We start from the raw sequence: 56269 nt of genomic DNA on the forward strand, positions 1-56269 counted from the left end.
TGACGGTGTCGACGTGCTCCGCGAAGCCCGCCTTCTCGTCTTCGATCGGGAGGTTCACCGCGACGACGTCGTGCCCGCGCCCGGTCAGTTCCGCCATTTGGGTCGTTCTAACGACCCAAATCACTCACGACAACCTAGCCACCCTCGCCCCCGACCCCTTGCCCCCGGCGCTCTCGCCCGCGTCGCGCGCCCCGCGTTTCGTCCTCTGGATGCGGTAGCTACCTGACGTCGGTGCCGGGGCCGCGCTGCCCGCCCTGGAGAACAGGAAGGTGTGAAGGTCGAGTTTCCTCGGCTGAGCCGAGGGAAGGGGGCCTTCTGTAATGGCCGGTTTCTGACCTGCACAAACGCGCTAGATGGGCTCGTGACCAGCGAAAATCGATCCTGTGAGTACTGGTCGTTACCGGCCCTTATCGGTGCTCCTGTGTACCCAGCGTGTACCGGTACACGAACCGTAGGCCCCCACCTTTGCCCAGGTGGGGGCCTACTTTTGTTCTGGGTGCCGGGCGCCTCGACAACGTTCGTTCAGGGCGTTGGACCCTCCCGCGTCCACTCAACGCACGTGGGCCGTTCGCCCCCGGACGCCAGATACTCATGCGCCGCTGCGCGGGCGTCGCTCGCGGGGATCTCGGCGTCGTCGGGGTACTCGAACTCACCCGTAACAAAGTAGTACATGACTTCGCCGTACTCAGGGAGCGGAAACGTCCCGCCCTTGCTGTAGAACTCTTCGGTCTTGCCCGCGTAGCGCAGGACACCACGGCCCCCGTCGAACCCCACCGAGAGGTCCGGCTTAGCCATGTCGCCATTCTGCAAGAGCTGAACGAGCTGCGGGCCGTCCAGGGCGGCTACGTCGTCTAGAAGGGCGTCCAGCTCCGCCGGGGTGGTCACGATGACGGGAGTGTCCGTGTGGCCTTCGTACCACGCTGAGACGGTCATTCAGAGGCTCCTGTGTAGCGATTGACGACGGGTGTTCCGTCCGCCTTGACGCCGTGGACTGTGAGTGTTGCTCCGGGTGGTAGCACGGACGGCATCACGGTGTCGCAGCCAAACGGCCCAGGACACGGAACGTGATTCAGGGTAACGGTCACGTCACGCAAGCTCGTTCGAGCCATCCGAACCGCAAGCCGGGTTTCGACGTGGGACGCGATGGCCAGACGGTTGTATCCGAGCTTCGTCAGATGAGCCTGTGCAGCCTCGTACGACACGTCGTCCGGGTCGTCCGGGTCCGGCTCGTGCTTGCCGCTCACTATCTCTTTGGCGGGCTCTCCCGACCCGTTAGCGAACCAGCGCCCGTGTGTCTTCTGGCCGCGCTCAGTGACAGGTGGGGGCAGGTCCGCGCGGAGAGCTTGAGCGCGCTCGTCGTCCGAGAGACCGCCCTCTGGACTCGTGGTATGCACACCAGGCCGGACGCGGGGCCGATCTTCACGCTTCGACTCTTTGACCTCGACGTTTGCCGGTTTTGTCGACGCGCCGATCTTCTCCAGATACGCCGAGATGCTCGCCTTCGCAGTCCCGAAGTGGCTGACGGCTTGCTCTGCGGAGCGGCCTAGCTCGTCATACAACCCCGGCAAGGCGCCTATCTCCGGATCACTGGTCCCGTAGACCGCTTGACCAAGATGGGACGCGGACTCTCCGAAGCCCTCGGCGGCCTTCTGCATAGCCTGCTCTGCCTGCTCAAGGGCTGTGACGGCGGCGCCGAGTGCTGCGGCGACTGCTTCGATTTCGCTCAAGCCACACCCCCTGTCTCCCCCGTGTCGCGATCATGACACGGGGGTCTGACAAGGAGTGCCTACTGCGAGGTCGTCAACAGGCGCCGAAGATCTTGAAGACTGCCTGCGGCCCGGCCGGAACGTACATCTGCAAGAGCGGCTGCGGCCTGATCCGCGAGGTCACGCGCCTGTTCAAGACGGCCTTCGTGGGCATACAGCGTACCCAGGCTGATCACGATTCCAGCTTTGGCGCGGGCTCGATCAGATCCAAACTGCGGCAAGATGGCTTCAAATCGGCGTATGGCTTCTTTGCGTTCGCCCGCTGCGCTCAGAGACTCGGTGATCAGCTTGTCGACGTGAGCGAGCGTAAGGAAGGTGGCCCACACTGGAGCGTCGCCCCCACGCGCGGACAGCTGCTCCGCCAGGTGAATGTGTCGGCGAGCTTGTGAGGTCTCTCCAGCGTTCGCTAGGTGACGCGCACACACCGCGTGCAGGTTGGCTTGTTCGAGCGTGCACACGCGCGTGTCCGAGAGCGCGACGCTAACGATCTTCGCAGCTTCGGCGGGAGCGTCCTTACCTATCTGAGATGCCGTGTCGATCAGGACGTGAGCACGCAGGTCTCGATCGTTGCCCGCATCGGCGGTGGCCAAGGCCAGTTCGGCGAGTCGGCGCGCTGAGTACTTTCGACCGGCGTCGTAGTGCGTCCATGCGGTCCGATCGGCCAACGCCGCGACGGCCGATGACAGAGCGGTCCTGGTCGTATCCGTCATGGATGCGTCCAGCAGGCTAACGGCCCACTTCAGGGCACCGGTGGATACATCGGCGGCTGCTGCGCCGCCCAATCGGAGATCAATCGCGGTGTAGGCGTTGGTAGCTTGAAGGACTGCTTCAACCTCGGACGTTCCCACCTTGGAAGGCACGTCGGGGGACACCAAGCCGTCAAGTAGACGCGACAACGGTTCAGGAGCCGCAGCACCAGCGGCCATAGCCGCGACTGCGGCCAAGAGTTCCCTGCGGTTCACATCCTCACCTAGCCCTTGCACGTCAAGCGTGCGTTCGTAGGCTGCTACCAGCTCTGGGGTAGCTGTCCGCTTCCCATTCTCCACCAAACTCAGCATGGACTTGCTGTAGCTGGTCTTCTTCGCCATGTAGTCAAGGCCAATCTTGGCCTCCAGGCGTGCCGCCCGAAGCACGTTGCCTGTTTCAGACACTTCAGCGGCCCCCTCGCGCGGTTGTCAACGGCTGTCAACAGTTGATCAGTTCCAAGTACGCCGCGTAGTGCCGAGACTACTTGAGGGTGTATGCGTCGCCAACCTCCGCCAATCCGGACGGCTCGCGTGCTCCGAGACAGCACTCATCACCAAATCGGCACCGGAGAGCAGGTAAGGACTATGGAGACCGGAGCGGTAGTCATCGTGATTGGGCTCTTCGTCCTGGCCGGGGTGCTTGGAGTGATGACCTTCCGGCGGCAGCGAGACGAGCGACTAGGGCGTGCTTCCAAGCGCGTCCCATGGGCTGTCCTAGAAGCTCGCATCAAGGATGAGCGGCAAGCGGAGACCGGCACCGCTGCGGCGCTGCGGTGTCAGCGCGAGGGCGTGCCGGTTCCTTGCGCTTCGGCGCCCAGGGTTCCCCAATACGTCATGAACCATCTAAGAACCGCCGCTGCGCGAGTGCCACGCTCCGGCACCGTAGTCATTCCGAAGCAGTCGAGAGCGGAAGTTACACAGCCCCTTCCCGTAGTTGGCCGCATGAAGGTACGAGATGAATATTGACGAAGCCTTTAAAGAACTTTCAAAGCCCGAGTGGGAAAAGTGGGCCTTCGGGGCAGAGGATGATGCACTCGGCCTTGTATATATCTACTGGTGGGACGAAAGCGCCGATGTCGTCCTACTGCGAGATGAGACCTCCGCAGACGCCTACCGTGCGCGAATCAGTAAAGAGGTACATCCATTCGCGCCTGAAATAGTGGATTGGTATTTCGCCGGGATAACAGGCCAGACAGTGGGTAAAATATTGAAACTGCCACCGCCGGGCAACCCACACGCTCCCACCTATGGGTATCGATTTCATGGGTCAGCCCGGGTGCCCCTGACTTGGATGTCAGGACCAAAGCGGCTCATGAATGCGGGAACGCGTCGTCCAGGGTAATCCCACAGTCCACGGCGGGCGTGTCTGCTAAGCGCCGCGCGAGCGCTCGACGCGATACGCCCGCCGTGTTCCAGTCAACCAAAGGGACAATTTGAGCAGTGGCGACACGGCGAACGAGATTGAACAAGTTCGCCTCAAGATCACGGAAGTGATTCAAAACGCCTTACAGCATGTCGAAAGTAAGTGGGCGGAAGCGGCGCTCGATTTCGAGGCGGCCGTGGCCGGATATCAGAACCTCTCTAGTGCAGATGCGGTAAAGCTGGGATTCATGGAGGGGAACTATATCCTTACAGACTTCATCGCAAAGCAAGTCTTCATTAGCGCAATGCTGTCAACAATGCGACACTCTCTCTAGAAGGTTCAAATGAGTGACACCTCCGACGTGCTAGACGTCTACATTGCGAAGGTCTCGTTCGGCGTCGAAGTGGGTATCGTGTCTTCGGACTTCAGCATGGCCCTGCACGCGTTGCAGGGGATGATTAATGCGGGACACGCGAAATTGCCCGCGTCAACGTTTCTGGTCCGCCTAACCTTTCTGAAGGAATTGGATCGCTGGCCCGCCACGGATCAGAAAGGGCGCAACTTTCGAAGCATTGACGCGCTGCTCGATCAACGCATTTGCACAGTCTATGAGATCGCGGACGCGATGTATTCGACCCTGCTAAGGCGCGGGCGGCAGAACGGGCAACTTGAGGGGCAGCTATACGACCTGCTCTTGGAAACATCTACCTATTACCCAGGTTCCAAATTTAGGAGACATGCCCAGAAAGTCCGCCGTGGACCCGATTCGGAATTTCGATGAACGAGAGCGGCCCCCTCCCGGCGCGGGGAGGGGGCCTCTTGCGCTTGGGACACTAGTTCTCACACTGCGTCGGCCCGCCCTGGTTCTGGTGGGCAAGGGTGCGGTCGTCGGCACTGCGGACGGCCACGCTCTGGAAGTCGACCTTCGTGTCTTTCGCAGCCTTGAGCGCGGCCTCACAGACGGCCGTGGACGCTGCCTTGTCCGTCTTGGTGAGCGAGGTAGCGACGATGACCGCCCGGCCGTCTAGCGTGATCTGAGAGACCTTGGCGGCCCACGGGGCGGACTTGGTCGCAGCGGTGAAGATGTCGCGGAGAGCTGCGGGTGTGTCGGCGGCCGGAGCGGACGACGCCGGAGGTACGGAGGGCGCGGGGGCCGTTGCGGTCTCGGCGCCGCAGGCGGCCGTGAGGAACAGTGCGGCGAAGGCTGCGGCGGACGCAGCGAAACGGCGGAGGGACTTCGTCGTAAGGGCGTGGTTCACGCGCTCTCTATCGTTTTCCATGCGCCGATAGTTACTTTGTAGTGTGCACTACAAGAATGGACAAAAAGAAAGACCCCCCACCCGGAGGTGAGGGGTCTTCCTGTTCGGGTTAGAACCGGCGTGTAAGTCCGTCCCGGCCCGAGACGCGCTCAGGGTACCAGCATGCGCCAGGGCGCAGGGCCGACCTTCGGCCCTACTTTGCGGGGACCTTCCGGCGGCTTGGTTTCCGGGCGAGAGCAGTCTTGGCGGGTTCGCGTTTGGCTTGCTCGTACTCGAACCTGATGGTCTCCGAGATCCGGCCCCGCGTACCGATTTTGTAGCCGTTCTGTGCGGCCCAGGCTCGGATATCCGGGATCTCCGGGTTGACTAGCTTCTCTAGGTAGACGGGCCGTTGCGTGACGCTCAAGGCAGGGCGTGCGCCGCTGTCGATCTTGCGGCCCCCGATGCGTTGGGCCTTCGCGATGTACGTACTTAGGTACTCGCGCAGGTCGCTTGCACGTTTCTCTGACAGGTCAATCCGGTAGTGGACTCCGTCAAGGGCGAACGGGATCGGTTCGGCTCCCGGCGTCCCGTCGATGTCGCACACAATCGAAGCGATTATTTTCTTAGCCATGGCGGTCCTTACTGCTAGCTCCCAGACTAACGCATCGATAGTAACCCTTAGCGGATCAAGGTTTTGCATCGACCTGCAATGTTTTCATCTTGCTCTGGCGAATTGTGGTGCGCATTTCAACTGACCTGAAGACAGTTGTGGTGCACACGCCACAAAGGCCCCGCGGCCGGCGAAGGGACTCTTGTGGTGTGCACGCCATCTAGCGCCGGACGGTGTTCGGGTACTTGTCCGCCGTGACCAGGTGCGTCCGGGGAAAGCCCTTCGTCGTGCGGCACTCGCGGACGCTGAACACGGAGCCCGCGACCAGCTCCCGGATATGGTGCGTTGTTCCATGCTCGCAGGGCGACACCCGATGCAAGGTGACGGGCTCGGCTCTCACGCTGCCTCTGCGGGCTCGGCCGCGACCCACTCCGCAGCCTCGAACAGGTCCACGTCTCCGGCCTCGAACAGGGTTGCCGTGATCTTCAGCGCTGCGGCCCTGCGGGTCAGGTCGGCGAAGGTCTCCGTCGTGGCGGCCGGGCTGGTGTCCTGCCTGCGGTCGTCGGCCTCCGATGCGGTCAGGGCGAGCTTGTCGGCGACGTCGGCCGCGTCGGTCCGGGACAGAATGACGCTGCGGCTCGTGCCGCCTTCGACACCGACGCAGAGAAGGATTCCGGGGTCGTCGGTCGTCCGGCCCAGGAAGACGCCGGAGACCTCGCTTGCCTTGCCCTGTTCGGCGAGAAGCTCGCGGATCTTGTCGGCGACCGCGCGGGCGTCGTCGCTGGTGATCTCCAGTTCCGCCGCGTCGGCGAGCCCGTCTGTGGGTTCGGCTTCGTTGACGGTGATCAGGATCGAAGAGCCAAGGGCGGCAAGGCCGATGAAGTCTTCATCATCGGTAACACAACGGTAGACGTGCATTAGGTAGTCCTTAGAGGTCGTGTGGCGCGGAATCAGGCGGCGCAACGCGAGTCTTCGGGCGCGCGAGGCTTGACGACTTCCGGCGCCGGTTCGTCGGTGTCGGCACCGTGTTCGCGGGTGACGCCGATGGCGTCGGCGGCACGGGTCAGCTTGGCGAGCGCGGAAGCCCGCAGGCGCTTCACGTGACGCGTCGACATACCGAGAAGCTCGGCGGTCTCTTCGGTCGTGGCAGCCAACCCGCGAAAACCGAAAACCGCTTCGATGACGTCGCGTTCGCGCAAGGTCAATTCGGCGTGCTCAATGGTACGGCGGACGTCGTCTCGGTCTTCGACACGGGCGAGCGCTTCGGCAGCGGCAGGGTCGGCGGTGGTCTCCGCGAAGGAGAGCCCGGAGCTTGCCGCGTCGTTCCACTGCACGGGCGCACCGAACGCACTGCCGTGCACCGCCCAGAAGTGAGCGAGGCTCCAGCCGAAACGGGTGCGGGCGTACTGGACGGCCGCAAGTGTGTTGTACGTCTCGTCCTCGTTCGCAGTGGCGTTGAGAGCTTCCCGCAGCCGTCGCCGTTCCCGTCCTGGAATCGGTGGGCGGCCGGGCCGCTGCGAGTCGACCAGGTCGACCAGGTGGCGACGGAGGGACCGACCGATGTACGGGCCGATAGCTCCGCCGAAGCTCGCAGAGACCAGTCCGGCGCGCACGTCGACAATGAGCCGAAGTGCGCCTTCCTGGTGAAGGTCTTCCCGGCTCAGTGCAGCGTCCCCCGCGACGCGTGCGGCCGTGCGTTCCAGGTCGGTCGCTACCCGCACGTACAGCGGCAGCTCGGCCGCGCGGTCTCCCTGTGCGATGTCCGCGACGAGATCCGGCGCCGTCCTGGTGTCTTCGTGTGCCTCCTCCGCGAGTCCGCTTGTGGCGAGTCGCGCGATGTGCCCCGGCAGTGCTGCGCCCTGCGCCTGAACCGCCTTGCCCGCGTCCATGCGGTCACGCAGCGTGTCAGTAAGCGCTCTCTGCCGGGTGGTGCCCTGAACCAACTTTCTCGTCCTCCCCCTGCCTCGCACGTGTCCCCCGACCCGAGTACTGCCCGGCCAAGCTAGCGCCAACCAGCGGGACACGCCTTCGTGAAAAAAGTTCGCCAAAACATGTAACGAGCAGGTCAGCGCGCTAGTCCTACTGTTCGGTAGGGACGGTTGAAACTTGAAACACCTGCTCGGCCTGCGATTGGACTCGAACGCGTGTTCGAGAGCAAACCGGACACGGGCATGCCCGTAATTCCGGGGTTCGTCCATGTGGTAGCGAACAGACCACGGCAATGTGAGTAGCGTCACTATTGGGTACTTTCAAGGCGTTAGGCCGTTCAAGTGATCTTGATCAACTCGCGGCACGGTCGGACTTCAGCGAGCGGCCTGCTTGCCGTGCTCGTTGGGTGGCCGCTTCGGTGTGCAATACGGCTTGCACGGCGTGACGGCGCGTAGCGTCCAGTGCCCAGTACAGCCCGGCGTCCTCTCGCGCGAGGATGACGTCTTCCACGGGACGGCTGACCCCGTCGACTGGTCGCGCGGGCGCTCCCTGCGGGGCCATACCGCTAGCGGAGTCGGCGGCCCCGGCCACGGACTCGAACGCGTCGGCGGCCGTCCGCAGCCTCCGCGCGATGGAAACGAAACTGTCGGCTCTCAGGCTCAATTCTTCATGCCCTTTCTTCGTCGGCGATAGCAAGCAATTCGTCGGCACGGGCCAGATACACCACGGCCGCGCGCAGGAGATCCGGCGACTCGCGGAAGTGCCCGATCCCGCTGTTGCACGAGTGGCAGAGCAGGGCGCGCACGGTGCCGGAGTGGTGGTCGTGGTCGACCATGAGCCCGAGCGGAAGCCGGTCTTCGTGTCGTCCGCAGAGGGCGCACCGGTAGCGCTGCGCGGCCCGCAGCTCGTCCACGTCGGCGGCCGTGATCCCGTACCGGGCGACGTAGCGGCGATTGCGTGCCGCGTCGCGGGTGGCCTGGTGACGGATGGCGGCGGCCCGGCGGGTGCACGTCGCGCAGACTCCCCGGCGGCCGTCCCGACTCGACGCACGCCGGTAGTACTCGGACAGGGCCTTGAGCGTCCCGCAGTGGGCGCACACCTTCATGTCCGTCATGCGGCCGTCCAGGTGCGCCACAGGCCCCGGACGTCCGTCCGCTGGTCGTCGGTCAGGTCGGCGAGCCTGCCGGGCAACCACTCACCCAGCGTCCGGCCGCCCTTGGACAGGTTGCATCGCGAGCAGGCCGGGGCAAGGTTCCACGGCGCGTCATCCCCCGCCAGAACGAGCGGCCAAACGTGGTCCAGGTGCTCGGCCTTCCCACCGCAGTAGGCGCATCGGTCGCGGTAGAGCCTGCGCAGCCACGGCACGTCATACGCGAGCGCGTACACGGCCCTCTGATCGGCCCGTAAGGCGTGACCGCGTGCTCTCTGCCGATCCCGGTAGGACGGGAAGACCCGGTATGCCTGGTCGGCGAAGTCCCGGAAGTACCTTGCTGCCTGCGCGGCGAGCGCGTCCAGGCATGCCCGGACGTCGTCGGCGACTTGTGGTGTGCACGCCAATCCGGCCCCGCGGCCGGCGAGCGGTGCTCTCGTGGTGCACACACCAAGGTCGGGCCGCTCCGTGTCAGCCCGCAGCGCGACGTGATGAGCCTCCGCCCGGCGGGCAGCCTGGTCCACGTCGCCGTACTGCGCGAGCATCCGGGCCGTCTCCTGTCGGCGCCGGGCCTTGAAGTGCTCGCCCGCGCACGAGCGGCACAGGAACAGCTTGCGCGGCCACATCGGGTAGACGCGGACCCCTTCGGTTGCTCCGCAGCGACACCGCGCCATGGTTCCCCCCTCTTCGTTCAGGCGGCGGCCCCGTAGAGCGATCCCCAGGTGCGTCCGCCGATGTCCAGATCTGTTGTGAGCGGCACGCCGAAAAAGTCGGGTACCGCCATTGCCGTTTGGATTTCGTGCCCGATTTCTTTCGCGTCTTCGGCGGGCGCGACGAAGACCACTTCGTCATGCACCGGAAGCCGGAGGAAATCGGTCAGGCCGCGCTCATCGAGCCGCAACAGCGCTTCGGCCAAAACGTCACGCGAGGTGCTCTGAACCATGTAGTTCGTGGCCCCGTAGAGCCGTCGCCGGTCGAGAGGGAGACGGCGCCCGGACGGGGTGATGACCTCCTTGGCGCCCCACTCAGCCCGGTTCTGAAGCCGCTTTGAGTACCGGCGAACCCCGGCGTAAGCGCGGTCATAGGCGCGGATGGCGGCCTTGACCTGATCCAGCGGCGCCCCGGTCTGCCGGGCGAGGGTGTCCGGGCCTCCGCCGTAGACCTTCCCGAACCCGATGCCCTTGCACACCTTCCGGTGGTACTCGGTGAAGCCGGGGCCGTAGATCAGCTCCGCCGTGAAGCCGTGCAAGTCGCGGCCTGCGTGGATTGCCGCTGTCATCTGGACGTCCCCGGACAGCGCGGCGAGTACCCGCAGCTCGACCGCCTGATAGTCGACCGTGCCGACGACACAACCCGGTTCGGCCTGCATGGCGCGGCGGATCACCCAGTCCCCGGAAGGGAGTTGCTGAAGCGGAGGCCGGGAAATCGACATCCGCGCCGTGCGGGCCTGAAGACTCGCGATGTCCGGGTGAATGCGGTCGTGTGCGTCTCGCCGGGACAGCATGGCGTCCGCGTAGGACGTCTTCCATTTCGACGCGCGCTTTGCCCGCAGCACAGCGTCCGCGAGGTAGTTCGGTTCGCGGGCGCCGATGCGTTGCCACTTGCGGTCAAGGTCCGCGAGCGGCAACAGCACTTCCTTGTCGACCTTCAGCGCGCCGGATTCCGTTGTCTCCGTGAGGGTTTCGCCCATGCCTTCGAGCGCGGCGGAGATTTGCGCCGGAGCGTTGACCGACGACACGCCGAACCTGCGGGCAACCGCGCTCCACTCGTCGGACTCGGCGAGCAACCGCGCTGCAAGGGTTTCGGTGTACTCGACGTCCAGTAGGAAACCCTTGGCCTCCATCCGCGCGCACACCAGCGCTACCGCGTGCTCGAACTCCGAGAGTCGTTCGTACCCGGCGGCCTGCGCGAGCGGACCCAGCACGCGGAACAGGCGGGCCGTCAGGATGACGTCCAGACCTGCGTACAGGGTGTACAGGGGATTGTGGATGTCGATTGCGGCCCAACCGGTCTCCTTGGTGTGTCCGATCTTCCGGAACTCGCCGTACAGCCCGGCTTGCGTGTCCGGCGCATCCGGATCGACGTGCCGGGCGCACAACGGTTTGAGTCCTTGCCCGATACCGCCGGGGTCCTGCGGTCCTCGCGGGTCGAGCAGGTGCGCGAGAATCCGCGTGTCCGTGATTCGGCGCCACAAGCCCGTCAGTTCCACACCGAGATGTGCCCACACGGCGAGCGCATCGAACTTAGCGTTGTGTGCCAACAGGAACGGCAATGTTTCGAGCGCTTCACGGACAGCGGCTTGTGGTGCACACACCAATCCTGCCAGGGGGTCGACCGGGAGAACCCATGCTTCGCGTTCGGTGCCGAACTGGACCAGGCGGACCCGGAAGCCGGGTGCGAAGATGTCGAGCCCGGTCGTCTCCGTGTCGAACGCGATCGGGCGGTTTTCGTTGCTTCGGCACCATTCCAGGAACGCGCGAGTGTCCTCGGACGTCTCGACGTTGCGGACGGTGACCTGTTCCCCGGCGATCCGGTAGCGCTGTACGCGCATAGCCCCCCTTGCTGCAAGCGCGCAGAACTGACCAGGCCACAAAGAAAACTCTGCGGCCCGGCCTGCCTGCTTGGTGGTTGCGGGCTATCCCGCGTGGATCTCGTCCGGTCGCGCCATTCGCACGCCGAGCAGCTTCTTGCCCGCGTTCGCGCGGATGCTCTTCACCTTGCGCGATTCCAGATTGCGGGCAAATTCCCTTGGTCCCCAACGAAGAACCTGCATCACCTGCTCTTCGTCGCGCCAGTCCTGGAACATGTCCCACGCCTGCTTTTGCAGGATGCTTCCCTGCGGGTCCCGCACGAGCACGCCCGGCAGAAACCCGTCCAGAAGGTCGGACTGTTGTCGGTACTCGGCGACGGCCGCACGGACAGACGCGGGCTCACGCAGGCCCCCGGCGTACCACTCGGCCGCTCCCTGTACGGCCCACGCAAGGATTCCCGGCGATTCATCGAGCAGCGCCCGCGAGAGCATCGGGTCCTTGTCCGCGTCGCTGAACGAGCGGGTGAACGGGATAAGCCTTGTCCTGCGCCAAAACCCGTCATCCTGCCCACGTACATCCGGCCTGTAGTTCGTGGCCATGAGCATCAGCGCGGTGGGCTGAAACGTGAAGATCCCCTTGTACAGCTCGCGTGCCGTAACGGGGTCCCCGGCGGTCAACTGCTTCAAGAGAGCTTCGTTCAGCCGCAACCCTTCCGACAGTTCGGAGAGCACCGCGAGGCGGACACCGCGCAGCGCGGCAAGAGCCGGGTTCGCGGCTCCTGGATCGTAGCTCCGCTGGTAGGCCACGGCCGCTTGTGACACATGCCCCGTGACCCCGTGAAGTACCTGCGCCAAGGTGTTGACGAACACCGACTTGCCGTTAGAGCCGTGCCCGTAGAGCAGAGCGAAGGCGTGCTCTCGTGTCTCGCCGGTGATGCCGTACCCGATGAGCCGACGCATGTACGCGGGCAGCTCGTTGTCATCCGGGAAGATCTCGCCGAGAAAGCGTGTCCATCGTGGACACTCCGAGTCCGGATCGAAGTCGGCCCGAATGATCTTCGTCAGCCGGTCGTTCCGTGCGTGAGGGCGAAGCCGTCCGGTCCGCAGGTCCACGGTCCCATTGGCGAACGTGAGCAGGTGCGGGTGAGAGTCGAAGTCTTCGACATCGTGACCGGTGATCGTGCGCAGGTGTTCGAGCGCGGCCCGGATGCCGGAATCCATGTGCATCCGGCGAGTCGTCTTCAGCGCGGACTTGTAGGCGTTGGACTCGTCACCGAACCGCTCGCGGATCTCGGCAAGCTCCGCCGTCATCGCATCGGCCACCCGGTGCCCGATCGCACGTTCACGTGTGGCGCTCATGACCGACCACACAGTGCCCGTCCACGTCAGGAACCCGACTCCGTCCACATAGGCCGTGTCCTTGCCAACGATGTCCAGCGCCCGGCGGGCGTTCGCGATGTCGGTTCCCTCCATCGGCACCCGCTCCCCTCTCGGCTTGGTCGGTGTCGGCGGTGTCGTGTCCTGGGCCGTCCACGCGGGCGCGTCGGATACAGCGGTGTGCAGCGCTGCGGCGAAGACCTCCGGCGAGTCGGCCCGCCACGCAGCAAGATCCTTGATCCCATCCGGAATCGCGAGGACGCACACTTGAACTCCCAGCGCGGCGAGCTGCGCGCCAAGCGCTTCGTTGAACTCCCGCCCGCTGCGGTCGTTGTCCCCAGCAAGCACGAACAACGATCCCTCCGGCGCCCCGTCGACCAGCTCTCGCGCCGTGCGCTCCGAACGCGCGACCCCGGAGCCACGGACGGCCACGGCGGTGTACCCGGCGGACACGGCCGTGAGCGCGTCGCCTGGTCCCTCGGTCACTAGGACCGTGTCGAAGGAACCGGAGGTGCGGAACACCCCGGTAGCGCTCCAGCGCATCCCCTCCGCCGGACTCGCCAAGTTCACCCAGCGGGCCGGGCAGGCTCCGCCGACGTCGCGCCCTTGAAGCCCACGCGGGGTGCCATGCCAATCGAGCATCGGCACGACCAAACGCGGATGAGCGGTGTACGCCTGCGTACGGAAGTCCTTGCCCCGCGTCGTCACGGTCCCGTCGTCGTGGCCAAGCTGAAGCTCCCTGCCCATGTCCTCGGTCACCCCGAACCGCTCCAGCGCGTACACGACGCTCTCAGAGCCGGGAAGGCGGGCGGCTGAGGCGGTCACGTACTGCATGAGCGCGGCGACGGCGCCGGGGTCCAGCTCCACGGGCGGAGCGTCGGAGAGCGTCGGCTCACCGCTCACCCCGAACAGGTCGCCCACCCGCAGCCCGGCGGCCGTCAGGACGGCATCGGTCGCGCATCCGGCGCGGCAGTGGATCAGCGCCCGGCCGTCAGGCTTGAGCGACACGAACAGCGACGGACGCCCATCCTTGTGCGCCGGGCATGCCACCAGGACCCCGCCCCGGTCTTCGAGCACGGCCCCGCCACCCAACCGCTGTAGCAGCGCGTCAACGTGCAACGTCTTCCCCTTCTGATCAGTTGGCGTGTGCACCACAAGCCACCCTTCGCCGGCCGCGGGGCCGGGATGTGGCGTGTGCACTACGCGCGGACCACGTCTGACCTGCGCCGAGCGAGCCACCGGGCGAGATTGGCAAAAATTGGTAACGGCCCCGGCACGTCGGGCGTGAACGACGAAAAGGCCCCCGAAGCCGTCCAGGTGGACAGCTCCGGGGGCGGTAATGCGAGCGCCTACGCGGCGCCCTTGATGGTGATCTCCGGGCGGTGGTACTCGACGTGGCGGCCCGCCTTCGTGTCGTACTCGACAAAGGTCAGCTTCAGGTCCGCCTTGACCGGGCCGTCCGCGTCGGACAGCGCCCGCTCCAGCTCCGGCAGGTCGTTCACGAGCGACCACGAGCCGGACGAGAACAGGAACAGCCCAAGGTCCGGATCGTCGGCCAGGCGGAACCGCAGCGAGATATCCGGCTTCGGTCCCCGGCCGCTCTTGGCCTGTTCCTTGCGCTTGGTCAGCTCGCGCGGGCAACCGCAGGCTTCGCCGATTTCGTCGTCGGCCGGGTGGCCTTCGATGAAGAACGCGCCGTCACAGATGTGGATCGGCCCGGCCTGCCCGTACAGGGCCATCCGGGTACGCAGCGCGGAAGCGCCCTCGATCACGACGGACACGCCCTTGGTCTCGGTGAGCACCTGGACGTTGTCGGACTTCTCGGTGTCCCACTCCTCCGGAGTACCGCCGTACAGCTCCGCCATGCGGTCGGCGACGTCCGGGTCATCGGTCGTCACACGCCACTCTGACAGCGCCTGTGGGCGGCGACCGATCAGGATGCCGGAGCGGAAGCGGCCGACGATGTCGTCGGCGAAGGTGTTCCGCGTCTTGGGCTTGGCGTCCGGATCGGTCTCGAAAATACGCAGCGACAAAAGGAATCCTCGCTGTCGTGTGCGGACCCGGCTGGTCCGCAGTGGTGCAGAAAGCTCAGAAACGGAACGGGTTCACGTACTGCGGCGCCCGAAGCTCGCGGTACAGGTGGTCCATGTAGGCCGCGTTCCGCCGGGCCGCGAGCCTGCGGGACTCCGCCTTGCGCGTCTCTTCCGCCTTCTCCCGCGCGGTGCGCTCGCTCGCGGCGATGTCGGCGGCCTTGATCAGGGTTTCGCCGATTTCGCGGGCCTGTGCTTCGGTGAGCGGCAAGCCCTTGGCGTCGCAGCCTTCGGCCGTGATCTTGATGGTTGCGGCGTTCTCGTCGCTCGCCACCACCCGATTGACTCGCAGCGTTCGGCGGTGCGCGGTGACGACGGCCGGGAACGGCGAAATCTGCTCGACCTTCGCGCCGGTCGGCAGGGCCTTCGGGTCGGGCTTGTCGGTGGTCTCGTACGTGACCTTGTGCGTTGCCATGAAACGGTTTCCCCTCTTGCTACTTGCTGGACGAGCGACGTTCGGACCCCGTCGAAGCGACGGACTCATGTAGCGGTTTGCCAATGACAGTTGATGATTCGGTGGTGACCCAGTCGAATACCTTGCGCAGGGTCAGGAAGTAGTCGAACACCCCGGCGTCGACACGGGCCGGAACGAGCTTCCAGCCCTCCGGCCGCAGATGCAGCACCGCACCCGCGTGGATCTCCGGGACGGGCACTTGCTCGCCGTCCTGCGTCACGATGTGGTCGGCGTAGCTGTACGCGGAGAGCTGTAGCGCCACCTCTTCGTGCACTCCGGAGCGCGTCGACTTCGCGTCGAGCATCACCGTTTCGCCGTCGATATCACAGATGGCGTCGAAGCTTCCGGCGTACTTGTGGGTGTTCGACCACACCGTGTCTTCGATGTGCCGATAGGTCGGCTGGTACTTGTCGTGAAACTCGTTGATCCAGCGGACGTACGGCTCAAGGTCCGGATGCTGCCTCCCGACCCGGTCACCCCGCGCTAGTTTCTCGTACAGCGCATGGACTTCGGTCCCGATGTCGGCCGCTTCGCTCGTCGTGCGGCGGTGCGCACGCTTGAGATAGTCGACCGCGCCGGTTGGATCGTTCATGGCCAGACCGACCACGGGGCCGATGTTCGACACGGCCGACTCCGCTGTGACCTTCGCGGCCCAGTAGGTCAGGAAAGGCTTGGGAAGCATGGAAAGTACGGACGTGACGCCGGGCAGCTTCTCGCGGGTCTCAGGGTGCACGTAGAAGCGGCTTCCGCCGCGCTTGATGGTTTTTACTGCGCTCACTCATTTCCCCTCTGTCGCGCTCTCTCAACCCGTTCAGTGGCGGTAGGGCGACGCGAGGGGACACGATCCGACGAGAAAGTTTCAGAACATGAAAAAGCCCCTGTCCCACAAGGGAAAGGGGCTCAGTCTTCGAGCTGCGGCTACGGGCCTTCCGGCGCCAAGCGGGCACGTAGGCGGTTGCACGCGGCGGCCGTGTCGGCGAGCACGGCGCGGACCTTCTCGGCAGTCTCCGTGTCCAAGGTGGACACTTCCGGCGAGCCGACCAACGCGGAGGCGAGCACGTGAAGCTCCGCCACCTGATCGGGCAGGCTTGCCGGGGCGCTGGTGACCTGGTCGGCATCCGGGCCGGACGCACTCTTGCGACGCGGGGCGTTCCGGTCCTGCGCGCTCAGGCCGTAGTCGGCGAGTTGCTCCGTGCTCAGCTTCCGTCGCAACACGATCCCGACCTGATGGCGAACCGACCCTTGCACCCGCTTCGAGTCCTCACGGGACAGGCCCGACGCTTCATAGAGCGCGGTCACGGCGGACCGGTACGCCTGCGACTTCCCCGCGTAGTCCGCCCGGCCCTTGTCGTCCTGGAACGTCGCCCGCAGCTCGACCAGGACGCGGCCAAGTTCCTGCTTGGCGTCGAGCGAGTCGCGCAGGACAGCGGTCTTAGCGAGGTCTGCCCCAGTGCGGACTAGCGCGGCCTGCCTGGTCGTGAGGTCCGGTTGTGCTCCCATGTCTCCCACCCTTTCACGGGGCGCGCCCTCCGCGCGGACTCGCCCCGTGACCATGGTAACGCAGCTCTTGCGTGCTTAGTCGTCGTCTTCGTCGCGGGGCCGGAAAGCCGCGTCGCAGTCACCGCAGATGATCGCTCCGCGCTCCAGGCGGCCGGGGGTGATCGGGAAGGGGTCGGGGTCGTCGCACTCGCAGGTGACGTAGATCCGCTTCCCGCCGCGCGTTCCGCCGCGCGAGCCCTTGCCGCGCTTCGGGGCTCCGCCGTCGCCTCCGTCGCCTCCCTCTCCGCCGTCGCCTCCGGCCGTGCCGGGGTCTCCGTTCTCGAATCTCCGGCCCTCCGCCAGGTATGCGAGGCGGGCCGCTTCGAGCTTCTCGATGACCTTTTCGTACCGCGCGGCGGTCGCGTCGGTGATCTCCACCTGTGAAAAGCCGATGCTCTTGTGCGGAGCCTTGCCCTCCGGCCAGATAAGGCCCAGCTCGTTCGCGGCCTTCACGAACAGGCGGTTGTGGCGGCCGTTGATGTTGGCGTCATGCTGTCCGCGAGCGTGGTTGAGCCCGTGCGCGGCTTCGTGCAGAAGGGTCTGCATGATCCGGCGGCCGGGGAGCCCGAGCAGCTCCCCGGACACGAACAGTTCCGGCCTGCCCGTGCGTATCTGCTGAACGATGTTGACCGCAGCACCTTCGTTCCCCTCTTCGTCCTGCAACCACCTGCCTGCCCAGAAGTGCGCCCACTTGGGCTTCCTGCCATGGAAGCCCGATCCAGTCACGGCGACCACATCCGGGACGTCTTTGTGCTTGCGCTGGATCGCACGCCACGCCATCTCAATGGCCTTGATGATCTCGCTACCGGTCTTCGTCATGTCCGCTTCCCTCTGTCGTGGCCTGCTGAAACAAACCTAAGCTGCGTTACCATGGTAACGCAGCTTTTTGTGGCGCACACCACACGGCACAGCTGTGCGCAGCTTGGCGTGCGCACCACAAGAAAGGCCCCGCGGCCGGCGAGGGGTGGCCTTGAAGTGCACACCACAAGCCGGGCGCGGGCAGGCCACGGGCTCAGTCAGTCGGGGAGGTCTCCGGCCCCGGCGCGATGTCCTCGAACTCATAGCCGTGGCTGGACAGGCCGCGCTGGTCGACCGGGACAGCGGTTACCCGGCGGTGGATCTCCACGCCCGCGATGAGCGAGACCGCAGCGGCGGCCACGTCGAGCACGGCACCGTCCGGCAGGCCGGGCACCAGGTGCACGAGCAGGCCCACCAGGGCGCCCACGAGCGTGAGCACCAGGGCAGGGAAACGGCGGATGTAAGCGATCAAAGTACGTACTCCTTCACGAGCTGGTGGACGCGGTCGGCGAGCGCGTCCGGGGTGGAATCGTTGGTCACGGTCACGTCCGCGCGGATGGCGTCGGACTCGCTCTCGGACACGTGCGTGTCGGCACCGGTCAGTCCGGGGCGACGTACGCGGAGGATCACGAAGCCACGCGCCCGCAGCTCGTCCGCTTCGTTGCGAAAGCGGCAGTCCGGAACGACCACGGGACCGTGGACCAGGCGGACGCGGTCGGTCAGGGCGTTGACCCAGACGTCCGGCCCGAGGGTCTCCCGCGCGCTCACCCCGAGACGCTGAAGGACGCGGCGGGCTTCCGGATAGGTGTCCTTCGCGTGCTCCCAGCCGATCCGGTCGACCACGTCCGCGAGCCGCTCGCCCTCCCGCAAGAGCGGGCTCGTTTCGTAGGCCATGGCCTTCAGCGGGTCGGCGAAGCCCAAGCGCGTGTACCCGTGATGACGGGTCATCACCTCGGCGGCCGTGTCCTTCCCGGACCGCATCCGGCCGATGATGCCGACAGACCGACGTGTCATCTCTTCTCCTCCTCTGTGGCTGCCCCTTGCTTCGTCTTCAGTGGCGGTAGGAGGGGGATAGGGGACATGGGCAGACACGGGTCAGCGGGCGACCGTGCAGTTACCTACCCCGAACGAGTGGCGCCATCCGAGAGCGCAACGGCAAGGGAAAAGCACCTGTTCGCTTGACAACTGGGGCTGACCCCCACATGTAGTCTCTGGGAACCGGCATTGCCTAGCGGTAGGGAGACCGCTTGGGAGCGGCTGTCGGGTAGCTGTGTGAACCTGCGGCACGCGAACCGACGAGTCTGCGTGCAGCTTCAACGCGCCAAGAAAATGAGTTGAAGATGATCTCTCTATTGGTCCTGGCGATCGTCGCGGTGACGGCGCTCGTCGCCTTGCTGATCTCGGCGAAGTACAAGCGCAGCCTCAAGTTCGGCTTCTTGGGAATCAAGATCGAATCGAAGGCGGACAGGTCGCCGGAAGAACCGGTCAGCGACACGGCCCAGTAGCTCGGTCGCGGGTCTGTACGCCATGGTGCAGACCCGCGACCGGTACTCAGAGCTTCAGGGCCGCGAGCGTGCGCGGACCCGCGACACCGTCCGCGACGAGCCCGGCCCGGCGCTGGAACTCGCGCACGACGCTTTCCGTACCGGCGCCGTAGATCCCGTCCGCCGTGAGATGCGAGTACGCGGGATACAAGGCGTTGAGCCGACGTTGCAGCGCCGTGACAGCCGGACCCTGCGAACCGCGCTTGAGCGTGGACCCCGGCGACGTAGGCGCAGGAGTGCCCCCGCCAGTGCCAGGAGTAGCGTCACCAAGACCGGCAGCAATTCGCCGCCACGTCGCGGGGCCGACAATCCCGTCTGCGGTGAGGCCCTGCCGGGACTGGTAGCGCTTGACGGCCGACTCTGTGTCAGCTCCGAAAATGCCGTCCGCCTTGAGACCGAGATATCGCTGGACAAGCGCGACGTCGGCCCCGGCGGAACCACGCTTGAGGGTGGCGCGCCCGCCGGAGCCGGAGTCAGGAGGGGACGGGTTGCCGCCCCCGTTCAGCCGGGCCGCGACCGCAGCAACGCGGGCGTACGGCGCGTTGATCTCGAAGTGCATTTCGTCCACCCTGCCCGAGTAGTCGCCGCCCCATCGCACAACATTGTCCACTTCGGACAGAATGCGGTGGATCTCCGAGACCTGCGACGTGTTGAACGTGCCGCGCTTGCCGAGTGGGTGCCGCGTCGCGTTCGCGTCGGCGGCCGTGGCCGAAGCGTGGTTGCTGGTCGCGGTACCGCCCCTGATCGGGCGATTCGCATAGCCCCAATCGTCGGCGCCCTGGTCGAGATCCTCGACGCGCTTGTCGAACTGGGACAGCACATACATGAGCACGTCGCCCGCCGGGCCATCTGCCACGACGATACGAACGTTCGTGCCGGGCACCGTGCGGGACGAGCGCGGCGGGTTCACGGGCCAGCCGTTCTGAGAAACAGCCATAGGAAACTCCTTGCAGCAAAAGGAAAAGAGAAGGCTTGTGGTGCACACGCCAAGGTCAGTAGCCGAAGCCGCGCGGCTCCAGCGGCCACGCTCCGACCGTGTCCGGGAAAGGTGACGGCTCTTGCGGAGACGGCGCCGGAAGATCAGGCGTCTCAAACACAGGCACCGGCAACGGCGGCACCGGCCCCGGCGGCTCGAACGGTTCTAGTACAGGCGGGGACGAACCTTCCGGTGCTGCTGTCGTAGTTGCATGTGTCTGCTTCGCCACTGCGGCACTCGGTGTGCCGCGAAGCAATGTCCCTTCGGCGGTCGCCGTCGGGTAGGACGACAAGGGGGCCAGGAACGTGTACTCCGGCTCGTACACAAGAACGGGGTTCGTGTTCTCGCGGGGCGCTACCCAGCTTGACAAGACGTTGGCCTGCGGGACGGTGAACCCGTTCGCCGTGGCGTCTGCGTGGATGCTGCTTGGTCGCGAGTACAGGACATGGTCGGCGGTGGCTTCCGCGAAGTATCGGACGACGCACTTCCGAAGGGCTGAAACGGCTTCTGTGTCCTGCCATTCGTCAACCGGCATTCCATGAAGCCATGCCAGCTCAAACACTTGAATGTTGTAAGCGTCAGGGCTTGTCAGTCCGCGAAGGGTAAACGTGCGGGTTGCGGTCGTCAGTCCGCCTAGCGTCGCCTCGAAGTTGAACCGAACCGCCGATGTCCCGAAGAGTTGAATCATGAAGCGTGCGACCAGGACGGGGTACTTCGGATTCACCATGCCGCTTGCGTAGATGGCTTGGCGACCGTCACGCGTGAACATCGCGCGAGCTACTGCCCCGTCGTTCGTCGTCAGTCGGTCGCGGTAGGTGACCTTTCGTTCTCCCCGCTCAAGGGCGCTGATTCTGTCCGCCAGGCCCCGGAACTCGGCTTGCAGTGACGGGGGCAGCGTTGGGTTAGCCAGTGGGGTCACCTCCGAAGACCTCGCGGGGTGCTGCGGTCAACGTGATCTGTTCAGTGCCGGATTCGTCCACGGACACCGATAGCTCCGTGATTCGCCACATTCCGTCAATGGGCACCAGGCCGTACCCGCCGCGAACGGTGAGCGCGTCGCCTAGGTCGAAATCGTCGAGTCCGGGTGAGCTGTCCGGATACAGCGCGATGGACGGGAGAACGACAGGAAATGCGCCGATACGGGCACGCTCTTCCGCCTTCGCTTTAAGGGTCGGATACTCCTTGATGTCCGAAAAGGACTCGACGGCCTCCAGGCGCGGAAACACGTTCGACGGGCTCCCCGCTGATGCCCACACCTGGTCGGCGCCGTCGCCGGAACCCAGCGCAAAGGCGTGTGTCACCACGGACTTACCGCCGATGCTCGCGGCGACTATGTCACAGTTCCGGCCCTGCTCCAGGGTGACGGCGCGGGCGCGGCCAACGGTTGGGTAGTGAATGCGGAACGTCGTCCGGAGATCCGCTCCGAGCCACTCGGTGGCGAAAGAGAAGTCAAAGCCGTTGATGACTGCGGCGAGTTGCTCGACCGCTTCGCCGATCCCTTTGTGTTCGGATTCCTTGTATGTGCGGTCACGCTTGACTCCGGTCTTTTCCGTGCCGTACGCGATCATTCCCAAGCGGGAGCCGTCGCCGTATTGCCCGGCGTGCTGAAGCAGCGAACGCGCGATGTCCGCTTGGTCAAACTGCGTGAAAGCGGTTGTCGCGTGGTAGTGCCGAAGCCGGAAATAGCTAAGCCAGCCCTCGCATTGCAGCTCCAGCGTCCCCGCTGCGAAGTCGGCTTGCGCATCCCACAGGAGACCCGACCACACAAAGCGGCCGTTCCGTTCGATGTAGACAGCGGTCGCGCCTCCCGTCACGATCGTCTGCCGATTGACGCGAGCTATTCCCGGATTGAGGGCAATGGTGACGGATGCCGAACCGGGGGCGTTCAAAGTGTTGACATAGGAGAACTTCTCCGCTGGTAGCTCACCGTGAATAATGCCGGAAAGCACGTCCTGAAAGAGAACGCGGTACGACGCGGTCTTGGTCACGGGCCGCGCCACACGGCGGAGAACCCGCTCAGGTGGTCCGTCGGTGCCTCCCTGGTGATCGCAGCGGCAGTAGCCGAATAGGAATAGCAACCGAACGTTGTTCCTGCGGCAAGCTTCTTGGTGGCACTGCAATTCACGTTCAGCGCGTAGTCCGCCGTGCTGTCCTTCGCCCAGAGTTGATTAGGGGCCGCGCCGATCATCGCGTACTTGTCGAACGTGCCGTAGCTGTAGCGCAGATTCAGCGCCAGTTGCCACCATCCCGCCCGCTGGATCGTGAAGACCCCTGAAGCATCAAGGGAAATGCCCTGCGGGGAAGTGATCACATCGGGAAACGAAATGAGCTTCGGCGCCGCGACCGACGACTGATCACCCGAGATCCGCCACTCGCCGCCGGGTGTCGACCCGCTCATGTCCGCGACAGAGAGCCATTCCGTGCCGCTCCAGCGGTACAGGGCCCGGTCTGTGCTTCGGATAATGATCTGGTTGACGTACGGCGCGGAGATCTCCGACGGGTTCGCCACTGCCTGAATCCCCGGTCCGAGACGCTGCCACGTCGCGCCGTTGTAGATCCAGGCTTCGCGGTTCGCGCTGTCCGTCCACACCTGCCCCGGACGGTTGAACGCGGGACGTTCGGAGCCGTACAGCGAAGGGCCGGAGATGTACTGCTGTCCGGCGGAATAGCGCCGGTCGGTCCCGGACGGCTGAGTGCCCTTCGACTGCGCCGGAACGAGGAAGTCCTGCGCCACATAGGCCGCTGGTGTCGCCGGAGGCTGCGGAGACGCGGCCGGGTCTCCCTTGCGGATCTCCAGGAACCAGCGGCCCCGCTCTGCGGCCGTGGCGGGAGGGACGACGTAGGCCACCAGGCGGTCTATACGATCGCGTGTCGCGTCGGCAGGGTCGAGCGTGAGGACCGTGGACGCGGTCGCTTCCACGAAATATACGCCGGTTTCCGTTGCCGGGGAGGGAATCGCGACCCGTCCAGGCGAGACAGTGACCGTGGTCCCGTCGAGCGAGACGGCAAAGTCGGTCACGCCGAACATGCCGACCTGACTACCCGCAAGGCGGCTGAAGATCCGGCGAACGAGCCCGGCGGAGTACTCCGTGTTGTCGGCGAAGATGGGCGGAGAATCCATTTCCTTGCTCAGAACCATAGAGAGAAACCAACTCCGATTCGGTTAGACCCAGGCGCTAGCCCACTCGCACGTCAAGGAAGCTTCGTCACCGGCAGGGCCGGGGTCGAGCCTGAATCCTTGGAAAGCGAATTCGGTTAGTCCGGGCGGACAGTTCAGCCACGTGTTTCCGGTACCGGCTGTGGCGAATCGTGGCGCGGTGCCGTTCAAGAGAACCTCATGCGTGTAGGTGTCGATATCGAGCCATTCGCCGCGCAGCAAGGTGTATCGGAATGTCAATGTTTCTGCGGTCGCAATGTTCATAATTTGCGGATCAGCGACCGGGCCGCGCACGATGAAACGCGGATACGTTGCAAAGGTCCCGTCGTTGGTGACGCGGATTACTCCCCGCTCCGAAGGGACGCCGAACGTGATCGGGAATCGAAATGGCGTTCTCACCCCTCCGCCCGGCGCATCCGGAACCGGGAGCGCGGCCGTGTGGCTCCGGATTACCGGGTCAACGATGAGCGGGCTTCCGCAATACAGTTCAACGGTGACCATTGCGAGTCCATTGCTGTATTCCACGTTCACTGGAATGGTGCGCTTGCGGACGCGGGCAGCCACGAAGCGGACCCCGCCCCCGGCGACGCCGGGGAAGCGGAACACCAAGGGCGCGTCCGGCAGGGCCGGGGCAAACGCTGCGGACACCTGATCAAGCGCGGCGGCCAGCTCGTGCCGCTCGCGGCCGTACGCCTCGATGGTGAGCGTGACCGTGCGGGCTCCGAGGTAGTCAGAGCCGCTCACGTCGCCGTGACGGCTCAGGGCGGCTCTGTCTGAGGTGCGGACGCCGGGGATGTCCAGGAGGCCGTCTACGGCCACCAAGGACAGGGGCGAGCCGGGGGCGCCGATGACCAGCCCCCGGTACTCCGCCATCCACTCGTCGGGCACGTCGAGCGCGCCCCGCTGCGCTGCGGCGAACAGGTCCGGAACGAGTTGCATTCGGCTACCTCCCGCCTGTTCGCATGGCCCAAGCGACCTCGCGGCCAATGGCGTACGGATTCGCGTTCGTCTGTGCGTAGACATTGACGACCGCGCCATTTCCGGAACCCATGCCGGACGCGGAGTGATTGGGAATTACTTGCGCACCTTTCGGCAATAGGACTTGTTCTGGTCCTCGCTCGCCGACGGTGTAGACTCCGGTCGCGGAGATCGGGCCGCCCATCGCGCGAAAGGGGTTGATGCTTGCGAGGAAATTTCCGACATCCGAGATGCGATCCTGAATCCATTGAATCGCGCCCTTGACCTTGGACACAACCCAGTCGAAAGCGTCACCGATGGCACGCCGAATGTCGGCTCCGAGATTGAAGAAGAAGCCTGTTACTCCGGACCAGATATCGAGCACCCAGTTATAGGCGGAGCGGACTTTGTCGACCACCCAATTGAAATGATCTGACACGGTCCGGACGATCGCTCGACCGGCGGACACGATGAAATCTATGATCGCGTTCCACGCGTCGACGGTCCATTGTTTTACAGAATCCCAATTCGCGATGATCAACGCGACCAAACCGACGACTGCGGCGATGATCCAGCCGATAGGCCCCATGGCCATGACCCAGGCTGCGGCCATCTGCGCGCCCCGAATCAGGGACTGCACGCCGAGTGCGACCCATCCGGCGACGAGCACCGCGAATGTGGGCACCTGTGCGGCAAGGGAGGCGAGGGCTTCTACTTTGGACAGAACCCAGGCGCCCGCGATGCGGGCCCCTTGAATCGCTGCCTGCACTCCCAGCCCCACCCACGCGGCGCCGAGAGTGACGAACGCCCCAGCCTGCACGGCGAGCGATGCCACGGCCTGAACCTTCGTCAGGACCCATCCGGCCGCAACCTTCGCGGACTGAATGAAGCTCTGCACTCCCAGGCTCAGCCAGAGCGCGGACAGCGACACGAGCGCGGCCGACTGCGTGACAAGAGAAGCTATCGCCTGAACCTTCGAGACCGTCCATGCCGCAACGGTTTGCGCCGCGCTGATCGTGGCCTGTACGCCCATCGCGACGAGCGCAGGAAGGAACACGGCCATGATCACCCCGGCCACAACCGAGAGCCAATCCGAGTTGCTCCCGATCCAGTCCACTAGGGACGTGAGCGCTGGAAGTACTGTGCTGGTCAAGATCCCTGCGGCGACACTCAGCGCGGGGCCTAGAACCGTGGCCAGGACACCCGCCGTCTTCTCGATGAGCGGCACCACGTAGGTACCCAGCACGGTTACGAGCCCGCTCGACAGGGTCCGTCCGAACGCCTCCAGGCGCGTCTGTGCGTTGTCGTGCAACGTATTTCCCGCTGCGGTTGCGGCGCCGGACACTTGGCCCAAACCCGCGACGGCGGTTGACGGGTCGAGCGCGTAGAGCGCGTCTTGAAGGTCTTCCGCCTGCGTGCCAAAGAGGTTCACGGCGGCCGTCGAGCGCTTCACGGGGTCGGGGATGGCGCGGAGCCGGTCTAGGGTGAGGTCGAGCGCTGCTGCGGCTACTGGTCCGCCTGCGGCGAACTTGCCCGCCATATCCGACGTGGACAGGCCAATTGCCGCGAAGCCGTCTGCCGTGGTCTTGCTGCCATCCTTGGCACGGATGGCGAACTCCTTCAACGCGTCGGCGACCTTGTCCGCATCGCGCGCCCCGGCCTGAAGCCCTTGCGAGAGCAGGCCGGTAGCGGTCTGCCCGTCGATCCCCAGAGCGCGGAACATGGTGCCGTACTCGTTGATCGTGTCGAGGAAGTCCCCCGCCTTGTCCACTCCGTGCTGAAAGCCGGAAACGATGATGTCGAACGCCTCATCGGCATTGGCCGCGAGTCCCGTTCGGATCATCTGCCCTACGGCGCGGGTGACCCCGCCTAGGTCCTGGTCGAAGATTTTGGCCGTGTCACTGGCCTTCGCGCCGATGCGCTGAAGGTCGGCTTGTGAGGCGGTGCTCATGCCGTCGATGTTTTGGACGACACCGCGAATCGCTTCGGTGATGTCGGCCATGGATTCGCCGTATCCCTTGGCGTACAACGAGCCTGCGGCAGCGCCGTAGGTCTTCGCCTGCGCTCCGGTCGCGCCAAGCTGTGCGTTGAGCTTGTCTGTCAACGACTCTTGCGCGAGCGCGTCTGAGATGGCGGTGCCGATGCCCGCGACCGCACCGGACACGACTGCGAATTTCGCCGCCATGCCCGCCATCTTCCCCGCGACGTTACCGAGTGAGACCCCGAAGCCGGACACGGCCTGGTCGCCGTCGCTCAGCTTCTTGGTGAGGTCCGAGACGTCACCCAGGATGGTTACCTTGATGGGCTTGGCCATCGGCGCCCCCTCACGTCATAACCGGGGTACGTCGCGTCCCCGGCTCGTGCCCTCCGCCGTGTCGGCGGTTGCGGTCCTTCAGGTCTTTGTCCATTGCGGACACCAGCGCGTTGAACTCCACGAGTCGCAGCTTGTGCAGGTCCGCCCACGTGACGCCGAAATGGCTCACGAGCCGCGCCTTGGTTACTGCGCGGCGGGCTCGGTAGGGTCCGGCTTGACCGGGCTCTCGACGCGGATCTTCAGGCTTCCGGCCTGTTCGATCGTGAAGGCGGGATCTTCACGGCGCTTCATCACGAATGCGAGAGCGCGGAGGAACTTGCCCTTGCGGGAACCGGGCTTGGCCACCGACTCGATGGACGCATCGATGATCTCTTCGACCGTCTCGATTTCGTCAATCGTCAGTTCGTCAATGTCGATGGAAATGAAGTCGGACAACGATTCTCCAGTCTGTCTACGAGCCGAGAGCGCGCCGGACAAGCCGGGTGATCCGGTCACGGAACACGGCGGTGTATTCAGGCTGCTTCTGTCCGGCGGTGCGGAAAAGGAAGGGGTTCGGCTTGATGTGGCGTTTGCGCCACCCGAAGTGGATAGGCCCGGCATACGGGACCGACGCGCCGCGTCCCGCGCGGACGATGGCGCCCTTGACGCTCGCACTCGGCTTGACCGTGCGTGCCAGTCGGCCGGAGCGATGCGGGGCGGCACGGCTCGCGGGCTGCGCCACGACGTCGGCGGTGTCCTTGTGCGCCTGCGCGAGCTCCTCGCGCAGGTCTGCGTCCTTGGTGCGGCGGATGGCGCTCCGCAGCTCCCGAAGCCCGTCTACCCGCACCTCGAAGTCATGTGTCATGGGTTCTCCTTGTGGGTGTGCACACCAAGCCCCCCGTGATGCACGTCACGGGGAGCTGCTAAGCTTCTAGAGCGGTGGTTCTCGTTCGGAGGGACACGCTTCTGATTTCTGGGTCACGAAGCGTCCGGGATGAGAGATTTTTGGCCGCGCTAAGGATGGGGGGGAGCCGCCTTAGCTTGCCCAATGGAAACATTGGTCAGGCCTGACGTGCTTTGTCTGCCTGACCAGGCAGGCAGGGGGTATGTCCCATGGCGATCGGTCCCACCGAGCTCGTGGCGGTCTGCGCCGTCTCTGGAGCAATCATCGGGGGCATTGCTAGGCCGCTTTGCAAGTGGCTCATAGTGCGAACACTCGCGTCGAAGGCTCGCCCTGAAGATCTTCCTAAGATCGCTGTGGCCCTCCACCCCTCGATTCGATTCAGCGAGCGGCTAGGCCGAAATCAGCAGCCCGACGCTGCGGAGGACGCGACTGCCGATGGCCCGAACCCGTAATCATGGAAGCCCGGTTGTGGTGTGCACACCAAGCCCCTTCGCCGGACGCGGGGTCTTCGGGTTGTGGTGTGCACACAAAGCGGGGCCGGGCTTAACCGCCTGCCGCAAGGGGAGTCGGCTCGGCGTAGACGAGCTTCAGCGCGTCGGCATTACCGGGATCGAGAATCCGGAACGGCAGTTCCATGACGGTGATTTCATCGATGGACGCTTCCGGAGAATCGCCGGTGAACTGAATCGCCGGGGCCTCGATCACGAGTCCGCTCGACTTTCCGTCACTGGCCTTCGTCGCACCTGTGTAGGTGATGCGCGCGGACAACACGGTGCCCGCAATGAACGCCTCATAGAAAGCGAGCGTCGAGTCATCGAATTCTGCTTCGATGGACCCTTCATACGTCGGCACAGCCGCGCGAACGGGCACCTTCTTCAGCGGGTTCGCTCGTACAAAGCGCCGGTCGGTCTTGAGCCCGGACTCAGCCGAGATCGTCCACTTGGTGACGTCGAGCGGGGTGTACGCGGACGCGCCGGGCTGCTTGAACTCGACCACGCCCGCCGTCCAGTCGAACGGAAAGGCTTCGGCCGGGTAGACCGGAGCGAGGGCAGCCGCGCCGTGCGTCACGGTCTGAAAGTCGAACGCGACCTTGACCGCGAGTGGCGAGCCGACTTCCTGCGTCAGCTCAACAGTTGTCGCGACACAACCGACATGCCGGAACGCGGTCACTCCGCCGGAGGCTTTAGGGCGCACCATTTCGGCGGTGAAGCTCTTGCCGCTTCCGGTACTCGCGGACGTGAACGTGTGCGCGGTCGTTTTGCCTGCGGGCTTGCTTTCGTGCCGGTCGAAGGCGGAGGCGAACAGCGTTGCGGCTCCAGCGTCGAGTACATCGCACTCGATCTCACCTTCGCCGCCCATGTCCACGATGCGGCGACGGTCCGCGCGGGCCGTCTGAAGGCCGGTGCGGAAGCCCACGGACTCCATGAACTCGCGGGTAGTCTTCCAGCTATCGCCCTTGCCTTCGTATCCGTCCACAGTGGATGCGGCGGTGCCGTAGGCGGTTTCCGCGCCCAGGGCGATTGTTGCGTCTAGGGCCACTCTGGCACCCTCCTATGTGTGTATGCGTGCCCGAAGAGCGAGCGTGACGTCAGCGACGGCGGTTGAGCCGTTCCCGCCTTCGCCGCTGGTCACGGCGACACGCACGGGTCGGGCGTCCATGAGCCCGGACACGCGGTGCGGGTGGAAGTCGTCCAGGACGGCGCCTTCGATTTCGGCGCGTAGCTCGTAAGCGGCGGTCTCGGCCCTGACCGGGTCGCCGGGCGTTGTTGCCCATGCCCTGATGGTCAGCTCAGCCGAGATGTTGGACGGCTTCCGTCGCCCGGCCGCGAGCGCTACGGGCTCGATCTCCGGTTCTACGGTGTCGGTGAACCACACGCTTCGGCTTCGTGCGTCTGCGGGTTCGGCGTAGGAGACCTGGACCCCGCTACCGACGAACCGCGCCTTGAGCGCGTCGTACAGCGCGAGCTTGGCCGCAAGGATCACGTACACGCGTTCACCCCCACGGCGGCCGGAGGCGGTAGCGGTTCAGGACCGCGTTCACCTCCGGCAGGGACGTCGGACGCCAGTTACCCCCGGCTTGCGCAAGGGACACCTGCCCGAACTCTGAGGTGATGGACAGGGCGCGGTCAGGCATCCGTGAGTGGAGATCCACGGCCCACTGCCGTGCGATGGTCCGCACTGCCCACCTGATGGCCGTAGGCGGGCGCTCCGGCCATGCTTGGCCCGTGTACCCCTCGACGGTCTCCACGGCGTAGGAGAGGGCCTCCGACAGGTCCGCGTCGGTGAACAGGCCGGTATCGGCGAGCCCGTCCAGTCGCCGCAGTTCCGGCAGGGTCGCGTACTGGTCGAGAGCAATCACGCGGCGCCTCCGTTCTTGTGGTGTGCACCCCAAGGAACGCCCCGCGGCCGGCGAGAGTGCGGCATGTGGTGCGCACTCCAACCGGCCGGGCGTTACCGCAGGTGGGACGGATCAGGCACCCACACCCGGAGCGGGCAGGGTGAGCAGAGCGGAACCGGTCGCGTCGAGCAGCGAACCTCCGGCGCGCTGGACGAACTTGAACGACACGAGGTCCTCGACGAACTTGGCTTCAGTGCTACGGGCAACCCGCAGCGGCCCGGCGAACCGGGTGATGAAGCCCGAGAGGTCCGAGAGAACGACCTTGGTGTTGTCGTTGTCGAAACCGGCGTCCCGCAGGACCGGGCGGCCCATGAGCGTGAGGGCGGTCCCGTCCGCAACGGACTTCAGGAGGTACTGACCGGTGTTGTCCTTCAGCTTCCGCAGACGCGCGATGGTCTTGCGGCCCATGAGCCACGAAGCCCGGTTGGCCGCTGCGGTCGGCAGCTCGTAGAACAGGTCAATCACGAAGTCGGCCGCGTCGGCTTCCTTGGTGAGCTTCGCCGGAGTCTCCTTAATGGAGATCCCGGCGAGCAGAGCGGCGAGGAAGTCCCGGCCCATCTGGTCGGCGAGATTCGGCCCGGCGTCGGCGGCGAGGAAGCCCACCAGGTCGACCACGTCGTCCTGGACCAGCTCGGCCGACAGGTGAGTCACGTAGCCGTACTTCTCCGGCGTGTTGCTCACGGTGTCGGTGGACGGGTAGTTCTCCGGAAGGGCCTGCGCCTCAGTGGGCTTGGTCTCCGGCCGCTTCGGCGTGACGCGCGGGAAGGTCAGCTTCTCGCCCGTGCTGGTCGTGACGGAGCGGGCGCCACCGACGATCACGTTGGATCGCTCCGCGATGATCTCGATGAGCTGCGTGTACAGCGTCTCCGAAGGAGTGGCCTTGCCCGCCTGCTTGTTCGCCGCGTCCACGCCCACGCCCATCACGGCGCGGAACTCGGCCGCGTCGCCGACGTTCAGGCTCCGCAGAGTGGTGCTGTCCTTCTCGCGGTTGTCGGTGGCCTGCGGCTGCGGTGCGCCCTGTGCGAGCAGGGCCACGGCGAGGCTGCGAGCCTCTTCGGTGCGCTGCGCGGTCTGCTCTCGCGCTTCGGCGTTCTTGGCGTTGGTGAACGCCTCCGCGAAACGGGTGTCGAGCCGGTCGAGCAGTTCGAGAATGCGGGCGCTCGTGTCGGTGGCGCCATCGGCGTCGGCCGCGTTCAGGGCGTGCTCTGCGCGGGCACGCTCTTCGGCGGTCTCCTGAAGCTCAGTGGTCAAAGTTGGGTTCCCCTTCGGTGTGGCTGCGGCCGTCGCGGGCCGTGTGTCGGATGCCGTGGCGCTGCGGGCTTCGTGAAGCGCGCGCAGCGCTGCGGTGGTGTCGGGGTAGGCCGGGGTCAGGACCGGGCCCAGCTCCACGACGTTGATACGGCGCAATGTGCGGATGACTTCGCCGTCTGGCGTGTCGGTCCATTCCTGGTCGGAACGTGCGTCCGGAAGGGAGAACGTGAACGAGGACCCGCGCAGGACTCCGCGCCGGATCAGTTCGGCGACGTCGCGCGCGGTGCTGGTGTCCGGCAGGTCGATTTCGTACCAACCGCCGGTGTCGTCCTCACCGACCCGCAGCCCCGCGCCTGTGCGGGCAAGTGGGGCATCCGCGTTGTGGTTGAACGTCGCGAGCATCTCATTACGTGCCATGGACTCACGGCCTGCACCGCGCTCGATGCGCTCCCGGAACCCGCCAAGGTCATGGGACAGCGCGCCGAAAACGTAGGCGTAGCCGCGAATCGTGGTGGTCTCGTCTTCGGTCCGCAGCTCGACCGTGCGCGCGTAGTCGCGTCGCTCAGTGGTCAACAGGTGCGGTCTCCTTGGGCTTGTCGGCCGACTCGTCGTCGGTCTCGTCCGCGTCGGTCGCGGGGTCCTCCCCGATTTCGTCGGCGGTGTCGTCCGGTTCGTCGGCCGGTTTGGTCGTGGTCTTCCCGGCGGACAATGACAGCGGGCCGTCCGGGGTGAGCAATGCGAGGTTTAGCGGGAGTTGGAAGAAGTCGCCGTACTCGGTGTCCGGGGGAAGGTCTTCGAGCGCGCGTACTTCGTTGCGGGTGTAGATGCCTGATGCGAGACCGACGCGGTAGGTGTCCATGCGGTCTTTAATGGCGCCGCGTTGGATGGCGTCGAGACTCAAGCGGACAAACGCTTTCGGGTCGCCCGTGTCGGCGACGAGCAGCGCGGTTAGTGCCTCTTCGATCCGCTCGACCCATGGCCGCGTGGAGTACTGCGCAAAGCTCGTGTTCTGCTCCGACAAGCCAGAACCCCACGAAGTCGAGTTGGTGGCGTCCGCGATGAGATGCGGCGGCACACCAAAAAGCCTTGCCACGTCGGGAACCTGGAACTGACGTGTTTCCAAGAACTGTGCTTCGTCCGGGCTGATCGTGACTTTCTGGAACGTCGCGCCCTCCGTGAGGATGGCGAGACCGTGCCGGTTTCCCCTGCCACGATGGATATTGCGCCATGTCTGCCGCGCGGCCTTCAGGCCCTCCGGCGACATCGGGCCGGGAACGTTTACCACGGCGCCGGGAAGCGCGCCATCCCTGAAAAAGTCACCGCTGTATTCGAGTGCCGCCAACGCGGAACCGATGGTGAGCGCTGCGGCCTTGAGCGGTGAGACTCCGCGCAGGTCTCCGGCAAGCGGAAGCCCTTGCAAGTGAAGGACGTCCTTCGGGTCGAGTGCTCCGACGATGTCCGCCGGTTCCTCTTCACCTGCGACAGAGAGTTGGTACACCAGGCGTTTACGGCCGGAGCGGGTCGCGACGTAGCGCGGCTCCACCATGGACGCGGGGATGACGTCGAGTGCGACCACACGGCCACCCGAGCGAGAGACCAGGATATAGGCGTTGCCTTCAAGGAGAAGGCTCGTCATGATCTGTCCGAAGAACGTGATACGGCCGATGTCTGGATTCGGCTTGATCAGCCAATCCGGTGTGGGCAGCGGACGGCGGCGTTTGGCCACGCGACGGTACGTGTCCACAGGCAGTGTCGCGATGTTGTCAGACAGCAGCCGCACGCACGCGAAGACAGCAGAGACCTTCAACGCTGTCTCGCGCGTCAACGGCTCGTCGTCCGGAGCGTCCACCCCGAACAGTTCACCGCTGGTCTTTGCCTGCTCTACCGGCACGGGAGCGGAGCGTTTCTCCACAAAGGACATGAAGCCCACTAGGCCGCACCGCCCTTCGACTTCGCAGCGCACACAGCGCCGATCACGGCGAGCACTCCGCCCGTGATCCATCCGGCGGGGCCGTAGATGGCTGCGGCGCCGGTCGTGATCGCCGACGCGCCACCGGTCGCGAGGATCTCCGGCGAGCTTTTCCGCCACAGTGCGGCGGTTCGCCAACGGAGTTTCTTCGTGGCGTAGGCGGTTCGCTGCCACGTATCAGTGTTGAGAACTGCGATCTCCTTTCACCACATGTCGTCATCCTCGAAGTCGTCCCACGCACGTCCGTTCACCAGGAAGCCGTCACTTGTGCTCCGGTCTTCCCGGAAGAGCTGTGCGCGGTGAAGGGCACCGATCAGGCACACGGCGAGGTCGATTTTTCTTTTGCTGCCCGCTGTTTCCTTATGGATGCGGGGGCCTCGCGTGTCCTCGCGCACGACCGCGTTGGCAAGGTGGCGCGCTAGGGCCGGGTCGCCGGAGTGCGTCATCCGGCCTTCCACGATCACCTCATACGCGCTCTGCGTCGCGGGCACCATGCGGGCAAGGGAGTTGGTCGGGAACTCCACGACCGGTAGGCCCTCTTCGGCTAGCTCCTGCATGGCGACTTCCCACCGGTACGGGTCGCCGGGAACCTCCGCGACCCGGTAAGTCCGGCATATATCCCGGATTCTCTGCTTGACCTCACCCAGTGGCGTACGCCAGTGCGGGTCATCCGGCGGGGCCTCCCAGTGCCCGAGTACCTCCGCGTGCAAGTCGGCCAGGCGGACGCCGACGATGCCGGTTGAATCGCCTTTCCACGCTGCGTCAACGAAAGCGACGATTTCGTCGCCGGGTTCTAGCCGCTTGTCCGGTCGCGCGAGCGCTTCCCACGCGCCGTGAGGAAGCCACGTTGAGCCGCCCCGTACGAATTGGTTCAAGCGGTACATGCGGAAATTGGCTTCCGGTGTCCGCTTGCAGCTCGCGGCGAAGTCGTCGTCGTTCATGATTTCCCACGACGGATTGCAGCGGCGCCACACGTCGGGGTCGCGGTGATCCACGGTCTCGCCGGGCTGGACTCCGTACCAGCGAGACCAGAAAGTGGGGTCGTCCTCTTCGCCGGACGCGACACGGCGGCCGTACTCGACCAAGTCCGCGAACGGCCCGTCAGGCAGTGGTCCGGCGGTCGAGATCACCAAGAACAGGGGCTCGTTCCGTTGCGCAGAGCCAAGAGTGAGCGCGTCGAACAGGTCGGAGTTCTTCGCCTGCGCGTACTCGTCCATCACGATCATGGACGGGTTCAAGCCTTGCTGTAGACCAGCGTCGGCGGACACGGCCTTGAACCGGCCCCCCGTGGCGTGACAGATGATCTGATCACGTTGAACAGTGCAAATGTCCGACAGAAGGGGAGACATCCGCACCATGCGGGCGGCTTCGGCGAACAGTAGCCGGGCCTGGTCGCGGGTGTTGGCTGCGCAGATGACTTCCGGCGCCGCGTCGCGGGTGTCCGCGCACAGGTGGTACAGCGCGAGCGCTGCGGCAAGCTGTGTCTTGCCGTTCTTACGTGCCACACCAAGAACCGCCGTGCGGTACCGGCGTCGGCCGCCCGGGGTAAGACGGTAGATCTCGTCAACGACGTCGCGTTGCCACGCGAGCAGACGGAACGGCTGCCCGAGATACGAGCCGCCTAGCGTGAGGTGCTGGACGAATCGGCGTACCCGTCGTCCCTCTGTTCTGGGGGACAACGGTTTCACCTCCTAATCGTCGTCAGGGCCACCCAAGATGTCGTCCAAAGTCGTCCGGCGCGCAGCGTTCGCCGCGATACCCAGACGAAGGCGGGCTTCAAGGTTCAGCCCGAGAGTCGTTTCTATGGCGCGCATTTCCTTCTCCGTGGACTCGACGTACCGCAGCGCCGGATGAATCACGATCTGCCCGGTACTGCCCACAGTCGTGAGTCCGTCGATCTCCACTTCGCGCAAGAGCGCGGCCCGCCGGTCGTGCAGCTCGCAATAGCGCTCGATCACGAATCGGTCGGTTGCCGGGTGATACGCGCCGTCTCCAGCCGCCCACACCGCGCGCCACACTTCGCGTCCGATATCGCCGAGCTTCGCCGGTACACGCGGTGCGCGACCGGAATGCACGACCGGAGCCGGAGATGTACCGGCGGCAGAACGCGGGTTGCCGGAGCGGCTCTCCGGCGGCTTCGCGTGCGACATGCCGAAACCTCCCTCTGCGCTTGTGGTGTACACCCGAGGCCGGGCCGCGTTCGCTATAATTCGCCTATTAATAGGCAAGGGGGAGATTTGAACATCGGAACATATTGGCAAGCCGTATGGACCTGGGCTCAGCATCTCGACTGGGGCAACGTTCCCTCGTGGGCTTCGGCCGGATCACTCGCCGTCGCTGCGGCAGTTTTCGTACGAGACAGACGCAGGCACCAGCGTCGGCAGATCGATGAAGTCATGGCATGGGGTGACATCGTTGATGTCAGGCCGATTTTGCTTGACGATGATACGAAGCTGCCGCCAAAAGATCTTGTTTTGACGGCACCGCGCTTCAAGAACTCAAGCAAACTGCCCGTGCGCGACGTGATTGTCAATTACACGATTCTTACGCATTGGCGCGATGCGCAAACTAGGCGATCTTATTTTGCTCGGTTCACGCGGGTAGCTTGGCACATAGACATAGTCGAACCCGATAAGACGGCACAACCGAAACTGCCTAAAGTGCAGATCGCGCCTCCGCCAAACGGTCGGGCCATGGCAAGCCGGTATGTTCAAATGTCCATAACTCACGTCTACGTTCGGGACAGTGCTGGAAAGATTTGGGTCTGCCGCCCAAATTCCGGCAGGCCTGCGATTCCAATTGGATTAAGAACGGCGTTCAGGCACGTGGGCGCAGGCATCGGCCGCAAGACCCAGATCTGACTAGTATCCGCTATACCGATCGCCTGTGCGCTTTGCGACGACTCCGGGGACGTTGCTCTCCGAGCCGTAGCGGCCACGGGCGTAACGAACTCCCGCAATGATGTTGTCGACGGGGTGGCGGATGTCGCCATAGCCGGGCAACGCCCATCGGTCGAACGTCGGCCGGATCGTTTGGACCAGGCCCACACTCGGCGTACCGCGCCGGGCGTTAATGTCCCAACTGTTCACGGCGCACGGGTCGCCGGAGGACTCGGCGGCGATGATGAGCCGCAGCGCATTCCGGTCAGTGATCGGCGGTTCGCCGACGTACTCCAGCGCGGCGGAAGCTTGCGCAATCCATCGGTCGAGCGCGTCCCCCTTTGCAGGGCCACACGGCAGGTTCGAGTCTTTCACCGGGGGTTCGGGGTCCGGGCCTGCCCCGGCGGGCTGCGGGCTCGCGGGCACCGAAGGCAAGGCGGGCCGGGCCGGTTCGGCAGGCTGCGACCACACCAGGGCCGGGCGCGGCCGGGGGCTCACGGCGTACACCGTGGAGAACAAGAGAACGGCGACGAGTGCCCCGGCAATCACGCGGTCGGTCGCCGACACGGAGCCGGGCAAGGTGCCTCCGTTCAGAGGTCGGCCGGGGACCGCCGTCGCGGACCGGCGTGTAAGTCCGTCCTTGGCGTCGCCCGGCGGGCACGGAAGAGTGGGACCGCCCCGAACGGGGAGCACCAAGCCGCGAGAGGGGGCGCGGCCGGGCTCAACCCGCACGGGGCGGTGGTCTACGCAGGCTGCGCGGAAGCGAGCTGCGGGAGGAGAAGACGAACGGCAAGGGCTGCTTGCTGCGGGACGACGCCGTTTCCGAGAAGGCGGAGTTTCTGTGCGCGGGACAGGCCGGGCATGTCCGCCACGTATCCGGGCGCAAGGCCCATGAGCCATTCAACGAACGGCGCGGTGAGCAGGTAGGTACCGCGTTCGGTCTCGAAGGACGGAACCGGGGCTACTCGCCCAAGGACGTGCTCCCATCCTCGGACGGCGTCGGAGTATTTGCCCCAGTCGAGTCCTCCACCAAGCGCGCTACCGCCGTCTGAAGGTTGAGCCCTCCCCGGCGGCCCCCCGACCAGGCGCCCGCGTGGCACGTCGCGTGCGGGGTCGGCAGCAACCACGAAGAGCCTCCGCCGAACATGCGGCGCCCCGACATCACCAGCGGATACAACCGCCCATGCGAATAGATACCCAGCATCGGCAAGGTCGGCGAAGACGACATCGGCGCCGCGCCGGAGATGTCCGGCAACGTTTTCCAGCACGATGACTCTCGGTCGAAGTACGCGAATGGCGCGAGCGATCCAGGGCCAGAGATGGCGGGGGTCTTCGGTGCCAAGGCGCCTCCCGGCGTGCGAGAACGGTTGGCACGGGTAACCGGCCGTCAACACGTGGACAGGAGGGACGCTCCGCCACTCGACTGTGCGGACGTCGCCCAGGTTCGGGGCGTGCGGGTGGTAGGCGGTCATGACCGCGACGGCCGCCGGGTCGATATCGGCCCACCACGCGAGCCGCCCACCAAACACCTCGACGGCCGCGAGGTCGAGCCCGCCGAGACCGGAGCACAGAGACCCGATCGTCAGAGCCGTCACTTGCCCGCCCGGCATCGGTCGAGCGCAAGGGCGAGATACTCCGGGTTCAGGTCGACCCCGATAGCCCGCAGACCTGCGGCGCGAGCGGCGACGAGCGACGTTCCCGACCCGCAGAAAGGGTCAAGGACCGTGGCGTGTGCACCACAAGATTCGGCCCCGCGGCCGGCGAAGGGCGTCTTGTCGTGTGCACCACAAGTAGGCACGGACGCGGCAATACAGCGTTCGGCGAGCCGCAGCGGCATCGGCGCGAAATGGGCGCCCTTGAATGGCTGCGTCGGCAGCGTCCACACGTCGCCGGGATTGTGTCCCCGGTCTTCGTGCCCCGGAGGCGGCCACACGCTCGTGACGCTGTTGGCCTTCTTCGGCCCCGGCTTGCGTGCCCGTCGCGACGGGGACCGGTCGCCCGTGTACGGCTCACGGACCGCGTCCAGGTTGAACCGATACCGGTTCGACTTCGTCAGCATGAACACGGACTCGTACCGGTTCGAGAACCGGTCTTGCACGCTCTCCGGCATCGCGTTCGGCTTCGCCCACACGATGGCGTTCCGTAGAAGCCAACCGTCCGCCTGAAGCGCAAAAGCGACTTTCCACGGAAGACCGACCAGGTTCTTGGGCCGCGTTCCGGTCGATCCGGCCCGCAGCGGCCCGGACTTCGCCGTGTAGGCGTCGCCCAGGTTCAGCCACACCAACCCGTCGTCGGCAAGCACCCGGCGCACTTCGGCGAATACGGACACGAGCCGTTCGACGTATGCCGCCACGGTCGGCTCATGGCCGATCTGTCCGGCGTCGCCGTAGTCGCGGAGCCCGAAGTACGGCGGGCTCGTCACGACCGCGTTCACCGAACCGGGCTCCATCGTGCGGAGCACGTCGGCCGCGTCGCCCTGGTGAAGGGTGAGCGTCTCGTCTCGGTAGTACTCGGCCACGCGCTCACCTCCAATCAATCGGCGCGGGACGCCCGTCACGGGGAACTCTCAACACAGGCCAGACACCCGCGAAGCGCTCGACCCGTGACGGGCTGGAATGGCTGCCTAGCCCCCGTTTCCAGGGGTTTAGGCACGTTTCAGAGGGCTTTTCGCCCTGATTTCGGGCAGCATGAACCGGCCCGCAAGCAGGCAAAACGCGGGCTCACGGGCGGTTCGTGCTGGTCAAAAACGGACTCGCACTCAGGGCGTGTCCAAAAAGGGGCCGGGGTGTTCTACGGCCCCAGAGCGGCCGGACTTTCGCCCCGCCTTCCCCCAGCGCCAGCGAGTTTCAGACTTTGTTGGTTTCAGGGTTTTAGAAACCGCAGGTCAGAGGGTCCGGCCCCGTCCTAGCTCTGCGGCCGGAAGATCCTTCGCCTGTTCTCGTCCTCGGTCTTGTCTCGGTGGCACGCGGTGCACAGCACTTGAATGTTGCCGGGCTCGTCGCGTCCACCGTCCCGCAGTGGCCGGACGTGATCCACCTGCACGACCCGCGCGGGGAAGGTATGGCCGCAGCCACGGCAGCGTGCCCGGCCTGCGCGGTTGACCGCTCGTCGGACTGCCTGCCGGACGCGGTCACCAGCCTTACGGCGGTGGCCACCCCCGCAGCGCTCACAGTGAGCGCCACCGAGAACAGCCGTCCGGGGACAGGTCATGCACGCACGTCGCAGCATGAGCACCCCCAGGGATTCGCGGCCTCTACTTACTTCAGTGGCGGTGGGGTGACATCCGACCAGGCAAAACGCCTCCCTGTGGCGCACGCCACACCAAGAAGTGTCGAAGTGTCGATTCAAGCCTTTTTCTGTATTCCTCTTAGAGAGAAGAGAGCTATATAAGACCTAGAAACACCCGTATTTCGACACTTCGACACTCCGCCCCCGCGTCTGCCCGCAGCACGGCACGTGCCGCGTGTCCCCCTTCCGCCACTGAGAGGTAATGACGGGAAACAAGGGGCACGCCGAAGTCCGGCGAGCGCCTCCCGTGGAGGTGGCCTATGGGGGCACTGCTCACCGCGCGGGAAGTCGCGCAGTACTGCGGGGTGCCGCTGAAGACCGTCTACGGCTGGAACACGGCCGGAACGGGACCGAAGTACTACCGGGTCGGGAAGCACGTCCGCTACAGGGTGGCCGAAGTGGACAAGTGGCTAGAACGGCACGCCGTGATCCCGCGCGAGTCCGACTAGGCCGGATCGTCGCCCGGCATCGCGCGGTCATGGTTCCGCGCCCATCCGCGTACGGCTTCGGTGCGCCACACGTTGCCCATCGCTAGCTGTGCGACCGGTTCGGGGAAGTCGGCGCGGCTGGTGAGCTGATACACGCGTTGTCGGCTGATACCGAACAGGCGGCCGATTTCGGCGCCTCCGACGAACTCCCCGAACTCACTCACGCTAGGCACCTTACTAATAGACGCTCGACTACTAGTAAGGTGACTAGTATCTAGTCAGGTTACTAGCTGGGAGGCGAACTCGTGAGCGTTGAGGACCGTTGGCACCACAAGGGCACCCGCAAGCGCACGAAGGACTACGGCCGGGGCAAGCGGTGGCGCGTGCGGAACGAAGGCGCGCGGACCCTGTCTTTTGAGAAGAAGAGCGACGCGCAGGCCCACGACGTCAAGGTCAATAGCGACTTGCTCAAGGGGCTTGTTCCGTTCGATCCGACGGCCGGGCGTGTCCTGGTCTCGGTGGCGGTTCCGAAGTGGCTGAAAGAGCGCTACTCCGACGTCGAGACGCGCCGTACGGTCACGTCCCGGTTCAAGAACCACATCTTGCCGACGTTCGGCCACCTGCGGGTGTGTGACGTCACCACGGCGCGGGTTATCGAGTGGTGGGCGGAGATGTGCGAGAAGACCAAGCCCAACGGTGAGAAGTACTCCACGAGCCTGCTTGAGCTTGTGTACGTCCATTTCGGCTCGTTCCTGCGGGCTGCGGTTAACGGCTCGACCAAGCTTCTCCCCGTGCACCCCTTCGACGGCTGGGATGTCGAGGTGCCCCGGCGTGACAGACGCGTCCGGGACATCTGGGAGCAAGAGCGGGTCAACGCCGTGCTTGGCGCCATGTCGGAGCGGGAACGGCCCGTCGGGCTCGTGTCGGCGACGTGCGGGCATCGGCAGGGTGAGGCGTTCGCCGTCGCGCTCGAAGACGTGAACCGCTTCCGCAAGGAGATCACCATCCGCCACCAGGTGAAGCGCGTCGGCGGAAAGCTCGTCCTTGCCAAGCCGAAGGGCGGCAAGACCCGCGTGGTCCCGTGTGCCGACGTCACCGCGACCGCCATTGCCCAGCACGCGGAGAAGCACGGGACCACGGTGATCCGGTGCACCTGCTGCAATAAGGACTGGCACATCGTGTTCACCAACGCCAAGGGCGGCCTGATCGATCGGGCAGCGTGGAACCCGGACGTCTGGCACCCCGCGATCAAGGCGGCCGAACTCGCCAAGGGCGGCGCCCACGGGATACACAACCTTCGTCACTACTTCGCGTCCCGGCTGATCGAAGGCGGCCCGGCCCATCGGGGAGCGTCCATGGAACAGGTCCGCGACTACATGGGACACGCTTCCATCGTCACCACCAGCGAGACCTACGGGCACCTGTTCGAGCAGGCCCACGAACGCGCCCGCTCGCTCATGGATGACGTGTTCTCCGCTGTTGTGTACCCCCTGCGTACCGCCGAAGGCCGGTAGCTGTGTTCGCGCAGGTCAGACGGCTACCGGTCTCCGGGGCTACAGAAGGGGGCCTTCACGCGCCGTCGTCGTGGCTGGTGATGCTGCTGAGGCCAGAAGTGTCGTGCTGGGTCGATCCCATGCCGCGCGAAGGGGGCCTTCCCACCTCACGGCCAGCAAGAGCCCATCCACACCAGTTATCCACAACCAGCGCAACCTGTGGACAACCTCGCCGACCAGCCCTTTTCCCCCGCCACCCCCGGTAGACTGGACCAGGGGCCGCCCCCGGGACGGGTGGGGGGCGCGCTTTGGACGGGACCGAAAGAGCGGCAGTGCGCGGGAGGTCGTCGGGAGGGGCAAAGATCCTTGTGGTATCGCGCCCCGCGGAACATTTCCCCCGGCGCGCGTTAAGCTAGCCCGGTGATCGAAGTCCGGCCCGGTGGTCGCCGTCGTATCGACCGCGTGCTCGGCCCTGGGTATCTCAGCGACCTCGGCGAGCTGACCCTTTCCGTGCTGCGCGAGCGCCGTGACGAGGCCGCGCAGGAGGAGACCGACCTGTCGTATCTGCGGCGGCTGCTGCACGCGCGGATCGACATCGTGCGGGCCGAGCAGGAGCGCCGGAGTTCGGGTGGGGAGCGCAGTGTGGTCGAAAGCCTGGCCGCGATCCTGGCGGACAACGCGATCGGCCCGGCAACGGGGTCGGGCAGGCATCAGCAGCTGGAGCCGTCGCGGGCCGGGGAGCACCGGCGGTTCGCCGAGGCGCTCATCGGCGACACGGACCTTTCCGACGTCAGCACTCTCTCGAACGAGAAGCTGCTCAGCGCCCTCGACCGGTACGCCGACGAAGAGGTCTCCGTCTCTTCGTATCGCCGCGAAGTGCAAGGTGTGATGGACACGATCAACGCCGAGATCGCGACCCGCTACCGCAAGGGCACGGCGTCGGTCGACGACTTGCTGGACACCGAACGCGGCGGCCTCGAGTGACGAATCCTGTCCTGGTCGAGGTGGTCCGTTCCGGTTTCGTGGAGAGCACGCACCGCGGCGCGCTGGTGATCATGGCGTCGGACGGTTCCGTGCGGTTCTCCGTCGGCGACATCGAGCGGCCGGTCTATCCGCGCTCGTCGAACAAGCCGCTCCAGGCCGTCGGGATGCTGCGTGCCGGTCTCACCATCGGCGACGAGGACCTGGCGCTGGGCTGCGGATCGCACAACGGCGAACCCGGCCACGTCGAGGGCTCCCTCTCGATGCTCTCCCGCGCGGGCCTCACCGAGGACGCGCTGGCCTGCCCGCCCGCGTTCCCGCTGCACGAGCCGAGCATGCTCGCCGTCGCCGCGGCCGGGAAACGCCGCGCCGCGATGAACTGCTCGGGCAAACACGCCGCGATGCTCGCGACCTGCGTCCAGCTCGGCTGGCCTATCGAGGACTACGCGGCTCAGGCCCATCCACTGCAGAAGGTCATCCAGGGCACCATCGCCGACCTCACCGGAGAGCCGATCGAGACGGTCGGCGTCGACGGCTGCGGCGCCCCGCTGTTCGCGTTCTCCCTCACCGGCCTCGCGCGCTCGTTCGGCAGGTTGGTCACCGCGATGGGCGGGCCGGAACGCCAGGTCGCGGACGCCGTCCGCGCGTATCCGTGGCGGGTCGCGGGCACCGGCCGCGAGGACACCGTGCTGATGAAGAGCGTCGACGGCCTGCTCTCCAAGGGCGGCGCCGAGGGTGTGCACGCGTTCGCCCTGCCGGACGGCACGGCGTTGGCGCTCAAGATCGACGACGGCGCCGCACGGCCTCGGCTCCCGTTGCTGCTCGCGATGCTGCGCCACCTCGGCATCGACCCGGGCGAAGACGCCGGGCGGCTCACGCGTGACGCTGTCCTCGGCGGCGGGAAACCGGTCGGCGAACTACGCGTCGCCGCCGGCCTCTTCAGCTAGTTCGCGCGTTCCCGCGCGGCCAGGTCGCCCCAGAAGTCCCGCAGGTCGGCGAACAGTTCGGCCAGCTCGTCGACGTTGCCGGTGCGGAGCGCGTCGAGGATGTCGTGCACTTCTTCGGCGGTCGTGTCGGCTTGCAGGATCGGGTCGGCGAAGAGCTGCACGAGGCCGCCGTAGTCGAGTTCGACCGCGGAGCCGGGGTGGAAGCTGTCGAGCCAGCGACGCGTCTCCAGCAGTACTCGGCCCGGACCGGAATCGCCGAAGGTCGCTTCGAGCAGGTCACCGACGTCGCGGGCGCGATGCCGCGCGTCGGCGATCGAGACCCGCCATGACACCTCACGTTCGGGATCGTCGCGGCCCTTGCCCAGTTTCACGCGGCGCATCCCGGGGTCGAACAGCACGAACCACGGGAGCGGGACGGTCCACGTCGTCGAGAGCGTGTGTGACGCCGACGCGGACAGGTCGCCGATGGCCGACTTCGCCCGCGAGCGGATCGCGTCGATCCCGCCGCCGCCCGCGTCGAGCACCGCGTTCCTCAACGCCGGGTGAGCGTCACCGAGAAAGGTCACCAGTGCCGCGGCCGAGCGCGCGCGGATCTCCATCGGGCAGACCAGCGGTCCCGGCCCCGCGTCGCCGTGCTCACCTTCCGGCACGTCTTCGGGGTCCAGGACGAGGACGTCGGTGATCAGGCTGGGGGCGGCGCGGCCGTCGGCCAGCTCGGCGGGGAGCAGCCGTCCGACATGCTGTGACTTGAGCCACAGTTGCTGTTCGCGCACGCCCGCGGCCGAACGATCGAGCTGGGCCGCTTCGACGGCCTGCAGCAGGCGTTCGTCCGGTGGATCGCCCAGCGCGAGCAGGGGCTCATAGACGCGGAGATAAGCCGCGAACGGACGGGGCACACAAGCATCGTGGCACGCCGACCTGCGACTATCGCCACCGACCGGCCGGTAACCGGCGTTCGGGGAACACTGTCGCGACCGGCACACCGTGCCACGTCGCATCCAACCCCCCGGACACGGTACGGTGTCAGCAGGAAATAATTGTCGAGACGATGCGGGGCCGCCGATTCCCCCGGCCGCCCCGCCCCTGTGCGAGGGGGTCGAGCCATGGGGCGCGGCCGGGCTAAGGCCAAGCAGACGAAGGTGGCGCGCGAGCTCAAGTACAGCTCGCACGAAACCGACTTCGATGCTTTGCAGCGCGAGCTGTCCAGTAGTTCCTCGGATTATGGGCACGAGGACGACAAGCGGGACGACGACGACCCGTACGACGGGTACGACGAATACCGCCGCTGAGCAACGCGTGACACGCGAGGGTGGATCGAGGCTTGCCTCGTAATCCACCCTCGCGTGTCACGTGCTGCCCAAAATCGAAGGAGAGTGCCGTGTCCGACGTAACGCGGGTCGGTGTCATCGGAGCCGGGCTGATGGGCTCCGGTATCGCCGAGGTGCACGCACGTGCCGGTCTGGACGTGATCGTCACCGAGGTGAGCCAGCCGGCGCTGGACTCCGGCCGGGCGCGGATCGAGAAGTCGCTGCGACGCGGTGTCAAGAACGGGAAGCTCTCGCAGGAAGACGCCGACGCGGCGCTCGGACGGCTCCGCTTCACCACCGAGATCGGCGAGTTCGCCGACCGCGACCTCGTGATCGAGGCCATCCTGGAACAGGAGCAGGCCAAGGTCGAGGTGTTCCGGTCGCTGGACAAGATCGTCGAGCGTGAGGACGCGGTGTTCGCGTCCAACACCTCGTCGATCCCGATCATGAAACTCGGGATGGCCACCAACCGCCCGCAGCAGGTGGTCGGCATCCACTTCTTCAACCCGGTCCCGGTGCTTCCACTCGTCGAGCTGGTGCCTTCGCTGCTGACCAGCGACGACACCTCCCGCCGCGCGGAGGAGCACGCGACGTCGGTGCTGAACAAGACGGTGATCCGGTCGCAGGACCGCGCCGGGTTCATCGTGAACTCACTGCTCGTGCCGTATCTGCTTTCGGCGATCCGGATGATCGAGTCGGGCTTCGCCTCGGCGGAGGACATCGACCGCGGTATGGAGCTGGGCACCGCGCACCCGATGGGCCCGCTGCGGCTTTCGGACCTGATCGGCCTGGACACCATCAAGGCGATCGCGGACTCGATGTACGCCGAGTTCAAGGAGCCGCTGTACTCCTCGCCGCCGCTGCTGCTGCGCATGGTCGACGCCGGCCTGCTCGGCAAGAAGACCGGCCGCGGGTTCTACAGCTACTCCTGACCCGCGACTTTCGTAGCGCCGGACGACCACTTCTTCGGCTGTCCCTGCGACCGGTTCGCCCGGTTGCATGGACGGCGCGCGCACACTCTTCGTAAGGCACTCGCCGGTCTGACCGGCCTCATCGGAATCGCCACCGCGGGTTCGGCGTTCGCGACCGAACCGTCGCCGCTGGCCGGGGGTGACCGGGCGGTTCCGTTCGATTCCCGCGGTGACCTGGGCATTCGGGGGCGCGTCCCGTGGGTGTTCGTCCGGCATCTGCGGGACGGCATCATCCCGCTCGCGCTGCAGGACCGGATGATCCGGGAGGCGGACGAACGCACCCCGCGTAACCGGTTCCGGGTCTTCGACGTCGGCACCGCGCATGTCCCGACGTCGGCGAAGCTCGGTGAGCTGCTGGACCTGTACGACCGTCTGGCGCGCCCTCTCTTGCGCGATTAGTCCTCTGGTTGCGTTAGTTGCGCGCGCAAGGACCGCGACCAGAGGACTAATCGCGGGGATGGGGCGGTGCGTGCACTCGCACGGCGGCAGCACACCTAGACTCGGGTCCGTGGGACAGGGACAGTTGCGCGCGGGCTTGGTCGGTGCCGGACCGTGGGCGAAGACGGTGCACGCGCCGGGCCTCGCCGATCACCCCGGTACGACGTTGAGCGCGGTCTGGACCAGGCGTCCCGAAGCCGCGAAGGAGCTGGCCGACGTGCATGGCGCCGAGGCCGCGGGCAGCTTCGAGGAGTTGCTCGACCAGGTCGACGCTGTCGCGTTCGCCGTCCCGCCCGCCCTTCAGGCCGAGCTGGCGGTCAAGGCCGCCGAGGCGGGCAAGCATCTCATTCTGGAGAAGCCGATCGCGGCGGATCTCGAGGGTGCGCAGCGGCTCGCGGACGCGGTCGAGGCCGCCGGTGTCGCCGCTCTTGTGGTCTTGACCTTGCGTTTCTCGCCGATGACCCGGGACTGGCTCGACGGGATCACCGAAGCGGGCGGCTGGCGTGGCGGCGGTGCGCGCTGGCTTTCGGGTGCCCTGCTCGGCGGGCAGTATCAGTCGTCGGCGTGGCGGCACGACTCCGGCGCGCTCTTCGACATCGGCCCGCACGCCTTCGATCTGCTGGACGCGGCACTCGGCGAGATCACCGACGTGCTCGCCGCGAACCGGACCGACGACGATCTGTGGCAGCTCCTGTTCGCCCACGCGGGTGGTGCGACCAGTACGGCGACACTCTCGCTGCGGCTGCCGATCCAGCCGACGGTCGTCGAAGTGGCCGTTTACGGCGAACACGGTTATCGCACTTTGGGCCGGAGACCGGGTTCCGCCGGTGAATCGTTCACCGCGCTTTTGGACGATTTCGCCGCGATGGCCGCGAGTGGAACGACGTCGCACCCCTGCGACGTCCGTCGCGGACTGCACCTTCAAAAGCTGCTCGAACGCGCGCGCGAACTCGCCGGGCACGGCAAGTAGTACACAGGCCACCCACAAGGCTTTTCCTTGTGCGATAACACCTTCTTCCTGCGACTTCGCAACCATCCACAGGTTTGTCCACAGGCTCCATTGTGGACGGTCACTGGATGAACCCAAGCACAGGAAGGCCTTTTCCGCTACCGGAAAGATCACTCACGGCGCCCCGGCGCGGAAGACAGGCCGACCGCTTCTCCGCGTCGGCGATGGCCGCCGTGGAGATGACGCTGGGATTGGCCTGCTTCCTGGTGTTGTGCCTGGTCACGATGCCGATGGCAGGTCTTGGGCGTCACTTTGGGCGCCGTACTCGGTGCCGCGGTAAATCACTTGACCACGATGCGAGAGTGGTCGCGAAAGCCTTGTCTATTCAACTATGCAAAGAAGAGGGATGCCTCATGCCTGACGCCGTCAGCGGCGTCGGCACGAGTTAGCCGGCGCCACGCCAGCTCCATCACGCACGCGGGTTCTCCCGTGCGTCCCCTTTTCTTGCCCGAAAGGCATGGCAACCAGTGCTTTCCGAAACAATCAGTGCTCTGCAGTCCTATATCCGCACCACCGCGGCGAAGTTCCGCGAAACCGAGCGGATCGGGCCGTTCCTGGCCACGTACTACCTCGAGGCCACCAGCCCGTTCCTCAACTACGCGATCCCCGACGACGGCGCCGTCCCGGCCAAGGACGACGTCGATCGGCTCACCGAGGCGTTCCGCAAGCGTGGGCTCATGCCGCGCCTGGAGTTCCTGACCGAGGCGGTCCCGGCGGCCGAGGCCGTGCTCGTCGAGTGCGGTTACACGCTGGAACGGCGGGTCCCGCTGATGATCTGTGCTCCAGGGCAGGTCGTCGAGCAGCCAAAACCCGCCGGGATCACGCTGGTCAGCCCGAAGACGGCCGATGAGTTGCGGAAGATGATCCGGGCGCAGAACCTGGCGTTCGGCGAGGACGACCCGGATATGCACGTCGATCCGTCACCGGGTCAGCTCGCCGGGGAGACCATCTCGGTGATGGCGCTGGCAGAGACCGGTGAGTGCGTTGGCGGCGGGGTCGCGACGGCGATCCTCGACGGCGCGAGTGAAATCGCCGGGATCGGGGTGGTCGAGGAGTACCGGAGCCGCGGGATCGCCGCGGTGATGACGGAGTTCCTGACCCGCGAGGCCCATTCGCGGGGTGGGCATTCGGTGTTCCTGACGCCGGGCGCCGGACAGGCGGAGCGCGTCTACGGCCGGGTCGGCTTCAAGGCCGCGGCCGAATGCGTGCATCTGTCAATCGTCTGAGATACCACCGCGGCGGGTGCGTTTGACCTCGCCGCGGCGCTTCTTCGAGGCCAGGCGGCGTTCCTTCGAACCTCGCGAAGGTTTGGTGGGACGCCGTTTGGCGGCCGGGGGCGCGGACGCGTCGACCAGCAGCATGACCAGCCTCGCCCGCGCGGCTTCACGGTTCATCAGCTGTGAGCGGTGTTCGGACGCGGCGATCGTGACGACGCCCTCGACCAGGCGTGACGAAAGCCGGTCCAGCATCCGGGCACGGAGGTGATCCGGGATCGAAGGTGAACCGGCGACGTCGAAGGACAGTTCCACCCGCGAGTCCGTGGTGTTCACGCCCTGCCCACCCGGACCCGACGACCGGGAGAACCGTTCGCTCAATTCGGCACCCGGGATCACGAACCGGGTGCCGATCACCACGTCATCAGCCACGAGCCCAGTGTCTCACCTGGGGAAAACCGTTTTCGAAGGTGCGCGGTCAGAAGCGCGGGTGGTCACCCGAAAGCACGGCGCGCGGGCCGTCCGGGTCTTCCGCGGGCTGCACGTCACCGAGGATCCACGCCGGCACGTGCCGTGCGGTCAGCATCGCGAGCGCGCGGTCGACGTCGTCGGGGCCGACGATCGCGACCATGCCGACGCCCATGTTGAACGTCTTCTCCAGTTCGGCGCGCTCGACCTTGCCGCGGTGCCCGATCAGCGCGAACACCGGCGCCGGGGTCCAGGTGCCGCGTTCGAGCTTGGCGACCAGGCCACGCGGCATGACGCGGGCAAGGTTCGCTTCGAGACCGCCACCCGTGATGTGCGCGAAGGTGCGGACGTCGGCCTCGGCGACCAGCGCCAGGCAGTCCTTCGCGTAGATCTTGGTCGGCTCCAGCATTTCCTCGCCGAGCGAGCGGCCGAACTCCTCGACGTGCCCGTCGAGCGGCATGCGTGCGATCTCCAGCAGCACGCGCCGGGCGAGCGAGTAACCGTTGGAGTGCAGACCGGACGAACCGAGTGCGAGGACGACGTCACCGGGGCGGACCCGCTCCGGGCCGAGCACCTTCGACGCCTCGACAACGCCGATGCCGGTGCCCGAGAGGTCGTAGTCGTGCTCACCCATCAGGCCGGGGTGCTCCGCGGTCTCGCCGCCGAGCAGCGCGCAGCCCGCCTGGACGCAGCCCTCGGCGATGCCGCCGACCAGCGCCGCGATCTTCTCCGGCACGACCTTGCCGACCGCGATGTAGTCCTGCATGAACAGCGGCTCGGCGCCGGTGACGACCAGATCGTCGACGACCATCGCGACCAGGTCGATGCCGACCGTGTCGTGCTTGTCGAGCGCCTGCGCGACGGCGATCTTGGTGCCGACCCCGTCCGTGGACGAAGCCAGCACCGGCTCCTTCCACTTGTCCAGCTTCAGTGAGAACAGCCCGGCGAAACCGCCGACCCCACCCAGCACCTCGGGCCTGCTGGCCCTCGCGGCGTGTGGTTTGAGCAGCTCAACGGCTTTGTCACCGGCGTCGATGCTGACTCCGGCGGAGGCGTACGTGGCGCTCGTGGACTCGCTCACGGAAGCGGACTCCAACTCTGAAAGAAAAGGGACTAGGGACGCCGGACGGCGTCTTCAGCACCGTACCCGGCCGGGGTGACGGGCTTCGCCGCGCCATTGACCGAGTCCAGGCTCTCCAGCAGATGCTTGCCGATCAGCGCGTCGTCGGGCAGCGGGATCGGGTATTCGCCGGAGAAGCACGCCGTGCACAGCCGCGACTTCGGCTGCTCCGACGCCGCGACCAGTCCGTCGAGGGAGATGTACCCCAAGGTGTCCGCGCCGATGGAGCGGCGGATGCCGTCGAGGTCGACGCCGTTGGCCACCAGTTCGGCGCGGGAGGCGAAGTCGATGCCGTAGAAACACGGCCAGCGCACCGGCGGGGAGGCGATCCGGACGTGCACTTCGAGGGCGCCCGCCTCCCGCAGCATGCGGACGAGCGCGCGCTGGGTGTTGCCGCGGACGATGGAGTCGTCGACCACGACGAGCCGTTTGCCGCGGATGACGTCGCGCAGCGGGTTCAGCTTCAGCCGGATGCCCAGCTGGCGAATGGTCTGCGACGGCTGGATGAAGGTGCGGCCGACGTAGGCGTTCTTCACCAGGCCAGTGCCGTAGGGGATGCCGGAGCCCTGTGCGTAGCCGATCGCGGCCGGAGTGCCGGATTCGGGCACCGGCATGACCAGGTCGGCGTCGGCCGGATGCTCGACGGCGAGCTTGCGGCCGATCTCGACGCGGGTGGCGTGCACGCTGCGGCCGGCGATCGAGGTGTCGGGGCGCGCGAGGTAGACGTACTCGAAGACACAGCCCTTGGGCTCGGGGTTCGCGAACCGCGAGGAGCGCAGGCCTTCGGCGTTGATCGCGATGAGCTCGCCGGGCTCGACCTCGCGGACGAACGACGCACCGCAGATGTCCAGCGCGGCGGTTTCACTCGCGACCACCCAGCCGCGTTCAAGCCTGCCGAGCACCAGCGGGTGCACACCGTGCGGGTCGCGGGCGGCGTAGAGGGTGGACTCGTCGGCGAAGACCAGGCAGAACGCGCCCTTGAGGGTGGGCAGCAGTTCCAGCGCGGCTGCCTCGATGCCCTTGTCGGCGGCGTTGGCCGCGAGCAGCCCGCACACCAGGTCGGAGTCACTGGAGGAACCGGTCAGACCGAGGTGCGGTTTGATGCCGGCGGCGACCGTGCGGTCGCGCAGTTCGGCAGTGTTGACCAGGTTCCCGTTGTGCGCGAACGACAGTCCACTGCCGGTGGCGGTGGTACGGAAGATCGGCTGCGCGTTCTCCCAGATGGTCGCGCCGGTGGTCGAGTAGCGGCAGTGGCCGACGGCGATATGTCCTTGCAGCGACTGCAGGACCTGCTCGTCGAACACCTGGCTGACCAGGCCGAGGTCCTTGAAGACGACGATCTGCGAACCGTCGGAGACCGAGATGCCTGCCGCTTCCTGGCCGCGGTGCTGAAGTGCGTAGAGCCCGTAGTAGGTCAGCTTCGCGACCTCTTCTCCGGGCGCCCAGACACCGAAGACACCGCATTCCTCGCGGGGTTCCGGATCGGGCTGGTCGGTCACGGGCTGTCCGGCGAGGGACGGGTCGGAAACCACCGAGGTGCTCCCAAGAAGAAGAGGGTAGGCCACCACCAGTGTAAACGGTGGGCAGGAGATCAACGCCTTGAGCGACGTGGCACTGGACACGCTTTGGGCAATGACCGTGAGTGACGAGCGAGGGTCAAGACCCGCCACTCACGACCCCCGACCAGCCGGCCGCTCCCCCTCGACAGAGGCGGTCGACTGTGCTTGAGGTGTGGTGAATCAACCGGCCGCTTTCAACCGGCCGTTTCTTCAACCAGCGGCCAGCCACTTGGACGTGCCGCCACGGCCGGGCACCCAGCAACCGCTGGAAGCGGTCTCCGGGAGGCGCAGCGAGCCGGGTGCCCGCTCGTCCGGGAGCGCGAGCAGTGCCGTCAGCACCGTCGCCGCGTCGCCGGCGGACCGCCACAGCCACACTTCCGGCTCGAGGATGTCCTCCTCGGTGCCGGGCATACGGGTCGCGATGACGTCGTTCTCGGCGTTGAGCCGGACCACGTCGACCACGTTGTCGTGGACTCGCACGCCGACCACGGCCAGAACCTCGCCGTTCGCGTCGCACGGGTGCACGAACTGGTATCCGCGGTGGATCAGTTCCCGCAGGCCGGACTCGATGTCGGTGATTTCCGCGGTGATGGTGTCACCCGAGAACATCATCGAATTCGCCGTCTTTCGCTCCCGCCAGGAACGCGGCCATCTCGGCCTGGGTGTACACGAGGGCGGGCCCGGTCGGGAATCGCGAGTTGCGCATCGCGATCTCGCCGTTGGCCAGCGGAGCGACCTCAACACAGTTGCCGATCGCGTTGCTGTAACTCGCCTTGCGCCATCGCGCACCGATAAGACGATCGGCCGGGATGCCGTTGTCGAACTGTTCAGCCATGGTCCCCACCTTCCCCGACAAAAGACTTCGGGCGATGCATCTGCATGTGCATTTGCCTGTGATCCCAAAGTTAGCACGTGTGACTGCAACGGTAAATGCACGTGCAGAAGTTTTTGCAGAATTCGCGTGCGGTGAGGACTTAAGGCCTCGCGAGTGCCACCGAAGCGTGAGGACTCTTGCCTCTATCGGGTGAATAACTACCTGTCGTGACCGGGTTTTCGCGTGCACGCAAGGAACCCCCTGGCGTCACCGGAACGGCTGCGAACCCACAACGGTGAGCGGCTCAGATGGCCGCGCGACGCTTCTGCAGCATCTGACGGCTGCGGTCCGGCGTCTCGGCGTCGACCGCGAGCATGTCCAGCGCCCGGCTGTACCGCTCGATCTCGTCGCGCTTGTCGATGTAGTGCGCGCCGGTCAGGTATTCGGTGTAGGCGATGTTCGGCAATTCCTCTTCCGCGAACCTGAGCAGCGAGAACGCGCTGTCGGCGGAGTAACCGCTCCGGTCGAACGGGAGGATCTGCACCGAGATGTTCGGCTGCTGGATCATTTCGAGCAGGTAGTCGATCTGACCCTTGAGGATCTCGCGATCGCCGATCGGCCGGTACAGCACCGACTCGTCGATGACGAGCCAAAGGCGCGGCGCGTCCGGCCGCGACAGCATCTTCTGCCGCCGCATCCGCAGCGCGACCCGGCGATCGATCTGCTCGTTGACCATGTCCTTGCGGCCGTGGCTCATGATGGCCCGCGCGTAGGCCTCGGTCTGCAGCAGACCCGTGACGTACAGCGGCTCCCAGACCTGGATCCGGGCCGCGGCCTCTTCGAGCCCGACCAGGTCGTTGAACCAGCTCGGCATCAGATCGCCGTAGCGGCGCCACCAGCCCGGCTCGTTCGACTCCTTGACCATGTCGAGGAACTGCTGCCGCTCGCCGGTGTCGGTCATCCCGTACATCGTCAGCAGGTCGGCGACGTCGCGTTCCTTGAAACCCACGCGGCCGAGTTCGAGACGGCTGATCTTCGACTCGGAGCCGCGGATGCTGTAGCCGGCCTCCTGGCGCGTGATGCCCGCGTCCTCACGCATCCGCCGGAGCTGTGAACCGAGGATCATCCGCCGCGCGGTGGGACCCAGGGCTTGCTCACCGCCGGGCGGGTTGACCGCGTTCATCGACCGGGGACCTTTCGTACGCCGCTACACACCAGAGGGATCAAGCCCGATTACTCAAAGTACACGTTTGGACCTGGACACGACAGGGATGGCTTGGTTTACCCGCCGCGAGCGTGGTTCTACTGTACGTAGAGTCCGAGACTTCCGACACAGTTTTGTGAGGTTCAAGATGCCCGACACCCCGACCAGGACGGAACGAGTGCCAGTGGGTGTCGACCCGACCCGGGCCAGCATCGCCCGCGTGTACGACGCCTTCCTCCTCGGCAAGGACAACTACGAGATCGACCGGGAGGTGCTGCGCAAGGTCCAGCAGGCCGCTCCCGAAGCGCAGGACCTGGCGACCGAGAACCGCGGCTTCCTCATCCGCGCCTGCCGGTTCATCGCCAGCCAGACGGGTATCACCCAGTTCCTCGACCTCGGCTCCGGCCTCCCGACCGCGGAGAACACGCACCAGGTCGTGCAGCGGACCAATCCGGAGATCAAGGTCGTCTACGTCGACAACGACCCGGTCGTACTCGCACACGGGCGTGCCCTGCTCGAAGAGAACGAGAACACCCACTTCGTGTCGGACGACATCTTCGAGCCGGAGCGGATCCTCGGGAATCCCGACATCCAGCGGCACCTCGACTTCGCCCAGCCGATCGCGTTGCTGCAGCTCGGGACCCTGCACCACTACAACGGGCCGAAGGAAGAGCCCGCCAAGATCATGAAGAAGTACATCGACGCGCTGCCCTCGGGTTCGTACGTGGCGATCTCGCACTTCTCCGACCCGCAGGACGAGTTGTCCGAGGTCGCCCGCAAGATGGAGGACTTCTTCATCCACAGCCCGATGGGCTCGGGCACCTTCCGTACCAAGGCCGAGATCGAGGAGCTGTTCCACGATCTCGAGATGGTCGACCCCGGCGTCACCCTGTGCGCCGACTGGTGGCCGGACGGCCCGCGGATCAAAGAGCTGAACGCCGCGCAGCGGACGATCTCGGGCGGGATCGGCCGGAAGGTCTGAGACCTGGGCTCAGGGATGTCATGAAAGGGTCTTTCAGGACAAAAAGTGTCTTGAAAGACCCTTTCATGACATCGGGACCAAGCGGGTTCAGAGGCGGACCAGCGGCAGCCAGTGAGCCAGATCGGCGCGCGTCCCGGAGGCGGTGACCCGCCCCGATTCGACGGCGTCGGCCCAGCCGAGCCGCCCGGTCGCCAGTTCCAGCCACGTACGCGGATCCGTTTCGACGATGTTCGGCGGCGTCCCGCGAGTGTGGCGCAATCCTTCGACGCACTGCACCGCCGCGAACGGCGGCACCCGCACTTCGACACTTTTCCCTGGCGCGTCCGCGGCCAGTGTCCGCAGGCTCAGCCGTACCGCGGCGGCGAGTTCGGGGCGTGCCGGTTCCGCACCGGATCCGCTCAACCAGGGGAAAATCGCCGTGATCGCGGCACGTAACTCAGCGGGGTCGACCGAACGCAAAGAGGCCATGGGAGAACAGTAGAGTGAGCGCGAACAAACCTTCAGGCACCCGGAACGTGGGGATGGCGATGGCGCAGCGGGACGAGGCGGATCGGTTGGCGTCGAGCCCGGCGGGGAAGCGCGGGAAACACAAGCCGGAGATCACCGACGAGATGCGGGCCAACGCCAAGGCCAACCCCAACAGCTGGCTGTACGTCATCGACGAGGCCTTCGACCCCAACGGCCCGGTGCCGTCCTGGGCGGTCGTCGGCGCGTATCCGGTGAACGGCGCGGGCGAGATCGTCGAGGACTTCCACCCCAACGACCGCTACCGCCCCTCCCCGAAGGCGCTCGGCTTCCCGGATCCGCGTAACGAGCTCGAGCAGTTGCTCCAGCTGGTACGCACCAAGCACCGCCCGGTCGCCGACCTGCCGCGGGTCTTCCTCGACTCGACGCTGTTCGTCTACGCGCTTTCACCGGTGCAGCGCACGGTCATCGGCTTCCACAACACCGACGGCCAGGTCCTCGTACCGGCGTACACGGCGAAGTCGCTGGTCCCGAGCGAATGGCCGCACGCCCGCGCGGTACTGGGCCGGGACATGGTCCCGCTGCTCGCCGGGCATCCGGTGACGATCAACCCGCACGACCGGCTCACCGCGATCGTCCCGTCGGAGCACCTCGACAAAGCCCTTTCGGACGAGCGCCGTCAGTAGGCCGATTAACCCACTCGGCTCAATTTATTCAAGCTGAACGCAACTCTTCCGAGTGAACTTCGAGTCGCTGATTTCCTTTTCCCGGGGGATCGTGGCGACGTGAAGAGTCGCAGAAAGTGTTCGAAAGGCTGGGGGGCCGTCCTCGCGGCAGGGGTCTTGCTGCTCATGCGGACTCCCGCCGTCGCCAACGAAGCGGGGCCAAGGTACGACGGGGCCGAGGAGCATTCCGCCGGCTCGCAGATCGCGTTGCACGAAGGCGTCAACGCGGCGCTCGTGCCGCTCTACGGCGGCGGCGAAGCGCAGGCGCTGGGCCACGACGTCAGCGGACATCAGGGCGACGTCGACTGGCCCGGCGCGGCCAGGACCGGCGGGAGGTTCGTCTACGTCAAGGCGACCGAGGGCACCGGGTTCGTCAATCCCCGGTTTCTCCAGCAGTACAACGGTTCCTACGACGTCGGCATGATCCGCGGGGCTTACCACTTCGCGCGTCCCGACATCTCGGACGGCGCTTCGCAGGCGCGCTACTTCGTGGACAACGGCGGCGGCTGGTCCGGCGACGGCAGGACCCTGCCGGGTGCGCTCGACGTCGAGTACAACCCTTACGGCGAAACCTGTTACGGCAAGTCGCCCGGGCAGATGGTCGCGTGGATGACGTCCTTCGCCGAGACCTACCTGCGGCGGACCGGGCGGCATCCGGCGATCTACACGTCGACGAGCTGGTGGAAGCACTGCACCGGCAACAGCAACGTCTTCTGGCAGAACCCGCTGTGGATCGCGCGCTACAACACCGAGATCGGCGAGCTGCCTGCCAGCTGGCGGACCCACACCATCTGGCAGTTCTCGAACAAGGGCAGCCTGCCCGGCGATCAGAACTGGTTCAACGGCACGGAAGATCACGTGCGCGCGCTGTCACAGGGATGAGTCCCGCCCGAGTGGGTGTTACAAGATCACACAGCATCGCCAAGATGGAAATG

64 protein-coding genes are annotated in these 56269 nt (G+C 66.0%); 16 read left to right on the top strand and 48 right to left on the bottom strand.

Going from position 1 to position 56269, the window contains the following annotated elements; translation table 11 throughout:
- Positions 1–522: 522 nt before the first annotated feature.
- Genes AB0M65_RS13835 through AB0M65_RS13845 form a run of 3 tightly spaced genes read right to left on the bottom strand, consistent with a single transcriptional unit; the run spans position 523 to position 2917 of the window.
- Positions 523–933 carry an Imm1 family immunity protein gene (locus tag AB0M65_RS13835; RefSeq protein ID WP_364026418.1) on the bottom strand — a complete coding sequence of 137 codons (411 nt, stop codon included), beginning with the start codon at positions 931–933 and terminating at the stop codon, positions 523–525.
- Positions 930–1727, bottom strand: a complete 798-nt coding sequence (locus AB0M65_RS13840) for a DddA-like double-stranded DNA deaminase toxin (RefSeq protein WP_364026421.1) — start codon at positions 1725–1727, stop codon at positions 930–932. The genes AB0M65_RS13835 and AB0M65_RS13840 overlap by 4 nt, the downstream gene beginning before the upstream one ends.
- A gap of 59 nt (positions 1728–1786) precedes the next feature.
- Positions 1787–2917 carry a helix-turn-helix transcriptional regulator gene (locus AB0M65_RS13845; RefSeq protein WP_364026424.1) on the bottom strand — a complete coding sequence of 377 codons (1131 nt, stop codon included), beginning with the start codon at positions 2915–2917 and terminating at the stop codon, positions 1787–1789.
- Between the two features lie 1028 nt (positions 2918–3945).
- Here AB0M65_RS13845 and AB0M65_RS13850 point away from each other — a divergent pair.
- Complete coding sequence (locus tag AB0M65_RS13850) at positions 3946–4209, top strand: hypothetical protein (protein ID WP_364026427.1); 264 nt, start codon at positions 3946–3948, stop codon at positions 4207–4209.
- Positions 4210–4218: 9 nt separating this feature from the next.
- Positions 4219–4656, top strand: coding sequence for a hypothetical protein (locus AB0M65_RS13855; protein ID WP_364026430.1), 438 nt, complete (start codon positions 4219–4221; stop codon positions 4654–4656).
- Positions 4657–4708: 52 nt separating this feature from the next.
- Here the strand turns inward: AB0M65_RS13855 and AB0M65_RS13860 are convergent, their stop codons facing one another.
- From AB0M65_RS13860 to AB0M65_RS13940, 17 genes are all read right to left on the bottom strand, one after another.
- Positions 4709–5155, bottom strand: a complete 447-nt coding sequence (locus AB0M65_RS13860; RefSeq protein WP_364026433.1) for a hypothetical protein — start codon at positions 5153–5155, stop codon at positions 4709–4711.
- Positions 5156–5327: 172 nt separating this feature from the next.
- A complete protein-coding gene (locus tag AB0M65_RS13865) occupies positions 5328–5747 on the bottom strand; it encodes an Lsr2 family protein (protein WP_364026436.1) in 420 nt (139 codons plus the stop codon).
- A gap of 199 nt (positions 5748–5946) precedes the next feature.
- Positions 5947–6096 (bottom strand): hypothetical protein, encoded by a 150-nt coding sequence (locus AB0M65_RS13870; protein WP_364026439.1) that lies wholly within the window; start codon positions 6094–6096, stop codon positions 5947–5949.
- 26 nt (positions 6097–6122) lie between these two features.
- On the bottom strand, positions 6123–6689 hold the full coding sequence (locus AB0M65_RS13875; RefSeq protein ID WP_364026442.1) for a hypothetical protein: 567 nt from the start codon (positions 6687–6689) through the stop codon (positions 6123–6125).
- Positions 6677–7615: a sigma-70 family RNA polymerase sigma factor gene (locus AB0M65_RS13880; RefSeq protein ID WP_364026445.1), complete on the bottom strand. Its 939-nt coding sequence runs from the start codon at positions 7613–7615 to the stop codon at positions 6677–6679. The genes AB0M65_RS13875 and AB0M65_RS13880 overlap by 13 nt, the downstream gene beginning before the upstream one ends.
- 391 nt (positions 7616–8006) lie before the next feature.
- Complete coding sequence (locus tag AB0M65_RS13885) at positions 8007–8318, bottom strand: hypothetical protein (RefSeq protein ID WP_364026448.1); 312 nt, start codon at positions 8316–8318, stop codon at positions 8007–8009.
- Positions 8319–8322: 4 nt separating this feature from the next.
- Positions 8323–8769: an endonuclease VII domain-containing protein gene (locus AB0M65_RS13890; protein WP_364026451.1), complete on the bottom strand. Its 447-nt coding sequence runs from the start codon at positions 8767–8769 to the stop codon at positions 8323–8325.
- Positions 8766–9479 (bottom strand): HNH endonuclease, encoded by a 714-nt coding sequence (locus AB0M65_RS13895; RefSeq protein WP_364026454.1) that lies wholly within the window; start codon positions 9477–9479, stop codon positions 8766–8768. Before AB0M65_RS13895 ends, AB0M65_RS13890 begins: the two co-directional genes overlap by 4 nt.
- Before the next feature lie 17 nt (positions 9480–9496).
- Positions 9497–11356, bottom strand: a complete 1860-nt coding sequence (locus AB0M65_RS13900) for a DNA polymerase (RefSeq protein ID WP_364026457.1) — start codon at positions 11354–11356, stop codon at positions 9497–9499.
- Between the two features lie 84 nt (positions 11357–11440).
- The gene (locus AB0M65_RS13905; protein ID WP_364026460.1) at positions 11441–13864 is read right to left on the bottom strand and encodes a phage/plasmid primase, P4 family; all 2424 of its coding nucleotides are present in this window, start codon (positions 13862–13864) and stop codon (positions 11441–11443) included.
- Between the two features lie 197 nt (positions 13865–14061).
- Positions 14062–14745 (bottom strand): hypothetical protein, encoded by a 684-nt coding sequence (locus AB0M65_RS13910; RefSeq protein WP_364026463.1) that lies wholly within the window; start codon positions 14743–14745, stop codon positions 14062–14064.
- A 55-nt stretch (positions 14746–14800) separates the two neighbouring features.
- Positions 14801–15217: a hypothetical protein gene (locus AB0M65_RS13915; protein ID WP_364026466.1), complete on the bottom strand. Its 417-nt coding sequence runs from the start codon at positions 15215–15217 to the stop codon at positions 14801–14803.
- A gap of 19 nt (positions 15218–15236) precedes the next feature.
- Positions 15237–16034, bottom strand: a complete 798-nt coding sequence (locus tag AB0M65_RS13920; RefSeq protein ID WP_364026469.1) for a hypothetical protein — start codon at positions 16032–16034, stop codon at positions 15237–15239.
- A 140-nt stretch (positions 16035–16174) separates the two neighbouring features.
- Positions 16175–16756, bottom strand: a complete 582-nt coding sequence (locus AB0M65_RS13925; protein WP_364026472.1) for a hypothetical protein — start codon at positions 16754–16756, stop codon at positions 16175–16177.
- Positions 16757–16831: 75 nt separating this feature from the next.
- Positions 16832–17614 (bottom strand): hypothetical protein, encoded by a 783-nt coding sequence (locus tag AB0M65_RS13930; protein ID WP_364026475.1) that lies wholly within the window; start codon positions 17612–17614, stop codon positions 16832–16834.
- 193 nt (positions 17615–17807) lie between these two features.
- Positions 17808–18065, bottom strand: a complete 258-nt coding sequence (locus tag AB0M65_RS13935) for a hypothetical protein (RefSeq protein ID WP_364026477.1) — start codon at positions 18063–18065, stop codon at positions 17808–17810.
- Positions 18062–18607, bottom strand: coding sequence for a hypothetical protein (locus AB0M65_RS13940; RefSeq protein WP_364026480.1), 546 nt, complete (start codon positions 18605–18607; stop codon positions 18062–18064). Before AB0M65_RS13940 ends, AB0M65_RS13935 begins: the two co-directional genes overlap by 4 nt.
- A gap of 326 nt (positions 18608–18933) precedes the next feature.
- Here AB0M65_RS13940 and AB0M65_RS13945 point away from each other — a divergent pair, with 326 nt between their 5' ends.
- A complete protein-coding gene (locus AB0M65_RS13945) occupies positions 18934–19098 on the top strand; it encodes a hypothetical protein (protein ID WP_364026483.1) in 165 nt (54 codons plus the stop codon).
- A 46-nt stretch (positions 19099–19144) separates the two neighbouring features.
- Here AB0M65_RS13945 and AB0M65_RS13950 read toward each other — a convergent pair whose 3' ends face one another.
- The 15 genes from AB0M65_RS13950 to AB0M65_RS14020 form a co-directional block, all read right to left on the bottom strand.
- Positions 19145–20074 carry a peptidoglycan-binding protein gene (locus AB0M65_RS13950; protein WP_364026486.1) on the bottom strand — a complete coding sequence of 310 codons (930 nt, stop codon included), beginning with the start codon at positions 20072–20074 and terminating at the stop codon, positions 19145–19147.
- Between the two features lie 55 nt (positions 20075–20129).
- Positions 20130–21032: a hypothetical protein gene (locus AB0M65_RS13955; protein WP_364026489.1), complete on the bottom strand. Its 903-nt coding sequence runs from the start codon at positions 21030–21032 to the stop codon at positions 20130–20132.
- Positions 21016–22101, bottom strand: a complete 1086-nt coding sequence (locus AB0M65_RS13960; RefSeq protein WP_364026492.1) for a hypothetical protein — start codon at positions 22099–22101, stop codon at positions 21016–21018. Before AB0M65_RS13960 ends, AB0M65_RS13955 begins: the two co-directional genes overlap by 17 nt.
- On the bottom strand, positions 22098–23141 hold the full coding sequence (locus tag AB0M65_RS13965; RefSeq protein WP_364026495.1) for a hypothetical protein: 1044 nt from the start codon (positions 23139–23141) through the stop codon (positions 22098–22100). The genes AB0M65_RS13960 and AB0M65_RS13965 overlap by 4 nt, the downstream gene beginning before the upstream one ends.
- Before the next feature lie 135 nt (positions 23142–23276).
- Positions 23277–24209 carry a hypothetical protein gene (locus AB0M65_RS13970; protein WP_364026498.1) on the bottom strand — a complete coding sequence of 311 codons (933 nt, stop codon included), beginning with the start codon at positions 24207–24209 and terminating at the stop codon, positions 23277–23279.
- A 4-nt stretch (positions 24210–24213) separates the two neighbouring features.
- Positions 24214–26541: a phage tail tape measure protein gene (locus AB0M65_RS13975; protein WP_364026501.1), complete on the bottom strand. Its 2328-nt coding sequence runs from the start codon at positions 26539–26541 to the stop codon at positions 24214–24216.
- A gap of 183 nt (positions 26542–26724) precedes the next feature.
- Positions 26725–26976 (bottom strand): hypothetical protein, encoded by a 252-nt coding sequence (locus AB0M65_RS13980; protein WP_364026504.1) that lies wholly within the window; start codon positions 26974–26976, stop codon positions 26725–26727.
- 16 nt (positions 26977–26992) lie between these two features.
- On the bottom strand, positions 26993–27385 hold the full coding sequence (locus AB0M65_RS13985) for a hypothetical protein (protein ID WP_364026507.1): 393 nt from the start codon (positions 27383–27385) through the stop codon (positions 26993–26995).
- 582 nt (positions 27386–27967) lie between these two features.
- A complete protein-coding gene (locus AB0M65_RS13990; protein ID WP_364026510.1) occupies positions 27968–28963 on the bottom strand; it encodes a phage tail tube protein in 996 nt (331 codons plus the stop codon).
- Positions 28964–28975: 12 nt separating this feature from the next.
- On the bottom strand, positions 28976–29413 hold the full coding sequence (locus AB0M65_RS13995; RefSeq protein WP_364026513.1) for a hypothetical protein: 438 nt from the start codon (positions 29411–29413) through the stop codon (positions 28976–28978).
- A 4-nt stretch (positions 29414–29417) separates the two neighbouring features.
- Positions 29418–29783 (bottom strand): hypothetical protein, encoded by a 366-nt coding sequence (locus AB0M65_RS14000; RefSeq protein WP_364026516.1) that lies wholly within the window; start codon positions 29781–29783, stop codon positions 29418–29420.
- A 111-nt stretch (positions 29784–29894) separates the two neighbouring features.
- A complete protein-coding gene (locus AB0M65_RS14005; RefSeq protein ID WP_364026519.1) occupies positions 29895–31646 on the bottom strand; it encodes a phage major capsid protein in 1752 nt (583 codons plus the stop codon).
- Positions 31636–32994 (bottom strand): phage portal protein, encoded by a 1359-nt coding sequence (locus AB0M65_RS14010; protein WP_364026610.1) that lies wholly within the window; start codon positions 32992–32994, stop codon positions 31636–31638. The genes AB0M65_RS14005 and AB0M65_RS14010 overlap by 11 nt, the downstream gene beginning before the upstream one ends.
- A 251-nt stretch (positions 32995–33245) precedes the next feature.
- Complete coding sequence (locus AB0M65_RS14015) at positions 33246–34730, bottom strand: terminase large subunit (RefSeq protein WP_364026522.1); 1485 nt, start codon at positions 34728–34730, stop codon at positions 33246–33248.
- A gap of 3 nt (positions 34731–34733) precedes the next feature.
- Positions 34734–35192: a phage terminase small subunit P27 family gene (locus AB0M65_RS14020; protein WP_364026525.1), complete on the bottom strand. Its 459-nt coding sequence runs from the start codon at positions 35190–35192 to the stop codon at positions 34734–34736.
- Positions 35193–35279: 87 nt separating this feature from the next.
- Here AB0M65_RS14020 and AB0M65_RS14025 point away from each other — a divergent pair, with 87 nt between their 5' ends.
- A complete protein-coding gene (locus AB0M65_RS14025) occupies positions 35280–35903 on the top strand; it encodes a hypothetical protein (RefSeq protein ID WP_364026528.1) in 624 nt (207 codons plus the stop codon).
- On the opposite strand, the gene AB0M65_RS14030 is transcribed toward AB0M65_RS14025, so the two are convergent.
- The 4 genes from AB0M65_RS14030 to AB0M65_RS14045 all read right to left on the bottom strand — a co-directional run bounded on the left by AB0M65_RS14030 (position 35904) and on the right by AB0M65_RS14045 (position 39149).
- The gene (locus AB0M65_RS14030) at positions 35904–36500 is read right to left on the bottom strand and encodes a transglycosylase SLT domain-containing protein (protein WP_364026531.1); all 597 of its coding nucleotides are present in this window, start codon (positions 36498–36500) and stop codon (positions 35904–35906) included.
- A gap of 164 nt (positions 36501–36664) precedes the next feature.
- Positions 36665–37516 (bottom strand): DNA cytosine methyltransferase, encoded by an 852-nt coding sequence (locus AB0M65_RS14035; protein ID WP_364026534.1) that lies wholly within the window; start codon positions 37514–37516, stop codon positions 36665–36667.
- Positions 37513–38439 (bottom strand): site-specific DNA-methyltransferase, encoded by a 927-nt coding sequence (locus tag AB0M65_RS14040; protein WP_364026536.1) that lies wholly within the window; start codon positions 38437–38439, stop codon positions 37513–37515. Before AB0M65_RS14040 ends, AB0M65_RS14035 begins: the two co-directional genes overlap by 4 nt.
- Before the next feature lie 386 nt (positions 38440–38825).
- On the bottom strand, positions 38826–39149 hold the full coding sequence (locus tag AB0M65_RS14045; protein WP_364026539.1) for an HNH endonuclease signature motif containing protein: 324 nt from the start codon (positions 39147–39149) through the stop codon (positions 38826–38828).
- A 320-nt stretch (positions 39150–39469) separates the two neighbouring features.
- Here AB0M65_RS14045 and AB0M65_RS14050 point away from each other — a divergent pair, with 320 nt between their 5' ends.
- The gene (locus AB0M65_RS14050; RefSeq protein ID WP_364026542.1) at positions 39470–39658 is read left to right on the top strand and encodes a helix-turn-helix domain-containing protein; all 189 of its coding nucleotides are present in this window, start codon (positions 39470–39472) and stop codon (positions 39656–39658) included.
- On the opposite strand, the gene AB0M65_RS14055 is transcribed toward AB0M65_RS14050, so the two are convergent.
- Complete coding sequence (locus AB0M65_RS14055) at positions 39655–39861, bottom strand: DNA-binding protein (RefSeq protein ID WP_364026545.1); 207 nt, start codon at positions 39859–39861, stop codon at positions 39655–39657. The two genes, AB0M65_RS14050 and AB0M65_RS14055, sit on opposite strands and share 4 nt — an antisense overlap.
- A gap of 81 nt (positions 39862–39942) precedes the next feature.
- Here AB0M65_RS14055 and AB0M65_RS14060 point away from each other — a divergent pair, with 81 nt between their 5' ends.
- The 3 genes from AB0M65_RS14060 (at position 39943) to AB0M65_RS14070 (ending at position 43058) form a co-directional block, all read left to right on the top strand.
- A complete protein-coding gene (locus tag AB0M65_RS14060) occupies positions 39943–41151 on the top strand; it encodes a tyrosine-type recombinase/integrase (protein WP_364026548.1) in 1209 nt (402 codons plus the stop codon).
- A 399-nt stretch (positions 41152–41550) separates the two neighbouring features.
- Positions 41551–42114 carry an aerial mycelium formation protein gene (locus AB0M65_RS14065; protein ID WP_364026551.1) on the top strand — a complete coding sequence of 188 codons (564 nt, stop codon included), beginning with the start codon at positions 41551–41553 and terminating at the stop codon, positions 42112–42114.
- Positions 42111–43058, top strand: a complete 948-nt coding sequence (locus AB0M65_RS14070; protein WP_364026554.1) for an asparaginase — start codon at positions 42111–42113, stop codon at positions 43056–43058. The genes AB0M65_RS14065 and AB0M65_RS14070 overlap by 4 nt, the downstream gene beginning before the upstream one ends.
- Here the strand turns inward: AB0M65_RS14070 and AB0M65_RS14075 are convergent.
- Positions 43055–43954: a hypothetical protein gene (locus tag AB0M65_RS14075; RefSeq protein WP_364026557.1), complete on the bottom strand. Its 900-nt coding sequence runs from the start codon at positions 43952–43954 to the stop codon at positions 43055–43057. The two genes, AB0M65_RS14070 and AB0M65_RS14075, sit on opposite strands and share 4 nt — an antisense overlap.
- Positions 43955–44161: 207 nt before the next feature.
- Here AB0M65_RS14075 and AB0M65_RS14080 point away from each other — a divergent pair, with 207 nt between their 5' ends.
- The 5 genes from AB0M65_RS14080 to AB0M65_RS14100 all read left to right on the top strand — a co-directional run bounded on the left by AB0M65_RS14080 (position 44162) and on the right by AB0M65_RS14100 (position 48009).
- Positions 44162–44347, top strand: a complete 186-nt coding sequence (locus AB0M65_RS14080; RefSeq protein ID WP_020632289.1) for a DUF3073 domain-containing protein — start codon at positions 44162–44164, stop codon at positions 44345–44347.
- An 89-nt stretch (positions 44348–44436) separates the two neighbouring features.
- Positions 44437–45297, top strand: a complete 861-nt coding sequence (locus tag AB0M65_RS14085; protein ID WP_364026562.1) for a 3-hydroxybutyryl-CoA dehydrogenase — start codon at positions 44437–44439, stop codon at positions 45295–45297.
- Positions 45298–45360: 63 nt separating this feature from the next.
- Positions 45361–45735: a hypothetical protein gene (locus tag AB0M65_RS14090; protein WP_364026565.1), complete on the top strand. Its 375-nt coding sequence runs from the start codon at positions 45361–45363 to the stop codon at positions 45733–45735.
- 109 nt (positions 45736–45844) lie between these two features.
- Complete coding sequence (locus tag AB0M65_RS14095; protein WP_364026568.1) at positions 45845–46744, top strand: Gfo/Idh/MocA family oxidoreductase; 900 nt, start codon at positions 45845–45847, stop codon at positions 46742–46744.
- A gap of 506 nt (positions 46745–47250) precedes the next feature.
- Positions 47251–48009, top strand: coding sequence for a GNAT family N-acetyltransferase (locus tag AB0M65_RS14100; protein WP_364026571.1), 759 nt, complete (start codon positions 47251–47253; stop codon positions 48007–48009).
- Here AB0M65_RS14100 and arfB read toward each other — a convergent pair.
- The 6 genes from arfB to AB0M65_RS14130 form a co-directional block, all read right to left on the bottom strand.
- Positions 47998–48429, bottom strand: a complete 432-nt coding sequence (gene arfB / locus AB0M65_RS14105; protein WP_364026574.1) for an alternative ribosome rescue aminoacyl-tRNA hydrolase ArfB — start codon at positions 48427–48429, stop codon at positions 47998–48000. The two genes, AB0M65_RS14100 and arfB, sit on opposite strands and share 12 nt — an antisense overlap.
- Positions 48430–48475: 46 nt before the next feature.
- Positions 48476–49546, bottom strand: a complete 1071-nt coding sequence (gene purM / locus AB0M65_RS14110; protein ID WP_364026577.1) for a phosphoribosylformylglycinamidine cyclo-ligase — start codon at positions 49544–49546, stop codon at positions 48476–48478.
- A 32-nt stretch (positions 49547–49578) separates the two neighbouring features.
- Positions 49579–51117, bottom strand: a complete 1539-nt coding sequence (gene purF, locus AB0M65_RS14115) for an amidophosphoribosyltransferase (RefSeq protein WP_364026580.1) — start codon at positions 51115–51117, stop codon at positions 49579–49581.
- Positions 51118–51354: 237 nt separating this feature from the next.
- On the bottom strand, positions 51355–51756 hold the full coding sequence (locus AB0M65_RS14120) for a hypothetical protein (protein WP_364026583.1): 402 nt from the start codon (positions 51754–51756) through the stop codon (positions 51355–51357).
- On the bottom strand, positions 51740–51979 hold the full coding sequence (locus AB0M65_RS14125) for a DUF397 domain-containing protein (RefSeq protein ID WP_364026586.1): 240 nt from the start codon (positions 51977–51979) through the stop codon (positions 51740–51742). Before AB0M65_RS14125 ends, AB0M65_RS14120 begins: the two co-directional genes overlap by 17 nt.
- A 283-nt stretch (positions 51980–52262) precedes the next feature.
- Positions 52263–53141, bottom strand: a complete 879-nt coding sequence (locus AB0M65_RS14130; protein WP_364026589.1) for a helix-turn-helix transcriptional regulator — start codon at positions 53139–53141, stop codon at positions 52263–52265.
- 205 nt (positions 53142–53346) lie between these two features.
- Here AB0M65_RS14130 and AB0M65_RS14135 point away from each other — a divergent pair, with 205 nt between their 5' ends.
- Positions 53347–54144: an SAM-dependent methyltransferase gene (locus tag AB0M65_RS14135; protein ID WP_364026613.1), complete on the top strand. Its 798-nt coding sequence runs from the start codon at positions 53347–53349 to the stop codon at positions 54142–54144.
- 87 nt (positions 54145–54231) lie between these two features.
- Here AB0M65_RS14135 and AB0M65_RS14140 read toward each other — a convergent pair whose 3' ends face one another.
- A complete protein-coding gene (locus AB0M65_RS14140; protein ID WP_364026592.1) occupies positions 54232–54612 on the bottom strand; it encodes a sterol carrier family protein in 381 nt (126 codons plus the stop codon).
- 53 nt (positions 54613–54665) lie between these two features.
- Between AB0M65_RS14140 and AB0M65_RS14145 the strand changes: the two genes are divergently transcribed.
- Positions 54666–55295 carry a type VII secretion system-associated protein gene (locus AB0M65_RS14145; RefSeq protein ID WP_364026616.1) on the top strand — a complete coding sequence of 210 codons (630 nt, stop codon included), beginning with the start codon at positions 54666–54668 and terminating at the stop codon, positions 55293–55295.
- Between the two features lie 165 nt (positions 55296–55460).
- Entirely contained in the window at positions 55461–56216 is a 756-nt protein-coding gene (locus AB0M65_RS14150; RefSeq protein ID WP_364026595.1) for a lysozyme, read from the top strand.
- The last annotated feature ends 53 nt before the right edge of the window (positions 56217–56269 follow it).

The organism is Amycolatopsis sp. NPDC051071 (assembly GCF_040682875.1).
Taxonomy (GTDB): domain Bacteria; phylum Actinomycetota; class Actinomycetes; order Mycobacteriales; family Pseudonocardiaceae; genus Amycolatopsis.

Bases quoted from the DNA above. Each gene is read 5' to 3' on its own strand.
- AB0M65_RS14045 (WP_364026539.1), bottom strand. From the start codon at position 39,149: ATGCTGCGACGTGCGTGCATGACCTGTCCCCGGACGGCTGTTCTCGGT.
- AB0M65_RS13890 (WP_364026451.1), bottom strand. From the start codon at position 8,769: ATGACGGACATGAAGGTGTGCGCCCACTGCGGGACGCTCAAGGCCCTG.
- AB0M65_RS14080 (WP_020632289.1), top strand. From the start codon at position 44,162: ATGGGGCGCGGCCGGGCTAAGGCCAAGCAGACGAAGGTGGCGCGCGAG.
- AB0M65_RS13860 (WP_364026433.1), bottom strand. From the start codon at position 5,155: ATGGAAAACGATAGAGAGCGCGTGAACCACGCCCTTACGACGAAGTCC.
- AB0M65_RS14130 (WP_364026589.1), bottom strand. From the start codon at position 53,141: ATGAACGCGGTCAACCCGCCCGGCGGTGAGCAAGCCCTGGGTCCCACC.
- AB0M65_RS13855 (WP_364026430.1), top strand. From the start codon at position 4,219: ATGAGTGACACCTCCGACGTGCTAGACGTCTACATTGCGAAGGTCTCG.
- AB0M65_RS14020 (WP_364026525.1), bottom strand. From the start codon at position 35,192: ATGTCGCACGCGAAGCCGCCGGAGAGCCGCTCCGGCAACCCGCGTTCT.
- AB0M65_RS14140 (WP_364026592.1), bottom strand. From the start codon at position 54,612: ATGGCCTCTTTGCGTTCGGTCGACCCCGCTGAGTTACGTGCCGCGATC.
- AB0M65_RS14125 (WP_364026586.1), bottom strand. From the start codon at position 51,979: ATGGCTGAACAGTTCGACAACGGCATCCCGGCCGATCGTCTTATCGGT.
- AB0M65_RS14050 (WP_364026542.1), top strand. From the start codon at position 39,470: ATGGGGGCACTGCTCACCGCGCGGGAAGTCGCGCAGTACTGCGGGGTG.
- AB0M65_RS13985 (WP_364026507.1), bottom strand. From the start codon at position 27,385: ATGACACATGACTTCGAGGTGCGGGTAGACGGGCTTCGGGAGCTGCGG.
- AB0M65_RS14145 (WP_364026616.1), top strand. From the start codon at position 54,666: ATGGCGATGGCGCAGCGGGACGAGGCGGATCGGTTGGCGTCGAGCCCG.
- AB0M65_RS13970 (WP_364026498.1), bottom strand. From the start codon at position 24,209: ATGCAACTCGTTCCGGACCTGTTCGCCGCAGCGCAGCGGGGCGCGCTC.
- AB0M65_RS13965 (WP_364026495.1), bottom strand. From the start codon at position 23,141: ATGTTCGGCGTGACCGACTTTGCCGTCTCGCTCGACGGGACCACGGTC.
- AB0M65_RS13900 (WP_364026457.1), bottom strand. From the start codon at position 11,356: ATGCGCGTACAGCGCTACCGGATCGCCGGGGAACAGGTCACCGTCCGC.
- AB0M65_RS13925 (WP_364026472.1), bottom strand. From the start codon at position 16,756: ATGGGAGCACAACCGGACCTCACGACCAGGCAGGCCGCGCTAGTCCGC.
- AB0M65_RS13950 (WP_364026486.1), bottom strand. From the start codon at position 20,074: ATGGCTGTTTCTCAGAACGGCTGGCCCGTGAACCCGCCGCGCTCGTCC.
- AB0M65_RS13975 (WP_364026501.1), bottom strand. From the start codon at position 26,541: ATGGCCAAGCCCATCAAGGTAACCATCCTGGGTGACGTCTCGGACCTC.
- AB0M65_RS13930 (WP_364026475.1), bottom strand. From the start codon at position 17,614: ATGACGAAGACCGGTAGCGAGATCATCAAGGCCATTGAGATGGCGTGG.
- AB0M65_RS13945 (WP_364026483.1), top strand. From the start codon at position 18,934: ATGATCTCTCTATTGGTCCTGGCGATCGTCGCGGTGACGGCGCTCGTC.
- AB0M65_RS14120 (WP_364026583.1), bottom strand. From the start codon at position 51,756: ATGATGTTCTCGGGTGACACCATCACCGCGGAAATCACCGACATCGAG.
- AB0M65_RS13915 (WP_364026466.1), bottom strand. From the start codon at position 15,217: ATGGCAACGCACAAGGTCACGTACGAGACCACCGACAAGCCCGACCCG.
- AB0M65_RS14010 (WP_364026610.1), bottom strand. From the start codon at position 32,994: ATGTCCTTTGTGGAGAAACGCTCCGCTCCCGTGCCGGTAGAGCAGGCA.
- AB0M65_RS13940 (WP_364026480.1), bottom strand. From the start codon at position 18,607: ATGACACGTCGGTCTGTCGGCATCATCGGCCGGATGCGGTCCGGGAAG.
- AB0M65_RS13880 (WP_364026445.1), bottom strand. From the start codon at position 7,615: ATGGACGCGGGCAAGGCGGTTCAGGCGCAGGGCGCAGCACTGCCGGGG.
- AB0M65_RS13895 (WP_364026454.1), bottom strand. From the start codon at position 9,479: ATGGCGCGGTGTCGCTGCGGAGCAACCGAAGGGGTCCGCGTCTACCCG.
- AB0M65_RS13865 (WP_364026436.1), bottom strand. From the start codon at position 5,747: ATGGCTAAGAAAATAATCGCTTCGATTGTGTGCGACATCGACGGGACG.
- AB0M65_RS14150 (WP_364026595.1), top strand. From the start codon at position 55,461: ATGCGGACTCCCGCCGTCGCCAACGAAGCGGGGCCAAGGTACGACGGG.
- AB0M65_RS13835 (WP_364026418.1), bottom strand. From the start codon at position 933: ATGACCGTCTCAGCGTGGTACGAAGGCCACACGGACACTCCCGTCATC.